General features: G+C 69.4%; 40 protein-coding genes and 1 tRNA gene (1 of these 41 only partly in view). 17 read left to right on the forward strand and 24 right to left on the reverse strand.

Annotated elements, in window-relative coordinates; all coding sequences use genetic code 11:
• From astD to V7D63_RS04225, 3 genes are all read right to left on the reverse strand, one after another.
• Window positions 1-778, reverse strand: the 5' portion of a protein-coding gene (astD, locus tag V7D63_RS04215) for a succinylglutamate-semialdehyde dehydrogenase (RefSeq protein ID WP_333591008.1). Its footprint begins 641 nt before the window's first position; the window shows 778 of its 1419 coding nt (coding positions 1-778); the start codon lies at window positions 776-778; its stop codon lies beyond the left edge, outside the window.
• Between the two features lie 178 nt (window positions 779-956).
• Complete coding sequence (locus V7D63_RS04220) at window positions 957-1964, reverse strand: arginine N-succinyltransferase (RefSeq protein WP_333591009.1); 1008 nt, start codon at window positions 1962-1964, stop codon at window positions 957-959.
• Complete coding sequence (locus V7D63_RS04225) at window positions 1965-3215, reverse strand: hydrolase (RefSeq protein WP_333591010.1); 1251 nt, start codon at window positions 3213-3215, stop codon at window positions 1965-1967. It abuts the gene before it with no gap.
• A gap of 96 nt (window positions 3216-3311) precedes the next feature.
• On the opposite strand from V7D63_RS04225, the gene V7D63_RS04230 reads away from it, so the two are divergent.
• Window positions 3312-3644, forward strand: coding sequence for an arsenate reductase family protein (locus tag V7D63_RS04230; protein ID WP_333591011.1), 333 nt, complete (start codon window positions 3312-3314; stop codon window positions 3642-3644).
• On the opposite strand, the gene V7D63_RS04235 is transcribed toward V7D63_RS04230, so the two are convergent.
• The 3 genes from V7D63_RS04235 to V7D63_RS04245 all read right to left on the reverse strand — a co-directional run bounded on the left by V7D63_RS04235 (window position 3641) and on the right by V7D63_RS04245 (window position 9982).
• Window positions 3641-7858 (reverse strand): translocation/assembly module TamB domain-containing protein, encoded by a 4218-nt coding sequence (locus tag V7D63_RS04235; RefSeq protein WP_333591012.1) that lies wholly within the window; start codon window positions 7856-7858, stop codon window positions 3641-3643. The genes V7D63_RS04230 and V7D63_RS04235 overlap by 4 nt on opposite strands.
• Window positions 7855-9645 (reverse strand): autotransporter assembly complex protein TamA, encoded by a 1791-nt coding sequence (locus tag V7D63_RS04240; RefSeq protein ID WP_333591013.1) that lies wholly within the window; start codon window positions 9643-9645, stop codon window positions 7855-7857. The genes V7D63_RS04235 and V7D63_RS04240 overlap by 4 nt, the downstream gene beginning before the upstream one ends.
• A gap of 67 nt (window positions 9646-9712) precedes the next feature.
• Window positions 9713-9982, reverse strand: a complete 270-nt coding sequence (locus tag V7D63_RS04245; RefSeq protein WP_333591014.1) for a hypothetical protein — start codon at window positions 9980-9982, stop codon at window positions 9713-9715.
• A gap of 141 nt (window positions 9983-10123) precedes the next feature.
• Here V7D63_RS04245 and V7D63_RS04250 point away from each other — a divergent pair, with 141 nt between their 5' ends.
• Window positions 10124-11875, forward strand: a complete 1752-nt coding sequence (locus tag V7D63_RS04250) for an ATP-binding protein (protein WP_333591015.1) — start codon at window positions 10124-10126, stop codon at window positions 11873-11875.
• On the opposite strand, the gene V7D63_RS04255 is transcribed toward V7D63_RS04250, so the two are convergent.
• Window positions 11872-12948 carry a CaiB/BaiF CoA transferase family protein gene (locus V7D63_RS04255; protein ID WP_333591016.1) on the reverse strand — a complete coding sequence of 359 codons (1077 nt, stop codon included), beginning with the start codon at window positions 12946-12948 and terminating at the stop codon, window positions 11872-11874. The two genes, V7D63_RS04250 and V7D63_RS04255, sit on opposite strands and share 4 nt — an antisense overlap.
• 73 nt (window positions 12949-13021) lie before the next feature.
• On the opposite strand from V7D63_RS04255, the gene V7D63_RS04260 reads away from it, so the two are divergent.
• The 3 genes from V7D63_RS04260 to V7D63_RS04270 all read left to right on the forward strand — a co-directional run bounded on the left by V7D63_RS04260 (window position 13022) and on the right by V7D63_RS04270 (window position 14189).
• Window positions 13022-13465 (forward strand): DUF3293 domain-containing protein, encoded by a 444-nt coding sequence (locus tag V7D63_RS04260; RefSeq protein WP_333591017.1) that lies wholly within the window; start codon window positions 13022-13024, stop codon window positions 13463-13465.
• Between the two features lie 48 nt (window positions 13466-13513).
• A tRNA-Lys gene (locus V7D63_RS04265) sits at window positions 13514-13590 on the forward strand.
• Between the two features lie 44 nt (window positions 13591-13634).
• Window positions 13635-14189: a hypothetical protein gene (locus V7D63_RS04270; protein WP_333591018.1), complete on the forward strand. Its 555-nt coding sequence runs from the start codon at window positions 13635-13637 to the stop codon at window positions 14187-14189.
• On the opposite strand, the gene tgt is transcribed toward V7D63_RS04270, so the two are convergent.
• Window positions 14186-15301, reverse strand: coding sequence for a tRNA guanosine(34) transglycosylase Tgt (gene tgt, locus V7D63_RS04275; RefSeq protein ID WP_333591047.1), 1116 nt, complete (start codon window positions 15299-15301; stop codon window positions 14186-14188). The genes V7D63_RS04270 and tgt overlap by 4 nt on opposite strands.
• 211 nt (window positions 15302-15512) lie before the next feature.
• The gene (gene queA / locus V7D63_RS04280; protein ID WP_333591019.1) at window positions 15513-16598 is read right to left on the reverse strand and encodes a tRNA preQ1(34) S-adenosylmethionine ribosyltransferase-isomerase QueA; all 1086 of its coding nucleotides are present in this window, start codon (window positions 16596-16598) and stop codon (window positions 15513-15515) included.
• A gap of 86 nt (window positions 16599-16684) precedes the next feature.
• Between queA and V7D63_RS04285 the strand changes: the two genes are divergently transcribed.
• The gene (locus V7D63_RS04285; RefSeq protein WP_333591020.1) at window positions 16685-18355 is read left to right on the forward strand and encodes a lysine--tRNA ligase; all 1671 of its coding nucleotides are present in this window, start codon (window positions 16685-16687) and stop codon (window positions 18353-18355) included.
• Between the two features lie 37 nt (window positions 18356-18392).
• On the opposite strand, the gene V7D63_RS04290 is transcribed toward V7D63_RS04285, so the two are convergent.
• The 7 genes from V7D63_RS04290 to V7D63_RS04320 all read right to left on the reverse strand — a co-directional run bounded on the left by V7D63_RS04290 (window position 18393) and on the right by V7D63_RS04320 (window position 23002).
• The gene (locus V7D63_RS04290) at window positions 18393-19022 is read right to left on the reverse strand and encodes a S24 family peptidase (RefSeq protein WP_333591021.1); all 630 of its coding nucleotides are present in this window, start codon (window positions 19020-19022) and stop codon (window positions 18393-18395) included.
• A 48-nt stretch (window positions 19023-19070) separates the two neighbouring features.
• Window positions 19071-19541: a hypothetical protein gene (locus V7D63_RS04295; protein ID WP_333591022.1), complete on the reverse strand. Its 471-nt coding sequence runs from the start codon at window positions 19539-19541 to the stop codon at window positions 19071-19073.
• A 51-nt stretch (window positions 19542-19592) separates the two neighbouring features.
• Window positions 19593-19949, reverse strand: a complete 357-nt coding sequence (locus tag V7D63_RS04300) for a hypothetical protein (protein WP_333591023.1) — start codon at window positions 19947-19949, stop codon at window positions 19593-19595.
• 69 nt (window positions 19950-20018) lie between these two features.
• Entirely contained in the window at window positions 20019-20396 is a 378-nt protein-coding gene (locus V7D63_RS04305) for a hypothetical protein (RefSeq protein WP_333591024.1), read from the reverse strand.
• Window positions 20397-20456: 60 nt separating this feature from the next.
• Window positions 20457-20861: a PaaI family thioesterase gene (locus V7D63_RS04310; RefSeq protein WP_333591025.1), complete on the reverse strand. Its 405-nt coding sequence runs from the start codon at window positions 20859-20861 to the stop codon at window positions 20457-20459.
• Window positions 20858-21307: a PaaI family thioesterase gene (locus V7D63_RS04315; protein ID WP_333591026.1), complete on the reverse strand. Its 450-nt coding sequence runs from the start codon at window positions 21305-21307 to the stop codon at window positions 20858-20860. Before V7D63_RS04315 ends, V7D63_RS04310 begins: the two co-directional genes overlap by 4 nt.
• Before the next feature lie 75 nt (window positions 21308-21382).
• Window positions 21383-23002 carry a response regulator gene (locus tag V7D63_RS04320; protein WP_333591027.1) on the reverse strand — a complete coding sequence of 540 codons (1620 nt, stop codon included), beginning with the start codon at window positions 23000-23002 and terminating at the stop codon, window positions 21383-21385.
• Window positions 23003-23200: 198 nt separating this feature from the next.
• On the opposite strand from V7D63_RS04320, the gene queC reads away from it, so the two are divergent.
• The 3 genes from queC to V7D63_RS04335 are packed head-to-tail and all read left to right on the forward strand — an operon-like array spanning window position 23201 to window position 24914.
• Window positions 23201-23917, forward strand: coding sequence for a 7-cyano-7-deazaguanine synthase QueC (gene queC / locus V7D63_RS04325; protein WP_333591028.1), 717 nt, complete (start codon window positions 23201-23203; stop codon window positions 23915-23917).
• On the forward strand, window positions 23914-24549 hold the full coding sequence (gene queE / locus V7D63_RS04330; protein WP_333591029.1) for a 7-carboxy-7-deazaguanine synthase: 636 nt from the start codon (window positions 23914-23916) through the stop codon (window positions 24547-24549). Before queC ends, queE begins: the two co-directional genes overlap by 4 nt.
• Entirely contained in the window at window positions 24549-24914 is a 366-nt protein-coding gene (locus tag V7D63_RS04335; RefSeq protein ID WP_333591030.1) for a 6-pyruvoyl trahydropterin synthase family protein, read from the forward strand. Before queE ends, V7D63_RS04335 begins: the two co-directional genes overlap by 1 nt.
• 29 nt (window positions 24915-24943) lie before the next feature.
• Here V7D63_RS04335 and V7D63_RS04340 read toward each other — a convergent pair whose 3' ends face one another.
• Both V7D63_RS04340 and V7D63_RS04345 read right to left on the reverse strand, forming a co-directional pair.
• Window positions 24944-25216 carry a hypothetical protein gene (locus tag V7D63_RS04340; RefSeq protein ID WP_333591031.1) on the reverse strand — a complete coding sequence of 91 codons (273 nt, stop codon included), beginning with the start codon at window positions 25214-25216 and terminating at the stop codon, window positions 24944-24946.
• A 193-nt stretch (window positions 25217-25409) separates the two neighbouring features.
• Entirely contained in the window at window positions 25410-26261 is an 852-nt protein-coding gene (locus V7D63_RS04345) for an acyl-CoA thioesterase (protein ID WP_333591032.1), read from the reverse strand.
• A 187-nt stretch (window positions 26262-26448) separates the two neighbouring features.
• On the opposite strand from V7D63_RS04345, the gene V7D63_RS04350 reads away from it, so the two are divergent.
• Together V7D63_RS04350 and V7D63_RS04355 are read left to right on the forward strand one after the other, a co-directional pair.
• The gene (locus V7D63_RS04350) at window positions 26449-26940 is read left to right on the forward strand and encodes a winged helix-turn-helix transcriptional regulator (protein ID WP_333591033.1); all 492 of its coding nucleotides are present in this window, start codon (window positions 26449-26451) and stop codon (window positions 26938-26940) included.
• Window positions 26941-26942: 2 nt separating this feature from the next.
• Window positions 26943-27689, forward strand: coding sequence for a glutathione S-transferase family protein (locus V7D63_RS04355; protein ID WP_333591034.1), 747 nt, complete (start codon window positions 26943-26945; stop codon window positions 27687-27689).
• Window positions 27690-27873: 184 nt separating this feature from the next.
• Here the strand turns inward: V7D63_RS04355 and V7D63_RS04360 are convergent, their stop codons facing one another.
• From V7D63_RS04360 to V7D63_RS04385, 6 genes are all read right to left on the reverse strand, one after another.
• The gene (locus V7D63_RS04360) at window positions 27874-28443 is read right to left on the reverse strand and encodes a hemerythrin domain-containing protein (protein ID WP_333591035.1); all 570 of its coding nucleotides are present in this window, start codon (window positions 28441-28443) and stop codon (window positions 27874-27876) included.
• Entirely contained in the window at window positions 28436-29605 is a 1170-nt protein-coding gene (gene mnmA, locus V7D63_RS04365; protein ID WP_333591036.1) for a tRNA 2-thiouridine(34) synthase MnmA, read from the reverse strand. Before mnmA ends, V7D63_RS04360 begins: the two co-directional genes overlap by 8 nt.
• A gap of 157 nt (window positions 29606-29762) precedes the next feature.
• Entirely contained in the window at window positions 29763-30047 is a 285-nt protein-coding gene (gene sciP / locus V7D63_RS04370) for a CtrA inhibitor SciP (protein WP_333591048.1), read from the reverse strand.
• A 172-nt stretch (window positions 30048-30219) separates the two neighbouring features.
• Window positions 30220-31674 carry a flagellar hook protein FlgE gene (gene flgE / locus V7D63_RS04375; protein ID WP_333591037.1) on the reverse strand — a complete coding sequence of 485 codons (1455 nt, stop codon included), beginning with the start codon at window positions 31672-31674 and terminating at the stop codon, window positions 30220-30222.
• A 10-nt stretch (window positions 31675-31684) separates the two neighbouring features.
• Entirely contained in the window at window positions 31685-32464 is a 780-nt protein-coding gene (locus V7D63_RS04380; RefSeq protein ID WP_333591038.1) for a flagellar hook assembly protein FlgD, read from the reverse strand.
• Window positions 32465-32467: 3 nt separating this feature from the next.
• Window positions 32468-33784 (reverse strand): flagellar hook-length control protein FliK, encoded by a 1317-nt coding sequence (locus tag V7D63_RS04385; RefSeq protein WP_333591039.1) that lies wholly within the window; start codon window positions 33782-33784, stop codon window positions 32468-32470.
• Window positions 33785-34261: 477 nt separating this feature from the next.
• Between V7D63_RS04385 and flgK the strand changes: the two genes are divergently transcribed.
• From flgK to V7D63_RS04415, 6 genes are all read left to right on the forward strand, one after another.
• Window positions 34262-36376 (forward strand): flagellar hook-associated protein FlgK, encoded by a 2115-nt coding sequence (flgK, locus tag V7D63_RS04390; RefSeq protein WP_333591040.1) that lies wholly within the window; start codon window positions 34262-34264, stop codon window positions 36374-36376.
• On the forward strand, window positions 36376-37296 hold the full coding sequence (locus V7D63_RS04395; RefSeq protein ID WP_333591041.1) for a flagellin: 921 nt from the start codon (window positions 36376-36378) through the stop codon (window positions 37294-37296). The genes flgK and V7D63_RS04395 overlap by 1 nt, the downstream gene beginning before the upstream one ends.
• Before the next feature lie 156 nt (window positions 37297-37452).
• Window positions 37453-38574: an MlaE family ABC transporter permease gene (locus V7D63_RS04400; RefSeq protein WP_333591042.1), complete on the forward strand. Its 1122-nt coding sequence runs from the start codon at window positions 37453-37455 to the stop codon at window positions 38572-38574.
• Window positions 38571-39353, forward strand: coding sequence for an ABC transporter ATP-binding protein (locus V7D63_RS04405; protein ID WP_333591043.1), 783 nt, complete (start codon window positions 38571-38573; stop codon window positions 39351-39353). The genes V7D63_RS04400 and V7D63_RS04405 overlap by 4 nt, the downstream gene beginning before the upstream one ends.
• A gap of 9 nt (window positions 39354-39362) precedes the next feature.
• Window positions 39363-40301, forward strand: coding sequence for an MlaD family protein (locus V7D63_RS04410; RefSeq protein ID WP_333591044.1), 939 nt, complete (start codon window positions 39363-39365; stop codon window positions 40299-40301).
• On the forward strand, window positions 40298-40912 hold the full coding sequence (locus V7D63_RS04415; protein ID WP_333591045.1) for an ABC-type transport auxiliary lipoprotein family protein: 615 nt from the start codon (window positions 40298-40300) through the stop codon (window positions 40910-40912). Before V7D63_RS04410 ends, V7D63_RS04415 begins: the two co-directional genes overlap by 4 nt.
• Window positions 40913-41360: the final 448 nt, after the last annotated feature.

The raw sequence follows: 41360 nt of genomic DNA on the forward strand, positions 1-41360 counted from the left end.
CGGTGGTGATGAAGGCGGATTGCACCACCAGGGTCGCCACGGCCTCGGCGTCGGCGGCGTCCCACACCACCAGCGGATTGTTGCCGCCCAGCTCCAGCGCCAGGATGACGTGCGGATCGTCGGCGAATTTGCGCCGGAAATGCGCGCCCGCCGCGCCCGAGCCGGTGAACATCAGGGCGTCGATGCCCGCATCCAGCAGGGCCGCGCCCGTGTCGCGCCCGCCCTGAACCACATTGACCACGCCGCGGGGCAGATCGGCGGCGGCGAAGGCCTCGGCCATGGCCTGACCGACGGCGGGGGTTTCCTCCGACGGCTTGAACACCACGGTGTCGCCCGCCAGCAGGGCCGGAACGATGTGGCCGTTAGGCAGATGGCCGGGGAAGTTGAAGGGTCCCAGCACCGCCGCCACCCCATGCGGGCGATGGCGCAGGGCGGCGCGGCCGAAGGCGGTGTCGGCCTGGCGTTCGCCGGTGCGCTCGTCATAGGCGCGGATCGAGATGTCGACCTTGCCGACCATGGCGGCGACCTCGGTCTTGGTCTCCCACAGGGCCTTGCCGGTCTCGCGGCTGATGGTCTCGGCGATGGTTTCCGATCGATCCTTCAGCACTGACTGATAGCGTTTGACGGCGTCGATCCGTTCGGCGCGCGGGCGGTCGGCCCAGTCGGGGAAGGCGGCGCGGGCGGCGCCGGCGGCGGCCTGGACCTGAGCGGGCGAGGCGGCGTCGCCTTCCCAGACGGTTTCGCCGGTGGCGGGGTCGGTTGAAGCAAAGCTGGTCATGCAAAAACTCCCCTTCCCCCCTTGCGGGGGAAGGTGGCTCGCAGAGCGAGACGGATGGGGGGACTGTCAGATTTCAGGCTGAGGGTTTGACGATGAGCGGGCGGAACCAGCCCCCCCATCCGAGCGCCTCCGGCGCCCACCTTCCCCCGCAAGGGGGGAAGGGAAGGGTGCGCGCCTTTCATGACTTCACCCGCACCGTGTCGCCGGGCCGCACCTTCAGGGCGTCGGCGGTCTCGCGCGACAGGATGGCGACGTCCCCGTCGATCTGGGCCTTCTGGCGCACGGCGCGGAAACCCGAGACGGCGGCGGTCGAGATCAGGGCGGGCAATTCGGTCTCGACCTCGTCGGCCAGGGCGACGGTCATCGGGCGCGCGTCGCGGACGGTGCGGATGTTGTCGCGGCCGCAGGTGACGGTGGGACCGGCGTCGAAGATGTCGATCAGGCCGTTGGGCCGGAAGCCTTCGCTTTCCAGCAGGGCCATGGCCGGCACCCCTTGCGGATGCACCTTGCCGATCACGGCGCGGGCGGGTTCAGGCAGCAGCTCGACATAGATCGGGTGGCGCGGGGCCAGGTCCAGGATGAACTGTTTGTCGGTCGAGCCGGTCATCATGTCGGCATGGTCGAAGTCCATCGGGAAGAATTTGTGCGCCACATGGTCCCAGAAGGGGCAGGCGCCGTCGGGGGTGAAGACGCCGCGCAGTTCGGCCAGAACCGTGTCGGCGAACAGGTCCGGCTCGGCCCCGATCAGCATGTAGCGCGACTGGCTGAGCAGGCGGCCCGCGCCGCCCCTCCTGCGGTCGGCCTTCAGGAACAGAGAGCCGACCTCGGACCAGCCGGTGCATTCATTGACTAGCACCAGCGTCTGATGATCCAGCTTCAGCCCCAGCGACGGCGACTGGGCCGCGTTGCTGACGATGCGGAACGAGAAGAAGGGCCGCTTCAGCCCCACGGCCGCCTTGACCGAGCCGATGCCGTCGACGTCGCCGGTGTCGGTCTCTTCCAGCATCAGGGTGTACCAGCGCTCGGGCGCGGGAACCTTGCCGCCGAAGCTGTCACGGCTCAGGTCCAGGCGTTCGGCCAGTTGATCCGGGTCTTCCGGCAGGCTGGTGAAGCCGGGACCGGACAGGATGGCCAGCTCCAGCAGATGATCCAGGTCGGCGGGACCGGCGGGACGAACGACAAGCATTTACAGGGACTCCAGACGCAGGGCCTTCAGCCGCGCCGCGTCGATCTCGCCCGAGGCGATCTTGCACAGGATCAGGGCCGACAGCCGGGCGCGTTCGGCGAAGCTGGCGGGCCAGGCGTATTCCTGGTCCGAATGGATGTCGCCGCCGATGACCCCCAGGGTGTCGATATTGGGCAGGCCCGCGGCGTGCAGATTATTGCCCTCGCACACCCCGCCCGACGACTTCCAGGCGATGGACTGGTTCAGCAGCACGCCCGCGCGGCGCACGGCCTCGAACAGTTCTGTCTGGGCCGCGTCCATCGGCTTGGGCGGACGAGTGAAGCCGCCGTGCAGATGCAGCGACAGCCCCTCGAACGGCGGCGTGGCGACCAGGCGGTCGATCTGTTCGACGATCCAGTCCGACGCGGCTTGATCCGGCACGCGCACGTTCCAACGCACCACGGCGTTGTCGGCGACGACGTTCAGCGGGCCGCCGCCCGAGATCTTGGCGACATTGACGCTGACGCCCTCCCTCTGGCCGTTCAGCGCGTGCAGGGCGGCGGCGATCATGGCCGCGCCGGCGATGGCGTTGCGCCCCTCGTCGAAGGCGCGTCCGGCGTGGGCGGCCTTGCCGGTGACGGTCAGGTGGAAGTTTCCGCTGCCCTTGCGGGCGCCCGCAAGGGTGCCGTCGGGCAGGGACGGTTCATAGGTCAGGCCGACATGGCCGCGCGCGCCCAGTTCGGCCAGCAGCGGCGCCGAGGCGGGCGAGCCGATCTCTTCGTCGGGGCTGAGCAGCACGGTCCAGCCGACGCGGTGGCGCTCCGGGTGGGTCTCGAACGCCTCCAGCGCGCCCAGCAGCACGCTGATCCCGCCCTTCATGTCGGCGATCCCAGGGCCGTTCAGGGCGCCGTCAGGCCGCGTGACCACGCGCTGGAACGCGCTCTCGACCGGGAAGACGGTGTCATAATGACCGGTCAGCACGACCTGGATCGGCGCCTCGGGCCGGGCGGTGATCTTCAGGGCGTCGGCGTGGGCTTCGGCGCGCACCGAGCCGTCGTCGGCGACGGTGGTCGATCCGGCGGTGGGAATGCGCTCGACCACGGCGGGCAGAGTCTTGGCCTGGGTCTCCAGCAGGTCCAGCACCCGGTTCAGACCCTGGCCGTTCTTGCTGCCGGAGTTGACCTCGGCCCAGGCGACGGCGCGCGCCGTCAAGGCGTCGGCCCGCGCCGCGACATGGTCGAGCACGGCCTGGTCTGCTTCGAGAATCCGCATCGGCGCGGACCCTAGACGGGCGAAGGGCAAAGGTGAAGGTCGCGCACTGGCGATAGCCGCCCGACGACACTAGATCGGGCCGTGAAGGAGACGCCCATGTCCGTGACCCTGTATCACAACCCCCGTTGCAGCACCTCGCGGGCCTCGCTGGAGATGTTGCGGGAACGCGGCGTCGAACCGACCGTCGTCGAATATCTGAAGACCGGCTGGGACCGGCCGACGCTGGAGCGGCTGGCCCAGGGCGTGGGCGGGGTGCGCGCCCTGTTGCGCGCCAAGGAGCCGGGCGCGGCGGCGCTGAAGGGTGTGGCCGACGAGGCCCTGATCGCGGCGATGATCGCCGATCCGATCCTGGTCGAGCGCCCCGTGGCCGAGAGCGGCAAGGGCGTGCGCGTCGGCCGTCCGCCCGAGACGGTGCTGGAGATCATCTAACGGTTCTGCCGTCGGTCGTCGTCGCGGGCGCCCGGCGGGCGGGATGACCGACGCCAGCGGATCGACAGGCTGGCCTCGCCCTGGCCGCCGAATTTGGAGCTGATCGCCAGGTTGCGGCGCACCTGCCATTCGACGTTCACCGCCGCGCCGCCTTCGCCGCCGCCGATGATCTCCAGATAGACGTCATCGGTGATATAGCGTCCGCCCGCGACCGTCAGGGCCGAGGCCTGGCCGCCGAACGACAGCCGGTCCAACCCCGCCAGTTCGCGCAGATTTCCGATCACGTCGAAGCCGCCGCCGCCCGCCAGGGCCGCCACCCCCGCCGCCAACTGGGCCGCCTCGAAGGCCGACAGTTGCGAGGCCGACCGGCCGAACAGCACTTGCGACAGGATTTCGTCCTGCGGCAGCGACGGCGTAGAGGTCAGCTCGATCTCGGGCGAGGCGGCCGTGCCGGTGACGCGGATGGTGGCCGTCAGGGCCGGGTCCTCGCGCATCGCCGACAGGTTCAGCCGGATGCGCTGGGGGTCGGTCGACAGGGTGACCACGCCGCGATCATCGAACACGAACCGCTTGCCCGCGAACTCATAGTCGCCGCGCACCACCCCGGCCGTGCCGCTGAGCACCGGTCGGGTGATGACGCCCTGGATGCGGGCGTTCACGTCCATTTCGACGTTCAGACCGCGCCCGATCACGCGCACGCGTCCGCTGGACGAACGCAGTTGGATGTCCAGGCCGATCTGGGGACCGCGCGCCGTGCGTTCGACATCCTCTTCCTCGTCGCCGCCGGGCCGGTTGACCTCGACCACGTCCATGCGGACGATGCCGTTGGACCCCGGCGGATTGGCCTCGATGCGGCCCTCGTCGATGTCGATGCGGCCGGTCAGTTGGATGTTGCCGTCCTCGCCGCGCACCACGGTCAGGGGACCGGAGGCGCGGGCCTGGGCCAGGTCGTTGTCCAGGATCTGGAAATTGGCCAACTGAAGCTGGAAGGTCGAACCCGAACCCTGGCGCAGGCCGATGCGGCCCTGGCCGGTCACACGGCCGCGCCCGTTGTCGGCGGCCGTGAAGGTCTCCACCAGGGCCGTGGTGTCGTCGAACCGGCTGGCCAGGGTCACGTCGGTCAGGCGCAGGCCGGTCTGGCTGTCGCTGAACGATCCCTGGGCCAGGTTCAACCGGCCGTTCAGGCGCGGCTCGTTCACCGTGCCCGCCAGGGTGGCGCGGGCGTCCACCTGGCCCGCCAGGGCGCGCTCGCCGCCGAAGAACAGGTCCCAGATCGGCTGGATCTGGCCCTGGGCGGACACCGTGCCCGACATCGGCCGGGTGCGGGCGATCGCCAGACGCAGCGGCGCGGCCGAGGCCTCGACCGGCAGCACCACATCGGCCTCGGCCGAGACGGCGCCCTCGTCCTGCACATTGGCCTGGAGGCGCAGTTCGTCATTGACCAGATAGGCGTTCAACTCGCCGTCGACGGCCAGGCCGGCGGGGGCGTCGATGCTGCGGACGTTCTGCAGATTGACGTTGGCCGAGCCGGACAGGTCGCCGCCCGAACCGCGCAGCGACACCTTGCCGGTGACCCGGCCGCGCAGGTCAGGCGCGATGGAGCCGAGTTCGACGCTGGTCAGATCGGCCTGGAGGATGGCGGCGCCGGAATCCTGACGCAGTTCGCCCAGCAGCACGCCCCCGCCGACGTTCAGGTCCAGTCGCGCCACGCGGCCGTCGCCCGACAGGGCGATGACGGCGGGATTACGGGTAGTGAAGGCGACCTCGCGCACCCGGCCGCCGCCGCGCAGGACGATGCTGTGCGCCTGGTCCTCGCGGGCATAGACGCCCGCGCCGTTGAACTGCACCGGCGTGGCGCCGCCGACGTCGAGCGCCAGGGTGAAGGGCAGGCGGTCCAGCGTGCCGCGCCCGTCCAGGTCCAGGCTGCGAATGACATAGGTCGATCCGGCCAGGCGGACGTTGCGGGCGTTGACGTCCAGGATGGCGCTGTCGTCGCCGCCGCCCTCGGTCAGGCGGATGCGGCCGTCGGCCGCGCCTGAGGCCAGGAAGGCGCCCGGCCGGGCCGTGAAGGTCAGATCGGCGCTGGACGGCGTATGACGCGACAGGGCCACGGCGCCGCGCGCCGTGACGCCGCCCGCGTCCAGGTCCACATCGGTCAGGCGGATGCTGGGACCGCCCAGGAAGAAGTCGCCCGAGGCGCGGGCGGGACCATAGTTCGATCCGGCGGTGACGGCGATGCGGCCGTCGGAACTGTTCGCGCCCTTGCGGAAGCTGAGGATCAGCCGCGCCTGGGTCAGTTTCAGCGCGCCGGCGTCGACGCGATCCAGGGCGGCGGTCAGGTCGGCGCGCGGCTGGGCCAGGGTGCCGGTCAGGGCGCCGTTTCCGGTCATGGCGCCGCCGATCTCGACCGGCCCGGCGGCGAACGGCCCTTGCGCGGCCCAGTCCAGCGCCAGGCGCAGGCGGCCGTCGGTCTCGATCAGTCCCTTGGCCGAGGCGCGGCCCTGGGCGCCGGTCAGGCGGCCGTCGTTCAGTTCGATGCGCCCATCCCGCAGCAAGCCCGCCAACTGAAGACGCGGCGAGGTCCCCAACAGGCGGTCCAGCTCGGCCTGGCCAGTGACAAGGCGCGCGCCGCGCCCGTCGAAGCCGAGAGTCCAGGGCGCGCCGGTGCGCGCCATCGAGGCCTGGATGTCGCCGCCGAAGGCGCCGCGCGCGCCGCGATGCAGGCGCGACAGGTCGGTGATCCGCGCCTGGCCCCGGAAGTTCAGCCCGCCGTTCAGAGCACGCCCGCCGGCTCCCCGCACGGTCAGCGCCTGACCGTCGGCGTCGATGCGGCGCAACACGACGGCGCCGTCGGCCTGTCGCACCGCCGTCGCCTGGAGGCGCGGCGCCGAACCCAGCAGGGCGCCGATCACGCCGGCGCTTGATCCGCCCGTCGCGCGCAGGTCGGTCTCGATCTCCAGCCGCTCCTTGTCGACGGCGAAGTCCAGCGGCCCGGCGATCCGCGCGGCCCGATAACTGGCGACGGAGGCGTTCAACAGGCTGACCCCGCCGTCGATCGACCAGGTCTCGACGTCGCCCTTGAAGACGCCGGCATAGACGGCCGGACCCGCCAGTCCCGTTCCGGCCAGCCGCGTCAGCGAGGGGGTCGAGATCTCGAGCCGCACGCCTTCGGGCGCGTCACGCTCCTTGAGGCGGATGACCCCGCGCGCGCTCGAATTCAGGTTCTCGGCGATCAGCCGCCAGCCCACGCCCTGTCGGCCCTCGCGCCTGGGGTCCGGGATGGCGGCCAGGCCGAAACGGGCGGTCGGCCCGACACGGCGCGCCAAGGGCGCCAGCAGGTCCGAACCGCTGAAATCGAAGAAGCCGCTGATGCGCGTTCCCTCGGCGCCGTAACGGCCGCGCACGATCAGGGGCGTGTAGCGGCCGCTGGTCACGCGGGCGTCGACGACCTCGCCATTGACCACGGCCACGGCCGAGAAGGGCTGGTTCGGCGAATAGCCCAGCGCGCCGGCGATCGGCCCGCCCTGGGCCTCATTGGCGCGCAGGTTCAGCCGCAGGTCGGTCGGCTGGTCGCCGAAGGTCGCCGCGCCGCGCAGATAGTCGCCGCGTCGTGTCAGGCTGTAGGCGTCGATCTCGGCCGTCTTGGACCCCTTGCGCGGCACGGCGGCGGACCCGGTCAGCCGCCACCGGCCGTATTCCCGGCTGAAGCCTTCCTCCAGTTCGACATTGGCCGAGAACCGGTCGATGTCGATGCCCAGCGGCATGGGCTTGGACGGCTCGGTCGAGGGTTCGACCAGGGGGCGGCGGATCAGGCGGATGCGCGCGGCCGAAATGTCCTGGGCGTGAAAACGGCGCAGCAGCAACGGCCCATAGGACCAGTCCACACGGATGTCGGCCGCCTCCAGCCAGACGCCGTTCGCATCGGTCACGGTGACGCGGTCCACGCTGAAATCGTCGAACAGATCGCCGCGCAGGCCCTCGATGTGGAGGCGTCCGTAGCGGCTCAACTTCTGGCCGTCGACGAGACGGGTGATCCACGCGCGCCCGGCATCGGATCGCAGATAGGCGCGCCCGCCGACGAAGCCGACGATCAGCAGCGCCAACAGGCCCGCGACCACGCCGCCGACGATGAAGGCCGCCCGGCGCGGCCAGGTCCGTTTCGCCTTCGGCTCGGCGGGCGTCTCAGGCGCGTCTGTCGGCGGGGTCTCGGTCAAAACGCCTGTCCGATCGAGACATAGATCTGGAAATCGGCGTCGCCCGGCCGCCGGTCCAGGGGGAAGGCGACATCGGCGCGGATCGGGCCGAAGGGCAGTTTGTAGCGCACGCCGAAGCCCGCGCCGTAGCGCAGATTGGCGAAGTCGGGAATCTCGTCGAAGCCGATCGAACCCGCGTCAATGAAGGCGACCGCCTGGAAGCCGTGGCCGACCTCGCGCCGCACCTCGACCGAGGTCTCGAACAGGCTGGTGCCGCCGCGCGGCGTCTTGTCGGGCAGGCGCGGGGCCACGCCCTGATACTCATAGCCGCGCACCGAGCCGCCGCCGCCGGAATAGAACAGCCGATCCGACGGCACGCTCAGCTCGCCGGCGCCGACGATGGAGCCGAGACGCAGGCGCGCGGCGATCACGGTGCGGGCGGCCTCGTCTATCGGCGCATAGACCGTGCCCTGGGTCTCCGCCTTCAGGAACAGGGCCGAGGCGTCGCCCGCCACGGCGGTGGGCTGGGCCGAGGCGGTGATGCGCCAGCCCGAGGTCGGGTCCAGCGGATCGTTCGACTGGTCCCAATAGGCCCCGGCGCGGCCGGTCAGGACGGCGAGGTTCTGATCGAACACCACCGGCTGGTTGGTCAGGGGATCGAACCGCGTCTGGGTGTAATGGCCCGCGTCCAGGCCGACGCCGTAGCTGAACCAGGAGGTCTTGCCGATGCGCTGTTGCAGATCGGCGGCCAGGACCAGGGCGATCCGGCGATAGGCCTCGGTGTCTTCGTTCACGGCGGCGGCGGACAGGCGCAGCGTGCGTCCCGCGACGCCCCAGTGCGGCAGGCTGAGATCGGCGCCGATGCGGCTGTCGACGTCGGCCAGCCGGACCTCCATCCGCAGGGTGTCGGCGCGGCCCAGGCGGTTGTAGCGGGTCTGGATCACGTCCACGCCCGAGCCTTCGGCGGTCGAGAAGGTGGCCCCCGCCTCGGTGATGCGCCGCGACCGGTCGGTCAGGGTGACGATGATCGGGCGATGGCCGTCGGCGTTGGTGCGCTCCGGCGGGGCCAGGGCCACGCCGACGCCGTCATAGACGCCGGTCTCCAGCAGGCGGCGCTCCAGTTCGGCGACGTCGTCGGGATCATAGCGGTCGCCCTCGGACCAGGGCGCCAGGCCGGCGACCCAGCGCGGATTGGTCGGCCCGCGCGTGTCGACCAACACGCCGTCCAGCTTGACCAGCGGCCCGGCCGAGACGTTGTAGGTCGGGTTGACGGTGAAGGCCGCGTGGTCGACCACCACCCGGCGCGGCTCGGTCCTGGCGTCGGCGTAGCCCAGGCGCGTCAGGCCCGCGATGATGCGGCCCTCGGCGGCGATCACATCGACGGCGCGGCCCGGATCACCGGGCGTCATCCGCACCTCGGACGCGGCGACGGCGGCGGCTTCGTCGGACGGCTCCGGCGCCAGCCAGTTGATCGTCGCCGTGGTCAGGACGAAACGGCGGCCGGGCGTGATCTGAACGACGGCGACCGGGCTGGTCTCGCCTTCGACCACATCCTCCAGCGTCGGCTGGTAATAGCCTTCGGAGCGCAACAGGGCTTCGGCGGCCGAGGCGGCCTCGCGCGCGCGGCGGCGGGCCTCGAAACGATTGGCGGGCGGTTCGTCGGACTCGCCGACGGCGCGGACGATCTGTTCGCGCAGCGCGCCGTCCATCTCGCCCCGGATCTGAGCGCGCGGCTCGGCAGCCGCGGACAGGGCGCAAGCCGCCCACAGGCCCAGGGCGGCGATCAGCGAAAGCGGCCTGACGGTCAAACGAATCCCTGTGGCGACGACGGCGGAGCGGCCGCCTTTTCCATGCGGCTGTGGCGCCGACATGGCGTCAGTAGAACAGAGTTTCGCTTTCCGGTTTCACCGTCTCTTCCGAAGAGCGTTTCTCGGGCGGCAAGGCGGTGTTGTCGGCGGGCGGATGGTCCGTGGCGCTGGGGGCCGCGGCCGGGACGGCGACCTCTTCCGCGGCGGGCGCCGTCGGTTCGACCATGTCCGAGGCGGTCTCGACCGTCTCATCCTGCGGCGCCTGGAAATTGTCGCAGGCGGCCAGGCCCATGGTCAGGCCGAAGGCGGCTGCGGCGGCGATGATCTTGCGGTTCACGGCATTCCCCCGTCTGTCGGTCGGCCAACGCTCGAACGGCCTGACTGTTCCATACCGGCCCCGCCGCGCCGCGTCATCCGGTCTTCAACCAATCCTTTCGATTTGGCCCGCAGACTAAGAAACGGAGGATCGCGCGCCATGATGATCAGCACGCCATACGCCATGGTGGCGCAGGTTCGCTTTCGCGAACTGCCCACGCGGCTGGCCCTGGCGGCCTTCATCTGCCTGGTGGCCTGGGTCACGGCGCCGTCGATATGGCCGCTGGTCTGGTTCGGCGCCGTGGCGGTGGGGCAGGGCGCCGACTGGATCGTCTTTCGTCCGCTGCGCCTGGCGCGGGACAAGGAGCCGAGCCGAGGCCGCAAGATCCTGTGCTGCGTCTCCGCGTCGCTGAATGTGATTCTCTATTCCGGCATCGCCGCCTATCTGTGGTTTTGGGGCGGAGAGCCGGGCCGGGTCTTCGCCATGATCCAGGTGGCCGGCGGCCTGCTGCACGTCAGCCTGCACATGCATCACAGCCGGGCCTTGCTGCTGTCGGCCGTCATTCCGCACGGCGTCTATTTCCTGGGCTTGCCTATTCTCAGCGCCGTGGTCTTCCGCGAGCCGGTGCTGGCCCTGATCGCCGTCGGCGGGCTGATGTACGTCGCCCATCTGGTCGCGGCCGTGCGGCAAAATTCGCACACGACCAAGGCCCTGCGCGCGGCCGGCGACCTGGCCCAGGGCGAGCGACGCAAGGCCGAGGTGGCCAGCGCCGCCAAATCCGACTTCCTGGCGGTGATCAGCCATGAGATCCGCACGCCGATGAACGCCGTCGTGACGGCCGCCAACCTGTTGCGTCGGACACGGCTGGACAGGACCCAGCGCGAGCATGTCGACATGCTGATCGACGCGGGCGACGTGCTGCTGGGCCTGCTCAACGACGTGCTGGACTTCTCCAAGATCGAGGCCGGCAAGATGCAGTTGGAGACCGCCGACCTGGAGCTGAAGAGCAAGCTGACGGCCATGGTCCGCCTGTGGGAGGGCCGCGCCGCGGCCAACGGCGTGCGCATGCGGCTGAACCTGGCGCCCGACCTGCCGGAGACGGTGCGCACCGACCCGCTGCGGTTCCAGCAGATCGTCTTCAACCTGTTGTCCAACGCCGTGAAATTCACCGCCAAGGGTCATATCGCCCTGGACGCCGCCTGGGCCGGGGACCGGCTCGAGATCGCCGTGAATGACACCGGTTGCGGCATTCCGGCGGCGCGTCTGGCGCGGGTCTTCGACGGCTTTGAACAGGCCGACGCCGGCACGACCCGGCGCTTCGGCGGCACCGGCCTGGGTCTGACGATCAGCCGCCGCCTGGCCGAGCTGATGGGCGGAACCCTGACGGCCGAAAGCGTCGAGGGTGAAGGTTCGACCTTCCGTCTGTCGACGCCCATGACCGTCGTCGGCGAGGCCCGGCCGACGGTCGCGCCGTCGTCCCACGCCGCTGTCGCCGTCGCCGCCGCGGCGCCGGTCGGCCTGGCCGGTCGCTCGATCCTGGCCGCCGACGATCACGAGGTGAACCGCAAGATCCTGCGGCTGTTGCTGGAGCCGCACGGATGCCGCCTGACGTTGGTCGAGAACGGCGCCGACGCGGTCGAGGCGGCGGCGGTGGAGCGGTTCGACGCCATCCTGATGGATATGCAGATGCCGATCATGGACGGGCTGGAGGCGACCCGCCGCATTCACGCCCGCGGCGCCAATACCGATACGCCGGTGATCGCCCTGACCGCCAACGCCATGGACGTGCATCGCGCCGCCTGGGACGCGGCGGGGGTCTATGCCTTCCTGACCAAGCCCATCGACGCCGCCGTCCTGGCCGAGACGCTGGACATGGCCTGCGCCGAGCGGGCGTCGGCGACGGCCGTCGCCTAGGTCCAGCGCGCCAGGGCCTGGTCCAGGGTCTCGACCGGACGGTCGGCTGAGACAGGGGCGGTCTCCCCGTCGAACCGCGGGGCGGGGGCGGGCTGGACGATCCCGGTCTCGACATGGGCGCCCCTGGCCCGATTGTGCGGATGCGCCGCCGCCTCGACAAAGGTCAGCACCGGCGTGACGCAGGCCTCGGTCGCGGCGAAACGGTCGGCCCAGTCGTCGCGGTCCCGCGTGGCGAAGATCGCCGCGAACCGATCATGCAGCTCCGGCCAGGCGGCGGGATCGTGCTGCGGCGCCTGGGCCGGATCGATGTCCAGCCCGGCCAGCAGCGCGGCGTAGAAGCGCGGCTCCAGGGCGCCGACGGCCACGAACCGCCCGTCCCGGCAGGCGTAGCAGCGATAGAAGGGGGCGCCGCCGTCCAGCAGGTTCGCGCCGCGCCGTTCCGACCACAGGCCGCGCGCCGCCAGGGCCGGGAACAGGGCCGCCAGCAGGCCCGCCCCGTCGGTCATGGCCGCATCGACGACGCGCCCGCGCCCGGTGGTCCGCGCCTCGACCAGGGCCGCCAGGACCCCGACCGCCAGCATCATGGCCCCGCCGCCATAGTCGCCGACCAGGTTCAGCGGCGGACGGGGCGGCCGATCCGGCTCGCCCATGGCATGAAGGACGCCGGTCAGGCCGATGTAGTTGATGTCGTGGCCGACCTGATGCGCCAGCGGCCCGGTCTGGCCCCAGCCGGTGACGCGGCCATAGACCAGGCGGGCGTTGCGCGCGGCCAGATCATCCGGTCCCAGGCCCAGCCGCTCCATGACGCCGGGCCGAAAGCCTTCGATCGCCGCATCGGCCGACGCGGCCAGCGCCAGCACACGCTCGCGGTCTTCTGGCGACTTCAGATCGACGGGAACGGCCGTCCGTCCGCGGTGCAGCACGGCGCCGCCGACATCCTGGAACACGCCGCCGCCGTCGGCGCGGGTCAGGCGCAGCACCTCGGCCCCCAGGTCGGCCAGCATCATGCCCGCGAAGGTCACCGGACCTAGGCCGTCGAATTCCAGAATGCGGACGCCGCGAAGGGGAGGCATGGTCCAGGCTTAGCCGCCGTCGGGCGGGGCGTCGAGCGGTTGACCCCTCGCGCGGCCGGTCCATGATCGGCGCATGGACCGATCCCTCGCCGCCTGCGCCGACGCCTATGCGCGCGCACACTATGTCGTCACCCTGCCCGGCGGGGACGAGGCGCGGCTGAGGCTGGGCCGGGCGTGCGAACCCCTGGCCGCCGTCATGGCCGCGCGGGGTGCGGCGACCGCCTGTTTCATCACCGCCTGGAACCCCGAGAGCGTCCCTCGCGATGAAACCGAGAATCAGGCGGATCAGGCCCGGCTGAAGGCGCGCATCGAGACCCTGGGCCTGAGCTGGCTGGCCGCCGAGGGGCGTGACCCGGACGGCGGATGGGATTCGGAACCCAGTCTGGTCGCCCTGGGGCTGACGTTCGACCAGGCCTGCGCCCTGGGCGACGAATTCGGCCAGAACGCGGTGCTGTTCGCGGGCGCCGACGGGACCCTGCGGCTGGTCTTTTGCCTGTTGGGCCGGTCAGAGACTTGACCCGAAACGGCGGATGAAAGAGAAGGCGCCCTCGCGCCGCCATGCGATGCGTCCTTAGCTCAGTTGGTTAGAGCATCTGACTTTTAATCAGAGGGTCCTCGGTTCGAGCCCGAGAGGACGTACCATGGCGGCGCTTTCCCTTTCGCGCCGCGCGTGTTGAGTTAGGTCCATGCGTCGCGTCCTGCCCCTTGTCCTGGTGTCCTGTGCGGTCCTGACGGGCTGCAACGCCGGTCGATCGGTGGCCGAGGGGGCCGGTCAGTTCGGGCGCGGCTTCGGGGCGGCGGCGACCGCGCCGCTGGAGGACCTGAACCTCAGGCGTCAGTACATCCCCACGGTCCTGTTGCAGGCCGAGGCCAACCCCTATGACCTGCGCAACCTGACCCAGTGCCGCCCCATCGCCGCCGAGATCGCGCGGCTGGACGACGCCCTGGGACCGGATCTGGACGAGCCGCCCAGCCCCGATGGCCGGTTCATCAGCGAGCGCGCCGCCGATGCGGCGTCGCAGGCCGCCCTGGCCGCCGTGCGCGACACGACCATCGACTTCATCCCCGGCCGAAGCTGGGTGCGGCGGCTGTCGGGGGCCGAGACGCACAGCCGTCACGTGCAGTCGGCGATCCAGGCCGGGCGCATGCGCCGCGCCTTCCTGAAGGGCGTCGGGATGCAGCGCAACTGCGCCCCGCCGGCGGCGCCCAGTTGGTTCCAGCCGAGGCGGACGCGCCGCTAGTTCGAGACGTGCCGGGCGTGGAAGTCGCGGCGGAAGGCCTCGAACCGCCCCTGGGCGATCGCCTCGCGCATGGCCGCCGTCAGGGCCTGGAAGAAGGCGATATTGTGCCAGGACAACAGCACCTTGCCGAGGATTTCGTCGGCCCGGATCAAGTGGTGCAGATAGGCCTTTGAATAGTCCTGCGACGCCGGGCAGGGGACCTCGATGTCCAGCGGGTCCTGATCCTCGGCGAAGCGGGCGTTCTTCAGATTGATCGGGCCGTCCCAGGTCCAGGCCTGGCCGTGGCGCCCGGCGCGAGTGGGCAGGACGCAGTCGAACATATCGACGCCGCGCCACACCGCCTCGACCAGGTCGACCGGCTTGCCGACCCCCATCAGATAGCGCGGCCGGTCGGCGGGCAGCATGTCGGGGGCGTAGTCCAGAACCTCGCACATGGCCTGATGGCCCTCGCCGACGGCCAGACCGCCGATGGCGTAGCCGTCGAAGCCGATCTCGCGCAGGCGATCCGAGGATTCGCGGCGCAGGTTTTCAAAGGTCGAACCCTGCTGGATGCCGAACAGGGCCTGGGCGTCGCGCGTTCCGAAGGCGGTCTTGGAGCGCAAGGCCCAGCGGGCGGACAGCTCCATGCCTTCGCGGGCGCGTTTCTCCTCGGCGGGCCAGGCGACGCACTCATCGAGCTGCATGACGATGTCCGAACCCAGCCGGTCGGCCTGGATCTCGATGGACCGCTCGGGCGTCAGCACATGTTTGGAGCCGTCGATATGGCTGGAGAAGGTGACGGCCTCCTCGGTCAGTTTGGAGATGCCTGACAGGCTCATGACCTGGAACCCGCCGCTGTCGGTCAGGATGGGCTTGGACCAGCGCATGAATTGATGCAGGCCGCCCAGCCGCTGCATCCGCTCAGGCCCGGGGCGCAGCATCAGGTGATAGGTGTTGCCCAACAGGATGTCGGCCCCGGTCTGGGCCACCTGATCCACCGTCAGGGCCTTGACCGTCGCGGCGGTGCCGACCGGCATGAAGGCGGGCGTGCGGATGTCGCCGCGCGCGGTCTTCAGAACGCCGGTGCGGGCGCGGCCGTCGGTGGCGGAGATGTCGAAGGGGAAGGGCAAGATTGCACTCGAAAAAAGAGAGTCCAAAGAGTGCAATTCGTGCATCCCGGACGGGGCGGCGGGGTGGCGGCCTGCCGATCATAGCGCAGGAAAACCGTGCGGTCGGCGGGTGGCTTGGAGAACTCTAAATCGGCAGGCGGTTCAAAGGCGTGGAGCCTCGGGATGTGAAGGCTGAGGCCCTTACCGGAATCCCTCTCCCGTTGGGAGAGGGAAGTCAGGCGCGGAACAGCAGGCTGCCGTCGCCGTAGGAGTAGAAGCGGTATCCCGTCGCCACCGCATGGGCATAGGCCGCCTTCATCGTCTTCAGACCGGCGAAGGCGCTGACCAGCATGAACAGGGTCGATTTCGGCAGGTGGAAATTGGTCATCAGCACGTCGGCGGCGCGAAACCGGTAGCCCGGCGTGATGAAGATGGCCGTGTCGCCGTGGAAGGGGCGGACCACGCCGTCCGGGTCGGTCGCGCTCTCCAGCAGGCGCAGGGATGTGGTGCCGACGCAGACGATGCGGCCCCCGGCGGCGCGGGCGGCGTTCAGGGCGGCGGCGGTTTCGGCGGACACCTCGCCCCATTCGCTGTGCATCTTGTGGTCGGCGGTGTCGTCCGCCTTGACCGGCAGGAAGGTGCCCGCGCCGACGTGCAGGGTCACGGCATGGGTCGAGACGCCGCGCGCGCGCAGGGCGTCCAGCAGGGCGGGGGTGAAATGCAGACCGGCGGTCGGGGCGGCGACCGAGCCGTCATGCTCGGCGAAGACGGTCTGATAGTCCGAGCGGTCGCGGTCGTCCTCAGGCCGCTTGGCGGCGATATAGGGCGGCAGGGGCATGACGCCGACGTCGCGGATCGCTTCGTCCAGAATGGGACCGGACAGGTCGAAACGCAGCACGACCAGGCCGTCTTCGGCCTTGGCTTCGACGGTCGCGTCCAGACGGCCCAGTTCGCAGGCGCCATCGGTCACGGCGCCGAAACGGATGCGGTCGCCGGGCTTGATGCGTTTGCCCGGCTTCATGAAGGCGGACCAGACGTCGGGCGCGTCGCGGTGGTGCAGGGTGGCCTCGACCTCGACCGTCAGGGTTTCGCCCTCGGGTCCCGGCCGCTGGCGCACGCCCGACAGCCGCGCCGGGATCACCCGCGTGTCGTTGAACACCAGGGCGTCGCCGGGCTGCAGGAAGTCGGGCAGGTCGCGGATGATGCGGTCGTTCAGCCCCCCGTCGCGCACGACCAGCAGGCGGGCGGAATCGCGCGGCTCGACCGGCCGCAGGGCGATGCGGTCCTCGGGCAGGTCGAAATCGAAGTCGGCGGTGCGCATTGGGCCGGGCAAAGGCCATGATGATGCGGCAGGGTCAAGGCGCGGATTCCTTGACCCTGCCGCGATGAGAGGTCAAACCGCCCGCCATGCTGCACAACCTCGAAACCCTGGCGCGCGACGCCAAGTCCTGGCCGTTTGAACAGGCCCGCAATCTCTTGGCCCATGTGCTGAAGAAACGGCTGTCGGACGCCGAGCGGGATGCGGCGCGGCTGCTGATCGACGCCGGCAAGGCGGATGAGGCGCTGGCGACGTTCGAGGCGCTGAACCGGCCGGTGATCCTGGAGACGGGCTACGGCCCGTCGGGCCTGCCGCACATGGGCACCTTCGGCGAGGTGGCGCGCACGACCATGGTGCGCAACGCCTTTCGCGCCCTGACCGGCGACCACTGGGCCACGCGGCTGATCGCCTTCTCCGACGACATGGACGGCCTGAGGAAGGTGCCCGAGGGGGTGCCGAACCCGCAGATGCTGACCGAGGACCTGCATCTGCCGCTGACCAAGGTGCGCGATCCGTTCGGCACGCACGAGGGGTTCGGCCAGCACAACAACGCCCGGCTGCGCGCCTTTTTGGACAGTTTCGGCTTCGACTATGAGTTCATGAGTTCGACCGAGACCTATCGCTCGGGCCGGTTCGACGCGACGCTGCTGACGCTGTTGGAACGCTATGACGCGGTCATGGCCATCATGCTGCCGACGCTGGGCGAGGAGCGGCGGGCCACCTATTCGCCCTTCCTGCCGATCAGCCCGGTCACCGGCCATGTGCTGCAGGTGCCGACGCTGGAGCGCAACGTCGAGCGTGGGACCATCGTCTTCGACGATCCGGCGGGCGGACGCACCGAGGTTCCGGTCACCGGCGGCCATGTGAAGCTGCAGTGGAAGCCGGACTGGGCCATGCGCTGGACGGCGCTGGACGTCGACTATGAGATGGCCGGCAAGGACCTGATCGAAAGCGTGCGCGAGAGCGGCAAGATCTGTCGCGCCCTGGGCGGCGTGGCGCCCGAAGGCTTCAACTACGAACTGTTCCTGGATATCGAAGGCAAGAAGATCTCCAAGTCCAAAGGCAATGGCCTGACGATGGAGCAATGGCTGCGCTACGGCACGCCGGAATCGTTGAGCTGGTACATGTTCCAGTCGCCGAAGTCGGCCAAGAGCCTGCATTTCAACGTCATTCCGCGGGCCATCGACGACTATCTGAGCTTCATCGACCAGTACCGGACCCAGGAGCCGGCCAAGCGGATCGACAACGCCGTCTGGTCGATCCACGCGGGCGCCCCGCCCGAGGTCGCCAGCCCGGTGTCGTTCGCCCTGTTGCTGAACCTGGTCGGCGTGGCCAATGCGTCGAACAAGGACCAGCTCTGGGCCTATATGGCCAAATACCTGCCCGAGGCGACGCCGGACAATGAGCCGGTGCTGGACCAGTTGATGGACCGGGCGCTGAACTACTACGTCGACTTCGTGAAGCCGACGAAGGCCTATCGCGCCCCGACCGAGCAGGAGGCGGGGGCCTTCCGCGACCTGGCCGCGCGGCTGAGGGCCTTGCCCGCCGACACGACGGACGGCGAGATCATCCAGAGCGAGGTCTATGCGGTGGGCAAGGACCACGGGTTCGAGCCGCTGCGCGCCTGGTTCGCGGCGTTGTACGAGGTGCTGCTGGGCGCGTCGCAGGGACCGCGCTTCGGCTCGTTCGCCGCCATCTACGGCCTGCCGCAGACGATCGAACTGATCGAAAAGGGCGCGGCGGGGGAGCTGGCGGGCTGAGGGAGCCTTCGCTCTCCCGGCGGGAGAGGGGTCGTCCCTATTGGCTGACCCACTGGATGCGGGCCATCCAGGCGATGTCCTTGCGCGGGATCACGCGCGGCCCATAGGCCGGGTTGATCGAGATCAGGGTGACCTGTTTGGCGGTCAGGACGGCGATCTCCTTGGCCAGGGTCTCGCCGTCCAGGGTGCGCACCACGACCCGGTCGCCGCGCCGCACGTCGACGACGGCGCGGTCGACGATCACCCGGTCGCCCTGGCGGTACAGGGGCGACATGGAATCGCCGTTGATCCGCAGCGAGAACAGGGTGTCGGAGGCGCGCGGCAGGTCGGTCTGATCCCAGCCCTCGGCGACCGGCAGGCCCGCGTCGTCGAAGAAGCCGTCCTGACCCGCCTGGGCCAGGCCGAGCAGGGGAATGGTCGGGGGCGCGTCGTCATCGGCCAGGGCCGCGAACTGGGCCAATGAGGCGCCGGTGGCCGCCAGCACGGCGGTCAGGCTTTCGGTCGAGGGCCAGCGCGGACGCGCCGGTTCGCCGGGTCCGAAGCGTTTGGAGGGGTTGAAGGCGGTGGCGTCCAGCCCGGCCCGGCGCGCCAGGGCGGACGGACTGAGACCCTCGCGGCGGGCGAGGTTGTCCAGGGCCTTCCAGAGTTTGGCGTGAGACAGGGGCATGGGTTCGGGCGGTTGATTCGTCCAAACCTTATATCTAGGAATATAGGCCTATTCCAGCCCCGCGGCGCGGCGTTCCTGCCAGGCCCAGAAGGTGCCGATGGCGAGGCACAGCAGGATGCCGTAACCGGCCAGGTTCAGCACCGCGTAGAAGGAGGCGATCGGCGTGCGCAGGTCGATCATGATCATGATGTGGCTCATGACCACCAGAAGTTGAAGCGCGGTCGCCCAGATCGGCCAGGTTCGGCCGGATTTCCAAGCCAGGGCGCCGAGCACGAACAGCATGACGACGTCCAGGCCGAATATGGCCCAGGGGAAGCCGTAGAGGTCGCTGTCGCGTTGGGCCAGCATGGTGGCGAACCAACCGAGCATGAAGGCGCCCGCGGCTATGCGTTCGGGTTCGTCGCCTTTGAGAAAGGCGAATAGGCAGACGCCGACCGTCAGGACGGCTCCGATCTGGCCGGGCAGGGTGTCGAGCAAAAAGAACGCCCCCATGCCGAAGAACGACAAGGGGGCGAACATGAGCCGAGTCTGGTCAATACGGAATGACCAGTTTCCTATCTAACAGCGAATTCACGCCACCCGGGTCAGGTGGTTGGAAACGCCGCCCGGCGGACGCATCGGCGTCTCCCAATCGTCGGGTTTGTCGACCGGGCCGACGGCGTAGACGCCCCAGCCCATGCGGCGGTGATCTTTTTGCAGCTCGGCGTGGCAGGCCACGATGGCTTCACGCGCCGTGCTCAGGGCGGCGATGGTCTCCATGGCCTTGGCTTGCGATCCGGCGCCGGCGACGGGCGAGACCGATAGGGCCGCGCGAGCGCCGATCATGGACTGGACCAGGGTGGTCGCCTGGGTGATGGCGGCGTCGATAGCCGTTTCAGTGGCGTGCAGGTCGCCAGCGACGCTGGCGATGACTTCAGTCCTGTCCATGTAAGCCCTCCTATTCAGAACAGTGAGCGAATGGTTAACACGCCAGGGGTGAATTCGGTAGGGATTTGTTTACCTTATCGGCGAGACCGCAGGGCGTTGAAAATTGGCGTTTTTAGCCTCGACGCCGCCGGAACCGTCGCGCGGGGGGATGTCGTCCGGCTTGTCCACGGGACCCACGGCCAGCGTCTCCAGCCCCAGTTTTCGCGCCAGGGCGGCCAGGGTGTTGTGGGTCTGGACCAGATGCGATCGGGCCTCGGCCAGGGCCGAGATGGAGGCAGCCGCGCCGTCGAACGCCTTCTGGCCGCTGACGGCCGACAGATAGGCCTGGGCGCGGGCGGCCGGGAGCATGGCGGCCAGGGTGGCGGTTTCAGCCAGGGCCGCGTCGATGGCGGCCTCGGCGGCATACAGGCGGCCGGCGAGCGATTCGCCGATGTCGTGTCGGGTCATGGTCGTCGTCTCCGAGGCGCGGCCGAGACCGCGAAACAACCATGAGTAGATTCGACGCAACTATCGAGGGTTTTCCTCTTGCAGCAGGAAGTGCGCCGTCAGGGCGGCGATGGGATCGGCGCTGTCCCCCTGCCAGGCCTGGGCCGTCACATGGGCCACGCGGCGTCCGGCCCGGCTGATGCGGGCCAGGGCGTGGGTGTCGCGCGGCCGACCCGTGCGCAGATAGCTGACGGTGACGTTGATCGGCTTGGGCAGCCGCAGGCGCGGATAGGTCGCCGCCACCTGGACGATGGCCGTCATCTCCAGCAGGGCGGCGGTGGAGCCGCCGTGCAGGGCCGGCAACATCGGATTGCCGATCAGGCTGTCGGCGAAGGGCATGGTGACGCGGACGCCCTGGTCCGTCTCTTCGCCCATCAAGCCCAGGAAGACGGCGTAGGGCAGGCGGGTCAAAAGATCGGCGCTCATGACGGCGAACCCGCGTTCGTCTCGCCCGAGACCATATAGGCGGCCTGGGCGGCGGCGACGGGATCGGAGGGGTCGTCCTCGAACGCCCAGGCGCGGACGAAGCCGATCGACGGCGTCAGGCGATAGCAGCGGGCCTGGGCCAGAAGATCGCGGCCCGGTTCGGCCGCGCGCATGTAGTCGACGCGCAGGTCCAGCGTGGCGATGGGCCGAAAGGCGTCCATGGCGATCCACACGGCCAGGCCGCCGACATGATCCAGCAGGGCGGTGACCAGCCCCCCGGCCAGGACGCCGCTGTCGGGATCGCCGACCAGATCGGCGCGATAGGGGACGCGCAGACGCACGGCGCCGTCGTCCGTCAGGCCCTCATAGAGGAAGCCCAGGGCGTGGGTGTGGGCCGCGCCGGAGGCCAGTTGCGGCAGGATGGAGAGCAGGTTGGGATCGGTCATGGGAGGCGTCGATCATGACGAGGCGGCCGACGCGCGTCGAGCGTCTTGCAGGGGGCGAGCGGCCGCGCCGGGGTTTCAGGCCGCCGAACGGCCCTTGCGGACGGAGGCGGCGTGCTCGACGCCGGTTACGGCGCTCATGGCGGCGTTCATGGCCATGCGCAGACGTTCCGGCTTGATCGGCTTTTCGACCACGGAGGCCATGCCGATGGACACATAGCGTTTGGCGTCCTCGGGATCGGCGTTGGCGGTCAGGGCGACGATGGGGATGTCGCGTTCCGGCCCGGTCAGGGCGCGGATGGCCTGGGTCGCCTGGACGCCGTCCATGCGCGGCATCTTGATGTCCATCAGGATCAGGTCGAACGGGCGGGCCTGAACGGCCTCCAGCGCCTCCAGGCCGTCTTCGGCCAGTTCCGAGGTGCAGCCGAACATCTCGCACAGGGCCTGGGCCACGACGCGATTGGTGGCGTTGTCGTCGACGATCAGAACGTGCGGCTGCGACTGCAACGCCAGATCGGCCAGGGCCGAGACGTTGGACGCGGCGTCCGGCTGGATCACGGCCTGGGGCGCGGTCAGGTCGAAGGCGAAGGTCGAGCCGCGGCCGGCGTTGTTCTCGGCCCAGATGCGGCCGCCCATGCGGCTGATGATCTGGCGGCAGATCGACAGGCCCAGACCCGCGCCCTCCGGGCCGGTTCCGTGGACGAAGGGTTCAAAGATGTCGGCGTCGGCGTCGACGCCCGGCCCGTCGTCGCGGACGCGGGCCTCCAGACGAACCTGGCCGCTGTCGGCGACGGCCCGCAGACTGGCCTCGACCACGCCGTTGCGGGCGAATTTGAGGGCGTTGCCGACCAGGTTGTCGAACACCTGACGCAGGCGGGCGGCGTCGATCTGGGCGGCCAGTTCGGTGTCGCCCTCGAAGCCGACCAACAGGGTGACTCCGTCCTGGTCGGCGATGGGCGCCCAGTGCGTCTGCACCTCGTCCATGACGGCGTGCAACGGCGTGGGCGCGGGAGACATCTCCAACTCGCCCGCTTCGGCGCGGGCCAGGTCCAGGGCGTCGCGCAGGATGCGCAGCATGGTCCCGGAGGAATCGGCGATGGTCTGGACGTGCGACTGGGCCGCGGCGTTCAACGGTTGACGGCGCAACAGATCGACGACGGCCAGCACGCCGTTCAACGGGGTGCGCAATTCCTGGCTCAGAACGCCGACGAAATGGCTCTTGGACTGGGCGGCGGCCTGGGTCTGGGCCTGGCTGTCGGCCAGGGCCTTGGACTGGTCGGCCAGGGTTCGCGCGTCCGTCAGGCGACGCTCATGGATGGAGCGCATGATGGCGGCGGCCGAACCGACGCCGAAGTAACGGCCCTGGCGGGTGACGATGAAACCGCGCAGCAGGGCGCCGGGACCGCTGTTGAGCAGGGCGTCGCTGAAGGCGTCGATGCGGACCCCGGCCTCGACCACCGGAGGGTCGCGATCCATCATCAGCTCGATCGGGCGATGCAGATATTGGGTCCGGCCCATGGGCGAGGCCAGTTTCAGCAGGAAGGCGTCGCGTTCGATCAGGCCGACGGGACGCTGATCCTCGACGACGGCGACGGCCAGGGTGTCGGGTTCGCCTTCAAACCGGGCCAGCATTTCGCCGGCCAGGGTGTCAGGGGTCGCGGGTGCGGCCTTCTGAGTCAGCGTTTCGATGGTCGGCATACTGGCCGGAACTCCATGGATACGGCCGTACAATGCCCACGGAGCATTTTCAGAAGAGTAAATACGCCAGGAAATTCTCAGATCGAGAATTTCACCGGTTTTGCCCCCGCCCGTCGTCTGGTGTATGACGCCCGCCCATCAATCACAGACCCTGACCTGGATGCATGCGCGCGGCCGACGGCCGACTGCAGATTCGCCATGAGCCATTCCCCGCAAACCTCTGATGTTTCGGCCCTGGTCCTGTTCTCGGGCGGGCAGGACAGCGCCACCTGCCTGGCCTGGGCGCTGGAGCGGTACGGGCGCGTCGAGACGGTCGGCTTCGACTACGGCCAGCGCCACGCGGTCGAGATGGAGGCGCGTCAGACGGTGCGCGACGGCATGGCGCGGGCCTTGCCCCAGTGGGCGGATCGCCTGGGACCGGACCATGTCGTCGATCTGACCGGCTATGGCCGCATCGCCGACAGCGCCCTGACGGCGGAACGGGCCATAGCGATGGACGCGCGCGGCCTGCCGACGACCTTCGTGCCGGGCCGCAACCTGATCTTCCTGGCGGCGGCGGCGGCCCTGGCCGACCGGCGGGGGCTGGACGTGCTGGTCGGCGGCATGTGCGAGACCGACTATTCCGGCTATCCCGACTGTCGACGCGACACGATCGAGGCCATGAGCCGGGCGCTGACGCTGGGGCTGGACAAGCCCGTGCCGATCGAGACGCCGCTGATGACCCTGACGAAGGCCGAAACCTGGGCGCTGGCGCACCGGATCGGCGGCGACGCCCTGGTCGAGCTGATCGTCGAGGACAGCCACACCTGCTATCTGGGCGACCGCGTGGACCGCCATGCCTGGGGCTATGGCTGCGGGATCTGCCCGGCCTGCGAACTGCGGGCGGCGGGCCATGCGCGATGGGTCGCCGCATGACCTATTCCGTCAAGGAGACCTTCCTGACCATCCAGGGCGAGGGCGGCCAGGCCGGGCGTCCGGCGGTCTTCCTGCGCTTTTCCGGCTGCAATCTGTGGAACGGGCTGGAGCGTGATCGCGAAACGGCCGTCTGCACCTTCTGCGACACCGATTTCGTCGGGACCGACGGCGACGGCGGCGGCAAATTCGCCTCGGCCGAGGCCCTGGCCGATCACGTCGCCTCGATGTGGCGGGGCGGGACGGGGGCGCCGAGGCTGGCGGTCTGCACCGGCGGCGAACCCCTGCTGCAACTGAATGCGCCCCTGATCGCGGCCCTGAAGGCGCGCGGGTTCGAGATCGCGGTCGAGACCAACGGCACGGTGGCGGCGCCGGACGGGCTGGACTGGATCTGCGTCAGTCCCAAGGCCGACGCCGAGCTGGTGCAGACCACCGGCCAGGAGCTGAAACTGGTCTATCCGCAGGTCTTGGCGCGGCCGGAGCGGTTCGCCCACCTGCCGTTCGAGCGGTTCTGGCTGCAGCCCATGGACGGTCCCGACCAGGCCGCGAATACGGCGGCGGCCATCGACTATTGCCTGACCCATCCCCAGTGGCGCCTCAGCGTCCAGACCCACAAATACATCGGCGTGCGTTGATGCAGTTCGAGATCACCAAGGCGGCCACCTTCGACGCGGCCCACCACTTTCCCAACGAGCCGGAGGGCAGCATCTATCGCCGCCTGCACGGCCATTCCTTCATGGTCGAGGCGACGGTGCGCGGCGATGTGCTGGACGCCGATCACGGCTGGGTGGCGGATCTAGGCGCCCTGGATCGCGCGCTGAAGGCCGCGGCCGAGGAGCTGGATCACGGCCTGCTGAACGAAAAGCCGGGGCTGGAGCTGCCCAGCCTGGAGAAGCTGTGCCTGTGGTTCGCCGAGCGGCTGAAGCCCGAATGGCCGGGCCTGTGCCGGGTGACCGTGGGGCGTCCGACGATCCACGAACGGTGCACGCTGAGTCTCTGAGCCTTCTCCCCCATGGGGGAGAAGGAAAGTCAGCAGCGCTTGCCCTGACGGGCGCGGGCTTCGCAGCGTTCCTGGCGGCGGCGTTCGGCGCGCTCTTCGCGTTCGCGGCGGGCGCGGGTTTCCTCGTCCGAGGTGGTGACGGCGTCGACCCCGGCGCCGACGACCGCGCCCGTGGCCTTGGCGGCGCCGCCGACGACCGCGCCGGTCGTGCCGACCACCGCCCCGACCAGGCAGCCTTGCAGCATCAGAGAACCGGTGACGACGACGATCAGGGCGCCGACGCGCGAAAGGGGCTTGGTCATGTTTGAAATCTCCCGAACGCCTGACCTAGCCCCCGGGTGGTGAACGAAGACTGACGATCAAATCCTCCCCCACCGGGGAAGGGGGACCATGCGCAGCGTGGTGGAGGGGGCGAAGGCCACGGCCGGTGCGCGGGGTCGCCCCCTCCACCGCTTCGCGGTCCCCCTCCCCCGTGAAGGACGGGGGAGGATCGACTTAGCTGTCGCGGGCGGCGCGGCGCGGGGGGATCAGCTTGCGCCGTTGGCGGCCCAGGGCCAGGGGCGTTCCGTCCGCGCCCCAGCAGACGACATCGTCCACCGTCCAGCCCAGGCCCAGGTCCAGCATGCGGAACTCGAAGAAGGCCCAGCCGTCGGGCGCCGTCAGGGGCGTCGGATCGGCCAGGATGTCGTAGCGCAGATCGACCGTGGTCATCGGCGAGGGCCGCCGCGTCGTGGTCCAGGCCGGGGGATAGAGGGCGTCCAGCAGATAACACAGCCCCACGTCGTCCAGCGGCCGGCCGTCGGCCATGCGCATCCACAAACGCTCGACCGCCGGTTTGCCGGCGTTGCCGCCCAGGATGTTGGGTCCGCCGTCGAAACGGTATTCGACATATTGCGAGAAGCGCGGCGCCATCGGCCCGGCGATGGTCGCGGCCGGGTCCAGCCCGTCCAGCGGCGGGGGCGGGGCGGCGATCTCGGCGATCATCGGTCCCTCGGCGTCGCCGCCGAAGGTGGCCGAGGCGTTGTGGGTCAGGCGGCCGTCCTGTTCGGCCTCGACCGCCGCATAGCCGACCGTGCGGCCGCCGCGCAGCAGGCGCGGACGGAAGGCCAGGGTGTCGTCGAACCGCGCGGCCGACAGATACTGCACCGAGACGGTGCGCAGCGAGGCCGTCAGACCCAGCCCCTGACGCATCGCCTGGACGCACATCGCCGCCAGAAGACCGCCGAACGGATAGCCCGTCTCAGGCGGTTGATCGAGGCGGCCGTTGGAGTAGTCGCCCGACAGATGGGCGGTCAGGGCGCCGCCCTGGGGCGTCAGGCGAAGCGTGTCCGAGAGGCGATGCGGCATGGTCCAGGCCATAGAGGGGGAAGGGGCAGGACGGAAGACGTCCGCGCCTTCCGCCCCGCAGTCCAGGGATGCAGGAACGCCTCGGCGTGATCGGCCGGAAACATCCGTTGCGAAATAAGACTGACTTACTGCGTTCTATTTGGCAACCCACTTGCCAAAAGCCTGACGCGGGGTCACCTTCTCTCACATGGGCCGCACCGCAGACTATTCCCGACAGAGCTGTTCGATCGCCGCGACGCTGGAGGTCATCGGCGATCCCTGGACCTTGCTGGTCATCCGCGACGCCTTTCAGGGCGTCAGCCGGTTCGAGCAGTGGCAGGAGCGGCTGGGCGTCGCGCGCAATGTGCTGGCGGCCCGGCTGAAGACGCTGGTGGCGCACGGGGTCTTGGAGCAGCGGCTCTATTCCGAACGGCCGCCGCGCAACGAATATGTGCTGACCGCCAAGGGCAAGGACCTGTCCGACGTGCTGCTGACGATGCACAGTTGGGGGTCCAAGCATCTGTACGGCGAAGAGGATTCGGGCGTCACCTTCACGCACAAGCCGTGCGGAGCGGAGCTGTCGCCGCGCCTGGCCTGCTCGTGCTGCGGCGAGATCGTCAAGCGGCGCGATGTCGAGATCTCCTTCACCGCCGACCGGCCGACGGTCGCCGACGTTCTGCCCAAGGACGAAGCCGCCTGACCATGGCGCCCGTCACCGTCATCGGCAGTCCGGTCTCGCCCTATGTGCGCAAGGTTCTGGCCGCCTGCGCCGTCAAGGGCGTCGAGGTGCGGCTGGACCCGATCAGCCCTTTCCTGGGCGACGACGGCTTCACCAAGATCAGTCCGCTGCGCCGGATTCCGGTGTGGATCGAGGGCGACTTCACCCTGTGTGATTCCAGCGCCATCGTTCAGTACATCGAGGAGACGCGGCCCGGCCCGTCGCTGTGGCCCGCCGATCCGCGCGATCGCGCCCAGGCGCGCTGGCTGGAGGAATACGGCGACACCCGCCTGTTCGACGTGCTGGGCTGGAAACTGTTCTTCCAGATCGCCCTGAAGCCGCGCTTCTTCGGCGGCGAGCCGGACCTGGCGGTGGTCGCGCACGCCCGCGACGTCGAGCTGCCTGAGATCCTGGACTATCTGGAAAGCGTCTCGCCCGAGGACGGCTTCCTGTTCGGCGAGGTTTCGGCGGCTGATTTCGCCGTCACCGCCGCCTGCATGAACCTGGCGGCCATCCGGGTGCGGATCGACGCCGACCGGTGGCCGCGTTTCACCGGCCTGATCGCGCGGGTTCAGGACACGCCGCTAGGCAATCTGAACCGGCTGGCGGGGCGGCTGCTGAGGACGCCCATCGAACAGCATCGCGAGGTGCTGCCCGAGTTCGGCCTGATCCCGACCGAGACCAGCCTGCTGGGCCGCGAGGTGCGGCGCGGGCCGATGACGGCGGCGTAAGCTGTTGATCCCTCTCCCATTGGGAGAGGGCTTGAGGCTCGCAGAGCGTAGCGATGCGTGCAGCCGAAAGGGTGAGGGTCGGCTCTCACCCGTCAGGCCGTAGCCCCTCACCCTTTCGCGCAAGTCCGCTCGCCTGACGGCTCTCGGGCGCTCAAGCCCTCTCCCGCCGGGAGAGGGGCTGGACTCAACCGATCGCTTCGCCCTTCAGGGCCAGCAGGGGGATGACGATGTCCTCTTCGTCGTCCAGGTGACGGGCCAGCGCGGGCAGGGCGGCGTCCAGGGCGTCGGCCAGGCGGTGGGCGGCGTCGGCGGCGTCGGGCGCGCCGGCCGAAACGGCCATGTGAAAGGCCCGGCCCGCGTTCAACATCGCCTCCAGATGGGCGTGGACGGCGTCGTGGTCGCGGTCCAGCAGGTCGATGCCCTCGGCGATGCGGGGTTCGAGCGTGCGGAAGGCGGGGAAATAGTGGCCGCTCTCGACCCGGTGGTGGCCGTCCAGATGCTGGAGAAAGGCCTGCAGCAGCGGGATCAGGGCGCGGTGCAGGCCGGCCGGATCGGCCGGATCGGCGCGGAAGGCCGTGGTCAGAGCCGTCATCTGATCGGCCTGGCGACGGAAACCGTCGTGCATCTGCAACCAGTGTCCGGCGATCGGAGGCAGTGAAGCCGTGGTCCAGCGGTCGCGCGGGAACTGCTCGCGCAGATACAGCCAGTCGCCCGGCAAGCCGGTGCGCGCGGCGAGATGCAGCGGATCAGACAACCGGCGTCGTGCCTTGAATGAAGCCGCCGCCCAACAGGCGGTCGGGATCGGCCGGATCGTACAGGGCGCAGGCCTGGCCGGGGGCCACGCCTTCCTCGCCGGTCGCGAAGGCCACGCCGATGACCCCCTCGGTCAGGGTCAGGCGGGCGGGCGAGGGCGGGCGGGTCGAGCGGACGCGGGCCAGCACGGGCGCGCCCTCGGCGGCGGCGTCCGTGATGGTCGGCTGGTCGCCCAGCCAGTTGGTCTCTTCCAGCGTCAGGGCGGCGGTCAGCAGGGCCTCGCGCGGGCCGACCACGACCTGGCGCGTGTCGGGGTCCAGCCGGGTGACGAACAGCGGCTCGCCCACGGCGATGTTCAGGCCGCGACGCTGGCCGATGGTGTAGCCGGTGATGCCCGAATGCTCGCCCAGTTCGCGGCCGTCCATGTGCACGATCTTGCCCGGCGCGCGGCCCTGCGGGCGCAGCCGGTCGATCAGGGTGCGGTAGTCGCCCGACGGGACGAAACAGATGTCCTGACTGTCGGGCTTGGCGGCGATCTTCAGGCCCAGTTCGGCGGCGACGCCGCGCACCTGGGGCTTTTCCAGATCGGCCAGGGGGAAGCGCAGATAGTCGAGCTGTTCCGACGTGGTGGCGAACAGGAAGTAGGACTGGTCGCGGCTGTGATCGACGGCCTTGCGCATCTGAGCGCGGCCGTCCGGGCCGACCGCGCGGCGGACATAGTGGCCCGTGGCCATGGCCTGGGCGCCCAGGTCGCGGGCGACGTCCAGCAGGTCGCGGAATTTGACCGTCTGATTGCAGCGGATGCACGGCACCGGCGTCTGGCCGCGCAGATAGCTGTCGGCGAACTGGTCGATCACCGCGTCGCGGAACCGGCTCTCATAATCCAGGACATAGTGGGGGATGCCCAGGGTCTCGGCCGCCAGACGGGCGTCGTGGATGTCTTGCCCCGCACAGCAGGCGCCCTTCTTCTTCAAGGCCGCGCCGTGGTCGTAGAGCTGCAGCGTCACGCCGACGACGTCATAACCCGCCTTGTGCAGCAGGGCGGCGACGACGGTGGAGTCCACCCCGCCCGACATGGCCGCCACCACCCGCGAGCCGACCGGCAGGCCGACCGCCGCGCGCGCGGCCGCGATCGCCGCATCCATGTCGCCTTCGGCGCTCATGGGGGCGATGGTCGGGATAGGGCAGGACGGCTCGATCTGCGTCATCGCCGCCATGTAGTGCGAAAGCGGGGCGATTTCGAGGGCAGGGGTGAAAACGGCGACGGCCGCACCCGTCGCCGGATGCGGCCGCCACATGGGTCCGGGGAGGAGGGGACCCTTAAGCGCGGTAGCTTTGAATCCGCGTCGTGCGCAGACCCTGCATGCCCCATTTGTCGATGGCCTTCTGCCAGGCCAGGAATTCTTCGGTCGTCAGGCGATAGCGCGACAACGCGTCTTCCAGGCTCAACAGACCGCCGCGTACGGCGGCGACCACCTCGGCTTTGCGCCGAATGACCCACCGATCCGTATTGGCCGGAGGCAGGTCGTTGAGGGTCAGCGGGATTCCCGTAGGTCCGACCACGTATTGTTCGCCTTTACTGTTCAGGCGTCGCTCTTGCAGCATGGGCTTAAGCCTCATTCACCAACCACCGTTGAACGTGAATGTACCCAGCCGCCGCTAAGGGCCGTTTAAGCGTCGTGGTGAAGGAAGGAATAATATTCCTACCTCGCCGAAACGCCTTGTTCGGACTGTTCAAGCGACGATTCATTGTGACTAACGACTAGTTACTTTGAGATCAGCGTTTGATGCTGATCAGTTCGGCCAGCATTTCGTCAGCCGTGGTGATGATCTTGGACGAGGCGGAATAGGCGCGCTGGGTGGTGATCAGGCCGGTGAACTCGGTCGACAGATCGACGGTCGAGGCCTCAAGCTGCGAGGCGCCGACCAGGCCCGCGCCGCCGGTGCCGGCCTGTTTCAGATTGAAGGTGCCGGAGCCTTGGCTGACGCGGAAGGCGTTGCCGGACACGCTGGTCAGGCTGTCGGGGCTGGGGAAGGTGGCCAGGGCGACCTGGGCGATCTGACGGGTCACGCCGTTGTCGAAGATGGCGGTGACGAAGCCCTTCTCGTCGATCTTGACCTCGGACAGATTGCCGAAGGCGGTGCCGTTGGTCAGGGTCGCCTGGACGACCGAGGCGCTGTCGTACTGGGTCAGGCCGCCGGCGGCGGCGGTCAGGTCGAAGGCGATCGACTGGTCGTCGATGCCCAGGTTCGCCGCCCAGTTGAAGCCGTCGGCCGCCGGGGCCGCACCGTCCGAGGCGCCGAAATTCAGCGTGGCGTTGGCGGGATCGGCGAACAGGGCGCTGGCGCCCAGGGCCGTCATGGCGTCGACGTCCAGACGGCCGTCCTGGGTGAAGGCGACGAGACCAGTCTTCAGTTGGCCGTTGTTCAGATTGGCCCCGGTGAGAACGTCGCCGGCGGGCACGGCGCGGATTTCGGCGAACCACTGGTTCGGCGTGGTGCTCTTCAGGAACGACAGGGCCAGGGTGCGCTGACCGCCCTTGGAATCGGACACCGGCACGGTGACCTCGAAGTCCGGCTTCACGCCCGCGCCGGTCTCGGGGTTCCACATGGCCATGGAGTTGGTGCTGGGATCATAGGCGTTGGCGCCGGGCGGGATCGCGGCGGCGTCGGTCGCCTCGGCCGAGACGGCCTGGCTGGACTTGAGGTTGGCGTTCAACTGGATGCGGGTGGTGGCCTCGGCCGTGCCGCCGACCGAGCCGACGTTGATGGTGCGCAGGCGGCCCAGGTCCGACGGGTCGGTGTTGATGTTGCCGTTGGCGTCGACCGGCCAGCCTTGCAGGTACAGGCCCGCCGTATTCTTCAGATAGCCCAGGTTGTCGACGCGGAAGGCCCCGGCGCGGGTGAACAGGCGGGCGTCGGTGGGGGCCAGGTTCTCGGCCTTTTCGGTCACCACGAAGAAGCCCTGGCCGGCGATGCCCAGGTCGGTGGCCGAACTGGTGCGCTGCAACTGGCCGTTCTGGCTGGTGAAGTGGCGGGCGGTGGCCAGGACGCCGCCGGCGGAATAGCCGGCCCCCTGGCTCTGGCTGTTCACCACGGTCTGGAACTCGCCCTGGCTACGCTTGTAGCCGACGGTGTTCACGTTCGCGATGTTCTGAGAGATGGCGGCCAGGGCCGCCGAGTTCGCGGTCAGGCCGGAAACACCGGCCAGAAGGGCGCTGTTGATGCTCATGGTCGAACTCCTAGGACAGCAGTTTCAGGGGGTTCAGCGCGTTGGCGAAGGAGGCCAGCAGGCTCTCGCTCTCGCCGTCGTCGCCGGTCGTGGGGGTGGTCGGGGTGTCGCCGCCGAGACCGTCGAAGGCGCCGGATTCGTCCAGCGCGATCAGTTGGCTCAACGGAATGATCGAGCCGCCGATCGTGGCGTAGGGTTGGCCGTCGTACAGTTCGACGCCGGTGATGCGGCCGCGGATGAGCACCTGGGCGTCGACATCGGCGCCGGAGCCGGACTTGGCCGTGATCTTCAGGGTGTAGACGCCGCCGTCGTCCATCTGGCCGCCGCCGGTGGTCTTGCCGTCCCAGACGAAGTCGTGCGTGCCCTCGGTCCTGTCCGGCGCGTCGCCCGACCAGACCACGCGGCCCGAGCTGTCCAGCACCTGCAACTGCGCCGAGGCGGCGTCGGCGCCCAGCTCATAGCTCCAGCGCGCGGCGCCGTCTTGCAGCTTGGTGGTGGCGAAGGCGGCGGTGGCGGTCTTGCCGATGTAGGAGGCGGCGCCGGTCAGGCCCGAGCTGCCCTGGGCGGCCAATAGACTGGTCAACAGGTCGTTGGTCAGCAGTTGCTGCTCGACGCCCGCCATCTGGGTCAGTTGCGCCGTGAACTGGTTGGAATCGACCGGCGACAGCGGGTCCTGGTTCTTCAACTGCGCCGTCAGCAGCGACAGGAAGGTCTCGAAATTCGAGGCCATCATCGTCTTGCCGCTGTTGATGCGGTTGGTGGATTGGCCGGTTGTGACGGCGTCGACCATCGGTCAGACCCTCATGTCGACGCGGTCGGGCGTCAGGCTCAGATTGATCCAGGCGGCGGGGCGGGCGGCGACGGCCTGATCGGCCTGGTCGCCCAGCCGTTTGCCCCCGGCGAAGGAGAAGGCGCGGTCCTGGCCGCGATCGAAGCCGCCGCCCGAAAAGGCGTTGGCGTCACGCTCGGAGAACTCCAACGAATCCCCGGTCAGTTGGAAGCCGGCGTCGGTCAGTTGGCGGCGCAGTTCGTCGGCCCGGCCGCGCAGGTCGGCGGCGGCGGCGGGATTGTCGAAGGCCAGGCGCGCGGCCAGGCGGCCGTCGGCGTCGATGTCCAGGCTGACCTCGACCCGGCCCAACTCCTCGGGGGTCAGCACCATGTCGAACCGGGTCTGCTTGCCTTCCAGCCGGTGGGCGATCTGGGCGGCGATATGCACGGTGGTCTCGATCGTGGCGCGCGACAGGGTCGAGGCGGCGACGGCGGGTGCGCTCGGCGCGGTTTCGACGGCCGTGTGAGCGGCGGTCTCGGCGACGGCGGCGTTGACGGCGGCGGGTTCGAGGCGCGGCGCCGACACGGTCTCGGACAGTTTGGTCAGGGCCGACAGGGGGGATTGAACCGCCGGTTCCGGCGCGCGGGCCGCCGAGGCCGCGGCGGCGGCCGCCTGGGCGGCCTTGGGCGTTTCCGAGGCGGTCTGGGCCGGGTCGGCGGCGGCGTTGTCTTGTCGCGCCTCACGCATCACCGGCGCCGTGCGCGGCGGCTCGGCCTTGAGCGGTTGCAGCGTGGCGGCCGTCTGCGCCGCCTGCGCCGTCTGGGCGGCGTCGGTCTGGGCGGCGGCGGCGGGCGCGGGTTCGGCCTGCGTCGGCGCGTCGGGGGCGTCGTTCGCGGGCGCCGGCGTCGCAGGCGGCGCACTGGCGTCGGCGGCGGCTTCGGTCGCGGCCTGGAGCGTCGGCGCGGCGGAAGGTTGGGGCGCGACCGCCATGGAGGTGACGACGGGCGGTGCGGTGAGCGCGGCGTCGGGCGTTTGATCGGCGTCGGCGTCTTTGGCCTTCGTCACGGGCGCATCCGACGCTTCGGGCGCTTCAGGCGACGTTTCGGCTTCGCTTGCGTCAGCGGCGAGCGGCGGCGCGGCCACGGCCTCTTGCGAAGACGACGCGTCGGCGACGGCGTCCTCCAGGACCAGGATGAAGGCGGCGGACGCCGTCTTGGGCGTTTCGATCTTGGGCGCGGGCTGGGCGGGAGCCGGCGTCGCCGTGACGGCCGCGGCGTCGGGCGACGCCTCCGCCCCGGTCTCGCCCGCTTCGGACAGGACCGCCGCGAACTCGGCCGACACGTCCTGGTCCTCCGCCCCGAGCGAGGCGGACGCGGCGCCGACGACGGGCGCGATCACGGAAAGGACGGACGATGCGGACATGCGGTGCAGGCGGCTCGAAAAACGGATGGGCGGCGCCTGCTGCGCCTGGGGACATTCGGACGACCTGTGGCAAGCCGTGGGCCAACTCCAGGATCACCACTCAATGCATTGAATTATAACGATTGTGATGTTCAACTCGACGTGACGATCGGCGCCGTTCAGGTCGATTCTTGCCGCCCTGGCGGTCGAGTCTTGCCCGGCTGGCCTGCCGGGCGACGCGGTGGCCCGGCCCTTGCGCACCTCATCGGGCATGAGCCGGACGCGAAACACGATGTCCTTTGTTTTCAATGCCTACGCGCCGACGCCTGACGTCAGCGCCGGGCAAGAAATGCGCGCGGGCGGGCAGGGCCTGCCGGGCGCCCGCCCCGGCGTGGATAAAGCGAAAGGGGCGCGCGGATGTCGCTAGGCTCCATCCTGAACATCGCCAACAGCGGCTTGCAGACGGCCCAGACCCAATTGCGGGTCGTTTCGGACAACGTCGCCAACGTCAACACGCCCGGCTATGTCCGCAAGGTCGCCGAACAGGTCGCCCTGACCAATGAGGGCCTGGGTTCGGGCGTCGAGGTGGCGCGCATCCGCCTGGCCACCGACAGCTTCCTGCAAGCCGCCAGCCTGAACGCCTCCAGCGAGTCCAATCGCCAGGGCGTGCGCTATGACCTGTACGACCGCATTCAGGCGCTGTTCGGCGATCCGGGCGGCGACAGCGGCTTCTTCAGCCAGGTCGACGGCGTCTTTTCGGCCTTCGCGGGGGCGGCGGAAGACCCGATCTCGTCGCCTCGGCGGCAGGAGGCCCTGTTCCGGGTCCAGGCCCTGTTCGACGAATCCACGCGCATCTCGGGCCAGATCCAGGCCGCGCGCGAAGACGCCGACGGCCGCATTCAGAGCGCCGTCGAAAAGGCCAACGGCCTGCTGGCCCAGATCGAGGGGCTGAACGTCGAGATCGCCCGCTCGACGGCGACCAACGGCGACGCCTCGGGCGCCGAGACGGCCCAGGCCGCCCTGATCGGCCAGTTGTCCGAACTGATGGACATCCGCGTGTCGCAACGGTCGGTCGGGGGCGTGTCGATCCGCACCGGCGGGGGCGTGCTGCTGGCGGGCGACGGCCATGCGACGCTGGACTACAACCGCGCCGGCACGGTGACGTCCGAGACCAGCTTCAACGAGATCTGGGTGACCGAGCCGCGCGGCCAGAAACGGCCGCTGCTGGACAGCATCACCACCGGCGAGATCAAGGGCCTGGTCGAACTGCGCGACGTCGACGCGCCGCAGACGGCCGAGCGCCTGGCCGAGCTGATGGCCCATGTCGCCGACGAGTTGAACCGCGCACACAACGCCAACTCGGCCGTTCCCGCCCCGACGGTCCTGACCGGCAAGAACGTCGGCCAGTCGCTGGAAAGCGCCCTGACCGGCTTCACGGGCACGACCAACATCGCCGTGGTCAACACCGCGGGCGTGATCCAGTCGCGGGCGCAGATCGTCTTCTCGGGCGCGACGATGACGATCAACGGCGCGGCCGCGACGCCGAGCACCTTCCTCAGCGTGCTGAACGCCCAACTGCCCGGCGCGACGGCCAGTTTCGCGAACGGGGTGCTGAAGATCGAGGCGGCGGGATCGAACGGCGTCTCCATAGCCGACGCCGCCGCGACGCCCAGCAACAAGGCCGGGCGCGGCTTTTCGCACTATTTCGGCCTGAACGACCTGGTCGTCAGCGACCGGCCCGGCAATTACGACATCGGCCTGACCACGGCGTCGCCGCACGGCTTCACGGCGGGCGAGACGGTGACCTTCCGCTTCACCGGCGAAACGGGCGCGCGCCTGCGCGATCTGGAGGTGGCGGTTCCGGCGGGGGGCACGGTCGGCGACCTGTTGACCGCCCTGAACGATCCGGCGACCGGCGTGGGCCGGTTCGGCGCCTTCGCCTTCGACAGCGCGACCGGCGTGTTGAAATTCACCGGCTACGGCTCGCCCGCGCCGAAGCTGTCGGTGCTGGAGGACCGCACCACCCAGGTTCCGTCCGGCGTGTCGATGACCGAGATGTTCGGCATCGGCGGCGGCGTGCGCGCCAGCCGCGCCGACGGCTTCTCCCTGCGTTCGGATATTCGCTCGGCCCCGTCGAAACTGGCCCTGGCCCAGTTGAACCTGGCGGCGGCGTCCGGCGCGCCCGCCCTGTCCAGCGGCGACGGGCGGGGCGCGTCCCTGCTGGCTGACGCGGGCCAACGGTCGGCGACCTTCCTGGCGTCGGGCGATTCCAGCGGCGGCTCGATCTCGGTGTCCCGCTACGCCTCGGAACTGGCGGGGGACATCGGCGGCAAGGCGGCCGTCGCCAAAAGCCGCCGCGACAGCGCCACCGCCCTGTTCACCGAGGCCAAGGGCCGCCAGACGGCGCATGAGGGCGTCAATCTGGACGAGGAGCTGGTGCTGATGACGACCTATCAGCAGGCCTTCAACGCCTCCGCCCGCCTGATCCAGGCGGCGCGCGACATGTACGACGTCTTGCTGGGGATGGTGTGATGACCCGCGTCTCGACCTTTGGGAACTATGAATCGGCCCTGGCCAATCTGATGTTCGCCCAGACGCGGGCGAACGAGGCCCAGCAACGGGTGTCGAGCCAGAGGATCGCCACCGACCTGACCGGCTTCGGCCGCCAGTCCGAGACCCTGACGGCGTTGAAATCGACCCAGAGCCGCATCCAGGGCTTCATGGACGCCGCCGGAGCGGCGGGTGAACGTCTGTCGGCCCAGGATCTGGCCCTGAACCGCGTCGCCGACGGCACGGGCGGCGCGCGCCAGGCCATCGCCGACGCCCTGGCCGCGGGGCGTCTGGACGGGCTGATGCTGGAGATCGAAGGCCAGTTCCAGATGGTCCAAGGCGGGCTGAACGCCAAGCACCAGGGGCGCTATCTGTTCGCCGGGGGCAATGTCGAAACGGCGCCGGTCGACGTCATGACCTTGGCCGACCTGGCCGCCGTTCCCGCCGTCGCGGACGTCTTCTCCAACGACACGCTGAAGCACAAGTCGCGCATCGACGAGAGCACAGTGCTGGAGACCGGCGTCCTGGCGGACGAGGTCGGGACCGATATCTTTCAGATTTTCAAGGATATCCAGGCCTATCACCAGACCACGCCGCTGAACGGGACGATCAGCGACACGACGCGGGACTTCCTGACGAACATCCTGAAGCGGCTGGACACGGGCCGCGAAACGGTTACCGGCGCAGCGGCGCGCAACGGCTCGATGCAGAACCGGGTCGACGCCATCATCGCCAGCCAGACCAATCAGAAGGCCGCCCTGGACGAGGTGCTGGCCGGCAAGACCGACGCCGACATGGCCCAGGCCATCACCGACCTGCAACTGTCGCAGGTGGCGATCCAGGCGGCGGCGCAGGTGGTCAATCAACTGCGCTCGGTCTCATTGTTGAACTTCCTGACCTGACGGGCCGGGCGCCGACCGCCTTCACGTCATGACGGGCCGGATTTCCTGTGACCGGAATGTCAGTTCCGGGCGCGAACCGGCGCGCAAGCGTCATGTTGCGTGCCGACAAGCCGACTAGGCCATAGGCGCCGGGCGTGGCTGGGCTATTGTGGGCGGATGACGATGGCCGGTTTCGACATTTCGGAGCGTGAAGACGGCGGCGCGACCCTGCGTCTGACCGGCGACTGGACCACGGGCGGGATCGACCGAAGCGCCCAAAGATTGAACCAGAGTCTGGCGGGCCGCCCCATCATCGGTCTGGACCTCGACGACATGGGCCGGTTCGACACCTCCGGCGCCCTGGCCGTGTTCCTGGCCGGCGGCCAGAACGGCCTGCCGCGAGACGCCTGGGCCGCGCGGCCCGAGGCCGGCCGCATCTACGCCATGGTCGAAATGCTGGAGCGCCAGAGCGGCACGCCCCCTCAGCGCGCCGACGCCTTCACCCGCGCCTTCGCCAAGGTCGGCCGCGGCGTCCATGACATCGTCGGCGAGATGACCCTGTCGATGGCCTTCCTGGGGCGGCTGATCGTCGCCACGGGAACGGCGTTGAAGCATCCGAGCCGCATCCGCTGGCCCGCCTGGGTCAGCCAGACCGAGCGGGCGGGCCTGGACGCCATTCCGATCATCGCCGTGACCAACTTCTTCATCGGCGCGGTCATCGCCTTCCTGGGGGCCAATCTGCTGACCCAGTTCGGGGCCGGGGTCTTCACCGTGCAACTGGTGGCCGTTTCGGTGCTGCGGGAATTCGCCGTGGTCATCACCTCGGTGCTGCTGGCGGGCCGGTCGGCCAGCTCCTTCGCCGCCGAGATCGGCTCGATGCGGATGAACCAGGAGATCGACGCCATGCAGGTCATGGGCGTCAATCCGTTCCAGGCCCTGGTGATCCCGCGTCTGGCGGCGATGGTGGTCATGCTGCCGCTGCTGACCTTCGTGGGGATCATCTCGGGTCTCGTGGGCGGTCTCTTGGTGACCTGGAGCCAGCTCAACTACGGCCCGTCCTTCTTCGTTCAGAGAATTCTGGATGATCCGATGATGGACCAGCACCTGTTCGTGGGCATGGTGAAGGCGCCGGTGTTCGCCGTGGTCATCGCCGCCATCGGCTGTCGCCAGGGCCTGTCCGTCGGCGGCGATGTCGAGAGCCTGGGCAGCCGAGTCACGGCGGCCGTGGTCCAGGCCATCTTCGCCATCATCTTCCTGGACGCGGTCTTCGCCATGATCTTCCTGGAGCTGGGCCTGTGAGCCGGCAGGAACGGACCCGCGAACCCCTGATCGAGGTGCGCGGCCTGCTGAGCCAATTCGATGAACGCACCATCCATGAGGGTCTCGATCTCGATGTCGAGCGCGGCGAGGTGCTGGGCGTCGTCGGCGGCTCGGGCACCGGCAAGACGGTGCTGCTGAACTCCATCCTCGGTCTGAAGGAACCCGAAGGGGGGACCATCCGCCTGTTCGGTCACGACCGGTCGGACCTGACCAAGGACCAGGCGCTGGACATCGAACGCCGCACGGGGGTGCTGTTTCAGCAGGGCGCGCTGTTTTCGTCCCTGACGGTGCTGGACAACGTCGCCTCGCCCCTGGTCGAGCACACCGAACTGCCCAAGGCGATGATCCGCGAACTGGCCGAGATGAAGATCGCCATGGTCGGGCTGGGACCGGAATCCCACTATCTGAAGCCCGCCGAACTGTCGGGCGGGATGCGCAAGCGCGTCGGCCTGGCGCGCGCCCTGGCGCTGGACCCCGAACTGCTGTTCCTGGATGAACCGACGGCGGGTCTGGACCCGATCGGGGCCGCGGCCTTCGACGAGCTGATCCGGCAATTGTCGGACGATCTGGGCCTGACCGTCTTCATGATCACCCACGACCTGGATAGCCTCTACGCCATCTGCGACAAGGTGGCCGTGCTGGCCGACAAGAGGTTGGTGGCCAAGGCCACGGTGCAGGAACTCGAAAAATCGGAACACCCCTGGATCCGGGAGTATTTCCTGGGTCCGCGCGGCCGCGCCGTCGTTAAGGCGGCCTGAGGACGAGAGATGGAAAGAGACGCCCATTACGCCGCCGTCGGCATCGCCACCGTCGCCCTTCTGGCGGCCCTGGCGGTGTTCAGCATCTGGCTGGCCCGGTTGCAGTTCAACAACGACTACGACCTGTACGACATCGTCTTCTACGGCCCGGTGCGCGGCCTGTCGGAAGGCGGCGAGGTGCATTTCAACGGCATCCGCGTGGGCGAGGTCACCGATCTGAACCTGGACCCCAAGAAGGGCGATCAGGTCATCGCCCGCATCCGGTTGGACGCCACCACGCCGGTGCGCGTGACCTCGCGCGCCCAGTTGGAGCCGCAGGGCATCACCGGGCTGAACTACATCCAGATCACGGCGGGCAATCCGAACAGCGCCCTGCTGAAGAGCCAGTACCCCGAAAGCGTCGTGCCGGTGATCCAGAGCCAGCCGTCGCCGATCGCCGAGCTGCTGAGCGGTTCGGGCACGGTGCTGGCCCAGACGGTGGACGCCTTGAACCGCATCAATCGGGTGCTCAGCGACGACAACATCCGCAGCTTCTCGGCCAGTCTGAAGAACGTCGAGGCCATCACCGCCGAGTTCGAGGCCCGCAAGGGCATGCTGGAGCAGTTGGAGCAGGCCCTGACCCGCGCCAATTCGGCCATCGCCGAATATGAACGCCTGGGCGTCAGCACGCGGCAACTGGTCGAGGGCGACGGCCGCGCGGCCATCGCCAACATCAACAAGGCCGCCGAGGACGCGCGCCAGGCCGTGGCCTCGATCAACCGCATGACCGGCGATCTGGAAGGTCCCGTGGGTGATTTCGCCACCACCGGCCTGCCGCAGCTTCAGCAATCGATCCAGGGGCTGGAGGGCGCCACCCGCTCGCTTGAAGAACTGATCGACGAGGTGCGGGCCAGCCCGCGCGAGTTCATCGGCCGCGCGCCGACCAAGGAGATGGAGGTTCAGCCGTGACCCGTTCGACCGTGTTCCGCATGGCCAGCCTCGGCCTGGCTGCCGCCCTGCTGTCGGGGTGCGCCCTGCTGTCCAGCCCCGATCCGGTGCAGACCTATCGTTTCGGCGGCCTGCCGGTCGCGCCGTCCGCCGCCGCCAGGGGCGCGCCGGTGCATGTGGCGCTGCGTCGGATCGAGTTTCCGCAGGCGACTGAAGGCGACAAGATCCTGGGCGTCACCGGAACGCAGACGGCCTATATCAAGGGCGCGCGCTGGATATCGGACGCCCGCGATCTCTACACCGCCAGTCTGGAAAGCGCCTTTTCGGGCCAGTCGACGCGGGTGCGGCTGATCGGAACGCGCGAGACGACGACGGCGACCCGCGCCCTGGCCCTGGATGTGCGCGCCTTCGAGGCCCGGTATCCGGCGCCGGGCGCCGCGCCCACGGTGGTGGTGACGGTTCGCGCGCGCATGCTGGCCCTGCCGGGCCGCGACGTCTCGGCCGAGCGCGTGTTCACGGTCGAGCGGCGCGCGGCGGCCAATCGCGTGGGTGCGATCGTCGAAGCCTTCGACAGCGCCACGCGCGACGTCAACGCCGAGATCGTGACCTGGGCCGACGCCTCGGTCGGCTGAATTCCGCCACTGCCTGAACCCAACGCTGCCGGTCCAGATAGGGGACGGGTGATCGCGCGCGCGTGTCCGGCGATGGTTGAAGCTCTCAATGTTGTAAATAGTATTCAGTATTTGATTTCTATAATACAAATAGATTTCTTGTGTTCGTCGTGTGACGTTGTCTATTTTCCGTCACCTTGTGGTCAATATCTTCTTCGTGACTACTGCTTTGGCGGAATAGGTTGAACTCAACGCCCGGCCCCGTGTGGGGATTCCGAGTCGACCGACCACCGGCGACGCGGAGCCGGGTTCGGCATTGGGAGATTGACCTTGAACCGATACATCACACGCAACCGCCTGCTGGCCTCCACCGTCATCGGCGGCTTGGCCGCCATCGCCGCCACGCCGGCCCTGGCCCAGGACCCCGCCGGGGGCGCCTCTCAGGTCGAAGAAGTCGTGGTCACCGGCT

Source organism: Brevundimonas sp. (assembly GCF_036732845.1).
Classification (GTDB): Bacteria; Pseudomonadota; Alphaproteobacteria; order Caulobacterales; family Caulobacteraceae; genus Brevundimonas.

Coding starts and splice junctions, on each gene's coding strand:
- V7D63_RS04220 (WP_333591009.1), bottom strand. CDS start 1,964: ATGCTTGTCGTTCGTCCCGCCGGTCCCGCCGACCTGGATCATCTGCTG.
- V7D63_RS04225 (WP_333591010.1), bottom strand. CDS start 3,215: ATGCGGATTCTCGAAGCAGACCAGGCCGTGCTCGACCATGTCGCGGCG.
- V7D63_RS04230 (WP_333591011.1), top strand. CDS start 3,312: ATGTCCGTGACCCTGTATCACAACCCCCGTTGCAGCACCTCGCGGGCC.
- V7D63_RS04250 (WP_333591015.1), top strand. CDS start 10,124: ATGATCAGCACGCCATACGCCATGGTGGCGCAGGTTCGCTTTCGCGAA.
- V7D63_RS04255 (WP_333591016.1), bottom strand. CDS start 12,948: ATGCCTCCCCTTCGCGGCGTCCGCATTCTGGAATTCGACGGCCTAGGT.
- V7D63_RS04260 (WP_333591017.1), top strand. CDS start 13,022: ATGGACCGATCCCTCGCCGCCTGCGCCGACGCCTATGCGCGCGCACAC.
- V7D63_RS04270 (WP_333591018.1), top strand. CDS start 13,635: ATGCGTCGCGTCCTGCCCCTTGTCCTGGTGTCCTGTGCGGTCCTGACG.
- queA (WP_333591019.1), bottom strand. CDS start 16,598: ATGCGCACCGCCGACTTCGATTTCGACCTGCCCGAGGACCGCATCGCC.
- V7D63_RS04285 (WP_333591020.1), top strand. CDS start 16,685: ATGCTGCACAACCTCGAAACCCTGGCGCGCGACGCCAAGTCCTGGCCG.
- V7D63_RS04290 (WP_333591021.1), bottom strand. CDS start 19,022: ATGCCCCTGTCTCACGCCAAACTCTGGAAGGCCCTGGACAACCTCGCC.
- V7D63_RS04295 (WP_333591022.1), bottom strand. CDS start 19,541: ATGTTCGCCCCCTTGTCGTTCTTCGGCATGGGGGCGTTCTTTTTGCTC.
- V7D63_RS04300 (WP_333591023.1), bottom strand. CDS start 19,949: ATGGACAGGACTGAAGTCATCGCCAGCGTCGCTGGCGACCTGCACGCC.
- V7D63_RS04305 (WP_333591024.1), bottom strand. CDS start 20,396: ATGACCCGACACGACATCGGCGAATCGCTCGCCGGCCGCCTGTATGCC.
- V7D63_RS04310 (WP_333591025.1), bottom strand. CDS start 20,861: ATGAGCGCCGATCTTTTGACCCGCCTGCCCTACGCCGTCTTCCTGGGC.
- V7D63_RS04315 (WP_333591026.1), bottom strand. CDS start 21,307: ATGACCGATCCCAACCTGCTCTCCATCCTGCCGCAACTGGCCTCCGGC.
- V7D63_RS04320 (WP_333591027.1), bottom strand. CDS start 23,002: ATGCCGACCATCGAAACGCTGACTCAGAAGGCCGCACCCGCGACCCCT.
- queC (WP_333591028.1), top strand. CDS start 23,201: ATGAGCCATTCCCCGCAAACCTCTGATGTTTCGGCCCTGGTCCTGTTC.
- queE (WP_333591029.1), top strand. CDS start 23,914: ATGACCTATTCCGTCAAGGAGACCTTCCTGACCATCCAGGGCGAGGGC.
- V7D63_RS04335 (WP_333591030.1), top strand. CDS start 24,549: ATGCAGTTCGAGATCACCAAGGCGGCCACCTTCGACGCGGCCCACCAC.
- V7D63_RS04340 (WP_333591031.1), bottom strand. CDS start 25,216: ATGACCAAGCCCCTTTCGCGCGTCGGCGCCCTGATCGTCGTCGTCACC.
- V7D63_RS04345 (WP_333591032.1), bottom strand. CDS start 26,261: ATGCCGCATCGCCTCTCGGACACGCTTCGCCTGACGCCCCAGGGCGGC.
- V7D63_RS04350 (WP_333591033.1), top strand. CDS start 26,449: ATGGGCCGCACCGCAGACTATTCCCGACAGAGCTGTTCGATCGCCGCG.
- V7D63_RS04355 (WP_333591034.1), top strand. CDS start 26,943: ATGGCGCCCGTCACCGTCATCGGCAGTCCGGTCTCGCCCTATGTGCGC.
- mnmA (WP_333591036.1), bottom strand. CDS start 29,605: ATGAGCGCCGAAGGCGACATGGATGCGGCGATCGCGGCCGCGCGCGCG.
- sciP (WP_333591048.1), bottom strand. CDS start 30,047: ATGCTGCAAGAGCGACGCCTGAACAGTAAAGGCGAACAATACGTGGTC.
- flgE (WP_333591037.1), bottom strand. CDS start 31,674: ATGAGCATCAACAGCGCCCTTCTGGCCGGTGTTTCCGGCCTGACCGCG.
- V7D63_RS04380 (WP_333591038.1), bottom strand. CDS start 32,464: ATGGTCGACGCCGTCACAACCGGCCAATCCACCAACCGCATCAACAGC.
- flgK (WP_333591040.1), top strand. CDS start 34,262: ATGTCGCTAGGCTCCATCCTGAACATCGCCAACAGCGGCTTGCAGACG.
- V7D63_RS04395 (WP_333591041.1), top strand. CDS start 36,376: ATGACCCGCGTCTCGACCTTTGGGAACTATGAATCGGCCCTGGCCAAT.
- V7D63_RS04400 (WP_333591042.1), top strand. CDS start 37,453: ATGACGATGGCCGGTTTCGACATTTCGGAGCGTGAAGACGGCGGCGCG.
- V7D63_RS04410 (WP_333591044.1), top strand. CDS start 39,363: ATGGAAAGAGACGCCCATTACGCCGCCGTCGGCATCGCCACCGTCGCC.